Source organism: Abyssibius alkaniclasticus, assembly GCF_020447305.1.
GTDB classification, from domain to species: Bacteria; Pseudomonadota; Alphaproteobacteria; order Rhodobacterales; family Rhodobacteraceae; genus Abyssibius; species Abyssibius alkaniclasticus.
In genome coordinates this window covers 1,868,365-1,923,893 of sequence record NZ_CP095732.1, presented here as the reverse complement: position 1 = coordinate 1,923,893, position 55,529 = coordinate 1,868,365, and the positions used below count along the sequence as shown (strand labels likewise).

Here is a 55,529-nt window from a genome sequence, read left to right as displayed (position 1 = left end):
TTGAACCGCCACATGACATAGGCAGCAAACAGGCGCGCCGCAAGCCAAGCGCCTAGATTTGCACCAGCTTGCGCAATGAATGCGCCTTGTAAGTGCCGAGAATCGAAAGTGAATTGGTGAAATAGCGCAGCTCTTCCAGCGCGCGGGCAACCGGCGCATCATCGGGGTGGCCCTCGATATCGGCATAGAACTGCGTGGCGGTGAAACTGCCGTTCAGCATGTAGCTTTCAAGCTTCACCATATTCACACCATTGGTGGCAAACCCGCCCATCGCCTTATACAGGGCGGCCGGAATGTTGCGCACCTGAAAGACGATCGTTGTCATATTGTCATCGCCGGGCGAGGCTTTTTGCGGCTCGGGTGCCGTGACCAGAAAGCGCGTGGTGTTGTTGGACTGGTCCTCGATATGTTCGGCCAGCGGCACAAGCCCGTAAATCTCGCCGGCCAGCGGCGAGGCAAGTGCGGCAAGTGCCGGGTCATTCGCATCGGCCACATGCTTGGCCGAACCGGCGGTATCGGCGCCGATAAGCGGGCGGATGGCGTGTTCGGCCAGAAAGCTGCGCACCTGACCAAGCAGCACCACATGGCTTTGGGCCTGGCGCACATCGGCCAGTTTTGCCCCCGGCACGCCAAGCAGGTTGATATGCACGCGCACGAAATGCTCGCCAATAATGTGCAAGCCGCTTTCGGGCAGCAAATGGTGGATATCGGCGACGCGCCCATAGGTCGAATTTTCAACCGGCAGCATGGCCAGATCGGCGCGGCCTTCCTTGACGGCGGCAATGGCGCCCTCGAATGAATTGCAGGCAATCACCTCGGCATTCGGGTAGGATTCAACGCAAGCCTGGTGCGAATATGCCCCCAATTCGCCTTGAAAAGAGATTTTCATTGCTTGCCCCCGGTGCTTTATGGCTGCTATGCGGTCGATAAGTCGCATTTAGAGTGTCTTGCGCACATCTATGTGAAGCGGCTAGAAGAAGCCAGAGTTTTGAGTGGGTGGTGCCCCGGACAGCGCACATACAGACAAGGAATTGCCAGCATGGACACAATGAGAGTTACCAAGATCGTCGGTGGGGTCTGCGGATCGCTGCTGGTTCTGCTGTTGGTCAAATGGGGCGGCGATATTATTTTTGTGGGTGCCGAGGGCGAAGACCATGCAGAGCAGGCCTATTCCATTGCCGTGCCCGACAGCAGCGCGCCGGTTGCCGCGGTCGTGGAAGTGCCCTTTGCCGAAATTTATGCCAGCGCCGATGCGGCCCTGGGTGAGCGTGTCTTTGCGAAATGCGCCACCTGCCACAAGGTCGACCCGGGGAACAATGCCGTTGGCCCCACTTTGTTTGGCATCGTTGGGCGCGCGCCGGGCTCTGAACCGGGCTTTAGCAACTATTCCGATGCGATGCTGGCCGTAACCGAACCCTGGACGCCGGAACATCTGAACACATTCCTGACCCGCCCGTCCGATGCGGTTCCCGGCACGGCGATGCGCTTTAGCGGGCTGCCCAAGCCGGAAGACCGGGCCAACCTGATCGCCTATCTTGCAACCTTGCAGTAAAAGGTGCGCATGATCTGCTGAAAAGCCGCCCCCGGGGGCGGTTTTTTTGTGCCTCACTTTTTTGTGCGCCAGAATTTGCGCGTATCACGCGGGCTTCACATATTCGCGTATTGCCCGCCCCTGCCCGCCTCGTTAGCATTGGGGCAAAAGGGCCGTAAGCGCCCGCAGCCTGGAGGTATGCCGATGTCTGGTCCGAATGCGCAAAACCCTGTCAAAGCCAAAGCCATTGCCCGACCGGCACCAATGCACCGGCTTGCACTGCCGCTGATGGCGCTGCTGCTGGCAATGTTGGCGCTGTTCGGCACGGCCCGCGCGCAAGACACCACCATCGCCCATGCAATTTCCAAATTTGGCGACATCCGCTATCCGGCCGATTTTGAGAATTTCGACTATGTAAACCCCGATGCCCCCAAGGGCGGCACGTTTTCAACCTGGGCCTATGGATCTTTTGACACGCTCAACCCCTATTCGGTGAACGGTGTTGCCGCCTCGGGCGCGAATATCATGATTGAACGGCTGATGACCGGCACACAGGATGAACCGGACACGGTATATGGCCTGCTGGCGGAAACGGTTGAATACCCGGCCGACCATTCTTGGGCGATTTTCACGCTGCGCGAGGGGATCCGGTTTTCCGATGGCACGCCGGTGACCGCCGCCGATGTGGTCTTCTCGCATAACCTGTTTGTCACGCAGGGCATTCCGGATTTCGCCGCTGCGGTAAAGGCCGGCATTCCGAATGTCGAGGCGCTGGATGACCGGCGCGTGAAATTCTATTTTGCCGAGCCGAGTGAAACGACCGACTGGATTCAGCAAGCCGCTGCGACGCCCGTGCTGAAAGCCTCGCAGTTTGAAGACCGCGAGCTGACCGACACCACGCTGGAGCCCTATATCGGCACCGGCGCCTATATGTTTGACGATATGGATACGGGCCGCTGGATCCAGTATCGCCGTAACCCGAATTATTGGGGGGCGGATCTGCCCATCAATGCCGGGCAGAACAATTTTGATGTGATCCGCTACCAGTATTATTCCGACCCGACAGCGGCCTTCGAGGGCTTCAAGGCGGGGGAATATCTGTTCCGTTCGGAAAACTCCTCGGCCGCCTGGGCCAATGACTATGATTTCCCGGCCCTTACAAATGGCTGGGTGATCAAAACCGAACTGCCCGATGGCGATATCGGCCAGGCGCAGGGCTTTGCCTTCAACCTTTACCGGCCGCAATTCGCCGACCCGCGCGTGCGTCAGGCGATTGGCATGGCCTTCAACTTTGAATGGTCGAACCGCACGCTGTTTTACGGGCTTTACAAAAGGGTCGATTCCTTCTGGGAAAACTCGGTTCTGGAAGCCCAGGGCGACATTCCCGATGACGAACGCGCGATTCTGGAACCGCTGGCCGCCGATCTGCCGCCCGAAGTCTTTAGCGAACCGGCCTATTCGCCGCCTGTTTCCAGCGACAACCAGGCCGACCGCGCGGTGCTGCGCGCCGCCGGCCGCCTGCTGGACGAGGCGGGCTGGACCGTGGGCAGCGATGGCAAGCGGCGCAATGCCGATGGTGTGGTGCTGGAGGCTGAATTCCTCAACTATTCGCCGCTGTTTGACCGGATCATCAACCCCTATATCGAGAATCTCGAACGCCTGGGTGTGGTGGCCACAATGCGCCGTGTCGATACGGCGCAATTCGTGGAGCGCAGCCGCAACCGCGACTTTGACATCGTGATCGACACGTTTGCCAACAGCCTGACACCGGGTCTGGGCACGGCGCAGACCTACCATTCCGACAATGCCACCGGCGAAACCCGCAACACGACAGGCCTGGCCAACCCGGCCATTGATGCGCTGGTTGAAATGCTGCCCAATGCGAAAACCCGCGACGAGTTGAACCTGATCACCCGCGCGCTGGACCGGGCCTTGCGCGCCATGCATATCTGGGTGCCGCAATGGTATAAGGATGTGCATACCGTCGCCTTCTGGGATACGTTCGGTATGCCCGACCAGGCGCTTTCGCCTTACGCGCTCAACCCGGCCGGCACATGGTGGTGGGATGCTGAAAAGGCCGCCGCATTGCAGGCAGCCGGCGCGCTTTAAGCAATGGGCGCCTATATTGTCCGCAGGCTGCTGCTGATCATCCCCACGCTTCTGGGCATCATGATCATCAATTTCAGCCTGATCCAGTTTGTGCCCGGCGGCCCGATCGAGCAGATGATCGCGCGGCTTGAAGGCCAGGGCGATGTCTTTGCGCAAATCGCCGGCACAGGGGCCGATGCGGGCATGAACGAGGCCGCAGCCAGTGGCGATGAAAGCTACCTTGGCGCGCGCGGCCTGCCCCCGGAATTTCTGGCCAAGCTGCGGGCGGAATACGGCTTTGACAAACCGTTCTTCACCCGCTTTGGCGAAATGATGTGGAAATACATCCAGTTCGATTTTGGCGAAAGCTACTTCAAATCGGTGCGCGTTGTGGACCTGATCATCGATAAAATGCCGGTATCCATATCGCTGGGCCTGTGGTCCACCCTGCTGGCCACGATCATTTCCATCCCGCTTGGCATTGCCAAAGCGGTGCGCGACGGGTCGCGCTTTGATACGGTTTCCTCGACAATCATCATTGTAGCCTATGCAATTCCGACCTTTCTGTTTGCGGTCATGCTGATGATCTTGTTCGCGGGGGGGTCGTATTGGCGGATATTTCCGCTTTCGGGCCTCACCTCGGACAATTGGGACGAGCTTACGCTGCTTGGCAAGATCGGCGACTATTTCTGGCATATCACCCTGCCGGTGGTTGCCAGCACAATCGGCGGCTTTGCCTCGCTTACGCTGCTGACAAAAAACAGCTTCCTTGATGAAATTCGCAAGCAATATGTGGTGACTGCGCGCGCCAAGGGCCTGACCGAGCGGCGCGTGCTGTATGGCCATGTGTTTCGCAACGCCATGCTGATTGTCATTGCCAGCTTTCCGGGCATGTTGATTGGCGTGCTGTTTGGCGGCTCTGTCATCATCGAGACGATTTTCAACCTCGATGGGCTGGGGCGGCTGGGCTTTGAGGCGGCCTTGCAGCGCGATTACCCGATCATGTTCGGCACATTGTTCTTTTTCACGCTGCTGGGTCTGCTGATCGGGCTGATTTCCGACCTGATATACGTCTGGGTCGACCCGCGCATCGATTTCGAGGCGCGCCGCACATGAAGCTTTCGCCCATCGCACGCCGCCGCTGGCGCAATTTTTCGGCCAACCGGCGGGCTTTTTACAGCCTCTGGATCATGTCGGCGCTGCTGTTTGTGTCGCTCTTTGCCGAGTTTGTGGCCAATGACAAACCATTGCTCGTTTCCTATCGCGGCGAATGGCGTGTTCCGGTGCTGAATTTCTATTCCGAACAGCAATATGGCGGCGAATTCGGCTCGGAGGCCGATTATACCTCGGCCGAGGTGAAATGCCTGATCCGCAGCGGCGGGCTCGATGCCTGTCTGGATGATCCGCAAGGCATTTTTAAAGATGCCGCCGATGGCGTGGTGGCGGGTGAGGCGGTTGAGAAAGGCTGGATGCTCTGGCCGCTCATCCCCTACCATTTCACCACCGTCAATTACGATGTGCTGACCGCGCCGAGCGCGCCCGATGTCAACCATTGGCTTGGCACCGATGATGAAACCCGCGACATTGGCGCGCGCATCATCTACGGCTTTCGCATTTCCATGCTGTTCGCGCTGACGGTGACGATCGTCACCTCTGTTCTGGGCATTGCAGCGGGGGCCGTTCAGGGGTTTTTCGGCGGCTGGGTCGATCTGTTCTTCCAGCGGTTTATCGAAATCTGGACCTCGATGCCCACGCTTTATGTGCTGATCATCCTGGGGTCGATCTTCCGGATGAACTTCTATCTGCTGACGCTGATCATCATTGCCTTTGGCTGGACGGCGCTTGTGGGCGTGGTGCGCGCCGAATTTCTGCGCGCCCGCAATTTTGAATATGTGCGCGCGGCACAGGCGCTGGGGGTCAGCGACCGGACCGTGATGTTCCGCCATATCCTGCCCAACGCGCTGGTGGCCACGGTCACGCTGCTGCCCTTCATCATTGTCGGCGCGATTGCCACGCTCACGGGGCTCGACTTTCTGGGCTTCGGCCTGCCGGCCAGCTACCCGTCGCTGGGCGAGCTGGCACAGCAGGCCAAGCGGTATATCATGTCGCCGCATCTGGGCATTGCCGCCTTTGTGACGATGACCGTGATGCTGTCGCTGCTGGTGTTCATTTTCGAGGGCGTGCGCGACGCGTTCGACCCACGGAAGATTTACGTATGAACGCGCCCTTGCTGGAAATTTCGGGACTGAACGTGCGCTTTGGCGGCAACCATGTCGTGAAGGATGTGGCGCTTACGCTCGATGCGGGCCAGACACTGGCCATTGTGGGCGAAAGCGGGTCGGGCAAATCGGTTTCGGCGCTGGCCTCGGTCGGGCTGCTGCCCGACAGCGCGGCGGTGACAGGCTCGATCAAGTTTCGCGGGCAGCAGATGGTGGGGGCATCCGCCGCCACGTTGCGCAAGATCCGCGGCAAGGATATCAGCCTGATCTTTCAGGAGCCGATGACCAGCCTGAACCCGCTGCACACGATTGAAAAGCAGCTTCTGGAAACCCTGAACCTGCACCAAAGCCTGCGCGGCGCCGCGGCGCGCGCGCGGGTGGTGGAACTTTTGGAACGCGTCGGCATTGACAAGCCCGAAACACGGCTTGCCGCCTATCCGCACCAGCTTTCCGGCGGGCAGCGCCAGCGCGTGATGATCGCGATGGCCCTGGCCAACCGCCCGGCGCTGCTGATCGCGGATGAGCCGACAACCGCGCTGGATGTTACGATTCAGGCGCAGATTTTGCAGCTTCTGGCCGATTTGCAGCGCGAATCCGGCATGGCGATGCTGTTCATCAGCCATGATCTTGGCGTTGTCGAGCAGGTGGCCGATTATGTGGTTGTCATGCAGGCGGGCGAGGTTGTCGAGCATGGGCCAAAGGCCGAAATCATGCGCAACCCGCAGCACCCCTATACAAGGGCGCTGCTGGCCGCCGGGGCCGTGGGCCAGCCCCCCGTCGTGGCCAAGGCCGCCACGGAGTTGTTGCAAACCGATGCACTGCGCATCTGGTTCCCCGTCAAGCGCGGGCTTTTGATGCGCACGGTCGACCATATCAAAGCGGTGAACCATGTGGATTTGTCGCTGCGCGCCGGTGAAACGCTGGCGATTGTCGGCGAAAGCGGTTCGGGCAAGTCGACCGTGGCGCTGGCGCTTCTGCGGCTGGTCCGCTCGACCGGCGCCATCAATTTCAACGGGCACGCCCTGCAGGGGATGAATGCCAAAACCATGCGCCCGCTGCGCCGCGATTTTCAGATCGTGTTCCAAGACCCGTTCGGCTCGCTCTCGCCGCGCATGACTGTGGGCGCGATCATTGCCGAAGGGCTGGGGGTGCATAAAATCACCGTCGAGCCCGAAGCTGCCGTCGCTGAAATCATGCGCGAAGTCGGGCTCGACCCGGACATGTCCGACCGTTACCCGCATGAATTTTCCGGCGGCCAGCGCCAGCGCATCGCCATTGCCCGTGCGATGATTCTGCGCCCGAAACTGCTGATACTGGACGAGCCGACAAGCGCGCTTGACCGCACGGTGCAAGTGCAGATTGTGAACCTGCTGCGCGATTTGCAGGCGCGCCACGGGCTGGCCTATATTTTCATCAGCCATGATCTGCGCGTGGTGCGCGCAATGGCGCATCGCGTGATCGTCATGCAAAAGGGCGATGTGGTGGAGCAAGGCACGGCGGATGCGATTTTTGATGCCCCCAAAACCGAGTATACGCGCGCGCTGATGAAGGCGGCACTTGCCGTTTCGCCTGAAACGGCGGGCTGAAGGGAAGCCGCGCGGACACCTAAACCCGCACTGCCATGCGCCTGCGCGGAATCAAGGGCGGCACGCCCGCCGCGCATCGCCGGGCCGCCCCCCCCGGACCGGCGATTTGGTGAGGCTAGGCGCATTGTTCGCGCGTTATTCGGGGTTGAACCATAAACTGCGTTGCCCCACCCTCAGATCGCCGCTCCGCGGCCCTGCAATGCGCGGCTATCGCAGCGTTGTCCGCCTACACCCCGCAGCCACCACCACCCGGCGTTTCCAGCCACCATGTATCGCCTGCCTGCAACTCGGTTTTATCGGCTGAACGCAACTCATCGACCGTGCCATCGGCGCGGATTATCTGCGAGCGGCCAAGCCCGCCGGGCGCGCCGCCATCCAGCCCCGGCGGTGGCACGATGCGGTGGCCCGACAGGATGGCCAGCGTCATCGGTTCCAAAAACCGGATGCGCCGCGTGGTGCCATCGCCGCCCCTAAAGCGCCCCGCCCCGCCCGAGCCTTCGCGGATTGAAAACTCGTCCAGCACAACAGGATAGCGCCATTCCAGCACCTCCGGGTCGGTCAGGCGGGAATTGGTCATATGGGTATGCACGCCGGATGTGCCGTCATGCCCCGTGCCATCCACCGCCCAGCCGGCGCCAGAGCCGCCACAAACGGTTTCATAATACTGGTATTTCGCATCGCCCCATGTGGTGTTGTTCATGGTCGATTGCGCCGCCGCCTGCACGCCCAGCGCCAGCAACAGCGCCGAGGTCACGGCCTGCGAGGTTTCCACATTCCCGGCAATCACCGCCGCCGGGTAGCGCGGCGACAGCATCGTGCCGGGCGGCAAAATCACTTCAAGCGGCTTCATCACCCCTTCATTCATGGGGATATTGTCGGCCACAAGCAGGCGGAAGACATAAAGCACGGCGGCGCGGGTTACAGGTTCTGGCGCGTTGTAGTTGGTCGCCAACTGGCCGGTGGTGCCGGTAAAGTCGATCACCGCCGAACGCGCGGCCTGATCCACCCGCACTTTAACCGAAATCTGGCGCGGATTGCCGTCAAAATCCGGGTCCATCTTATAGGTTATTTCGGCGTCTTTCAGGCTTTCAATGGCGCGGCGCACGCATTCTTCGGCATTGTCCTGCACATGGCGCATATAGGCCTGCACCACGTCCAACCCGAACTGGCCTACCATTTTGCGCAATTCCTGCGCGCCCTTCTCGCATGATGCCACCTGCGCGCGCAGATCGGCCATGTTGATATCGACCGCGCGCACCGGGTGCTTGGCGCCCAGCAGCAGATTGCGGGTTTCATCCTCGCGCAAGCGGCCCTGATCGACCAGCTTCCAGTTGTCGATATAGGCACCCTCGTCATGAATATCGCGGCTGTCGGGCGGCATGGAACCGGGGGTGAGACCGCCAACATCGGTATGGTGGCCCCGGGCCGAGGTGTAAAACAGCACGCTTGCGCCCGCATCATCCCAAACCGGGGTGACAACGGTGATATCGGGCAGATGCGTGCCGCCATTATAGGGCGCGTTCAGCACGAAGACATCGCCGGGTTTCATGCCGGGGTTCTGCGCGATGACAGTTTTGACAGAGGCGCCCATGCTGCCAAGATGCACCGGCATATGCGGGGCATTGGCGATGAGGTCGCCTGCCGCATCAAACACCGCACAGGAAAAATCGAGCCGTTCCTTGATGGTCACAGAGGCGGCGGTATTTTCCAGCACAGCGCCCATCTGTTCGGCGATCGACATATAAAGGTTGTTGAACACCTCCAGCATGACCGGATCGGCCTTGGTGCCAAGCGCATGGTCGCGCGAAATGGCCGCGATGCGGCGCAGCATGACATGGTCATGCGGTGTAACCTCGGCCTGCCAGCCGGGTTCGATCACAATGGCGGTATGGCGCTCGACCAGCACGGCGGGGCCGGTCAGCCTGTCGCCGCAGCGAAGGCTTTCGCGTTTCACAAAGCGCGACTCCTGCCATGCGCCCGCCATATAGACCGGGGCGATCAGCGCGGTTTCATAGGCGGATTCATCGCGCGATTGCCGTGGCTGTTCCGGCTCGGACAGGTCGGTTGCATGGCCGATGCTCTCCACGCTCACCGCCTCGATGATCAGCGGCTTGTCGCCCGGCTCAAAGCCGAAACGCGCCTTGTGGGCGGCAGCAAAATCGGCGCGCATCGCCGCCTCGTCGGCAAAGGCGACGGGCAGCGCGGTATCGGTGCCTTTCACCTTCAGATGCAGTTGCATATGCTCGCAGATATCCGCCTCGGCCACGCCCTGATCGGCCACCTCCTGCCAGGAAGCCATTGATAACGTGTCGAGAATTGCAGCCGCCTCCAGGCGGGTGGTGTCGGATAGCTCGGCCTCCATCGCCTGAACACGGGCGGCGCGAATATCGGCAAGGCCCATGCCATAGGCCGAAAGCAGGCTGGCCATTGGATGGATGAGCGCGCGTTTCATGCCCAGCGTGTCGGCAATGGCGCAGGCAAACTGCGCCCCGGCCCCGCCAAACACCGCCAGCGCGTAGTTCGAAACATCATAGCCGCGCTGCACCGAAATTTTCTTGATGGCATTGGCCATATTCTCGCTGGCAATACGCAAGTAACCCTCGGCCAGTTCTTCGGCAGGTTTGCCGATTTCGGCGGCAAGCGTGGCGAATTTGGCGCGGGTGGCCGCCACATCCAGCGGCGAATCGCCATTGGGGCCAAAGATGGCGGGGAAAAACTCGGGGCGCAACCGGCCTGTCAGCACATTGGCATCGGACACGGCCAGCGGCCCGCCGCGCCCATAAGCCGCCGGGCCGGGATTGGCGCCGGCACTTTCAGGGCCAACGCGCATCCGGCTGCCATCATAGGCCAGCAACGAGCCGCCACCAGCGGCCACCGTGTGGATATTCATCATCGGCGCGGTAATCCGCACGCCTGCAACATTGGTGTTGAGAACGCGCTCGAAAGCACCCGCGTAATGGCAGACATCGGTGCTTGTGCCGCCCATGTCAAAGCCGATGATCCTGCCCTCGCCCGCAATTTCAGCCGTGCGCACCGCGCCGACAACGCCACCGGCGGGGCCGGAGAGAATGGCGTCTTTCCCCTGAAACTTATGCGCGTCGGTCAGCCCGCCCGAGGATTGCATGAACATCAGCTTGCCGGTCATATCGCCTTCAAAGGCGGCGGCGACACGGTCGATATAGCGGCGCAGAATGGGGGTAAGATAGGCGTCGACCACGGTGGTATCGCCCCGGCTGACCATTTTCATCAGCGGGCTGACCCGGTGGCTGACCGAGACTTGCGTGAACCCGGCCTCGCGGGCCAGTTCGGCGGCACGCGCCTCATGGTCGTGATAGCGATAGCCATGCACAAAGACGATTGCACAGGCGGCAAGGCCGGCGCTGCGCGCGGCTTTGAGCTGCGCCTTCAGATCATCCTCATCCAATGGGCGCTCGACCGTGCCATCGGCGCGGAGGCGTTCATCGGCCTCGATCACGCGGGAATAGAGCATTTCGGGCAAAATGATATGCCGGTCAAACAGGTTGGGGCGGTTCTGATAGGCCAGGCGCAACTGCTGGCCCAGCCCGCGCGTGGCGATCAGCACCAGCGGCTCGCCCTTGCGCTCCAACAGGGCATTGGTGGCCACCGTCGTGCCCATTTTCACGGAATTCACGCGCGCCGCCGGAATGGGCGCATCGGGGTTCAGCCCGAGAAACCGGCGAATGCCGTGCAAGGCGGCATCAACATAAAGTTCGGGGTTTTCCGAAAGCAGCTTGGCGGTGTGCAGCGCGCCTTCACGATCGCGCGCGACGATATCGGTAAATGTGCCGCCTCGGTCTATCCAGAAATCCCACATTGCCTTGCCCTTTCCAATCGCTTGGGCATTGGTAGCCGCGCGAAGGGGCGGGTGCAATCGCTGTAACGCCGCTGTTGCGATAACGGGCAAATCGCGAAAAGTTTTTGCAAAGCCGCTGGCGCTTGCGGGCCAAGGTGATAGGCTGGGGATATGTCGATCTGGGCCCGCATAACCGAAGCATTGCGCGCACTGGCCAGCGGTGAATCGCTTGCCAGCCTGTTCGATTTTGGCCGCACACCGCCTGAAAAATCGGTCGCATTCACCATTGCGGTAATTGCGCTTGGGGCGAAAATGGCCAAGGCCGACGGGCATGTGACGCGCGATGAGGTGGTTGCCTTTCGTGAGGTTTTTCAGATTTCTGCCGCTGATGAGGCGCAAGCGGCGCGCGTGTTCAACCTGGCGCGGCAGGATGTTGCCGGGTTCGATGTTTACGCCCGCAAGATTGCCCGCATGTTCGGCCCCGGTGCCGAATTGCTGACCACGCTGGTGGAAGGGCTGTTCCATATGGCAATGGCCGATGGCGAATATGACCCGGCCGAAGATGAATTCATTGCCGAAGTCGCGCGGATTTTCGGGCTGGGCGAAAAGCTGTTTGCCTGCCTGCGCGCACGCTATGTGCCGGGGGCCGAGCCCGACCCGCTTTCGGTGCTTGGCGCGCCCGATGGGGCCGATCTGGCGGAAATTCGCAAGATCTATCGGCGGTTGGTGCGCGAAAACCACCCCGATGCGATGATCGCCAAGGGCCTGCCCGAAGAGGCGGTTGCGCTGGCCAATACGCGGCTGGCCACGATCAACCGCGCCTGGGAAGAGGTGCAGCAGCGCATGGGCGCGCTGGCATGAGCCTGCGGGTGGCAACCTGGAATATCGAGTGGTTCGGCAATCTGTTTGACGGGCGCTCGGCGCTCAGGCTCGATGATGACTGGTCGGCGCGCTACAAGGTCACGCGCGCTGAACAGGGTGCGGCGATTGCCAGGGTGCTGCGCCGGCTAGATGCCGATCTGCTGCTTGTTGTGGAGGCTCCGAACACCGGAAAACGGCAATCGACCGTGCGGGCGCTGAAGAATTTCGCTGCCGCCTTTGGCTTGCGGCAGTCGGCGGCGGCGATTGGTTTTGCCAATGACACGCATCAGGAACTGGCGGTCATGTATGACCCCGACACGCTTTCGCTGCGCCACGATCCGCGCGGGGTGCCGGGGGATGCTGCGCGCGCCGTTCATGCGCCGCGTTTTGATACGCAGTTTCGGCTGGATGTGGATGTCGACGGTCAGCCGGATGTGCATATATTTTCCAAGCCGCCGGTTGAAATGGAAATCAGGCTGGCGGCGGGTGGCAAGGCGCTGCGGCTGATCGGGGTGCATACCAAATCAAAAGCCCCGCACGGGGCGAAAAACGAGGCCGAGGAACTGGCGATTTCGATTGCCAATCGCCGCAAGCAGCTTGCGCAATGCGTGTGGCTGCGCCAGCGGGTTGAGGACCATTTGCGCGACGGGGATGACCTGATCGTGCTGGGTGATTTCAACGACGGGCCGGGGCTGGATGGCTATGAAAGACTGTTCGGGCGGTCTGGTGTTGAGGTTGTCCTGGGGATGGATGCGCCTGAGGATCGGCAATTGCGTGAGCCCCATGCCCGGATCTGGCTGGACCCGCGGCAGGGCTGGTCGCTGTCGACCGCGCGTTTTTATTCAAAGCCCTACAGGCGTTATCTGAATGCCTTGCTGGATTATGTGATGCTTTCGCCCGGTCTGGCAGAACGCGGCGCTGCGGCATGGCGTATCTGGCACCCGTTTGATGACCCGGACTGCTTTGATGATGATGCGATGCGTCTGGCCTTGCTGGCCGCTTCGGACCACTTTCCGGTTTCGGTTGATCTTGAATTGCCCTGACGGGCGGTCGCCGGGGGTTTCACACCCCCGGACCCGATGCTGTTAGCCGGGGGTTTCACACCCCCGGACCCGATGCTGTTAGCCGGGGGTTTCACACCCCCGGACCCCCGTGGGATATTTATGAGCAAAAGATGGGTTGGAATTCAGGGTTGGGATGGCCATATTTCCCCAGACACAGAAAGGGACTTTATGCGGAAATTTGATGCGGCGGAGGCAGGTTCTGCCCCGGACAACCTTGGCCCCCTGCCCGAATGGGATTTGAGCGATCTTTACCCCGGTGCTGAAAGCGACGAGATCAAGGCCGATATGGCATTCATTGCGCGCGAAACGGCGGCTTTTGCGGTGGATTATGAAGGCAGGCTCGGCGGGTTGAGCGCCGATGAATTTGCCCGCTGTATTGCGCGCAACGAGGTGCTGAGCGGCAAAATCGGGCGGGTATTTTCCTTTGCGGGCCTGTCTTACTACCAGAACACCACCGATGCGGGGCGTGCCAAGTTCCTGTCGGATGTGCAGGCGCAGATTACCGATGCGACTGCGGCGGTTGTGTTTTTTGACCTTGAGTTGAACCGGCTTGAGGATGCGGTGTTTGACGCCTGGTATGCGGCCAGTGCCGAGGTTGCGCGCTACAAGCCGGTGTTTGACCGGATGCGCGCCATGCGCCCGCATCAGCTGAGCGATGAGCTGGAGAAGTTCCTGCACGATGCCTCGGTCACCGGGGCGGCGGCCTGGAACCGGCTGTTTGACGAGACGATGGCCGGGCTGGAATTTGAGGTTGATGGCGAGACCATGTCGCTTGAGGCGACATTGAACCTGCTGACAGACAATGACCGTGCGCGCCGCGAGTCGGGTGCGCGGGCGCTGGCGAAGGTATTTGGCGAGAAGATCAGCCTGTTTGCGCGCATCACCAACACGCTGGCCAAGGAAAAGGCCGTGCATGACAAATGGCGCAAAATGCCAACCCCGCAGACCGGGCGGCATTTGGCCAATGATGTTGAGCCCGCGGTTGTGGAGGCGCTGCGCAATGCGGTTGTGGCAGCCTATCCGCGGCTGAGCCATCGTTACTATGCGCTGAAGGCCAAATGGCTGGGGCTGGATGCGCTGGAGGTTTGGGACCGCAATGCACCGCTGCCCCAGGAGGATGACCGCCTGATCGGCTGGAACGAGGCGCGCGACACGGTGCTGGAGGCCTATGGTGCGTTTGATCCGCGCCTGGCAGCACTTGGCGGCAAATTCTTTGGCAATGGCTGGATCGACGCCGCTGTGAAGCCGGGAAAATCGCCCGGGGCCTTTGCCCACCCGACAGTGACTGATGTGCATCCGTATCTGCTGCTCAACTATCTTGGCAAGCCGCGCGATGTGATGACGCTGGCGCATGAGCTTGGCCACGGTGTGCATCAGCTGCTGGCGGCACCGCAGGGCGAGATGCTGTCATCAACCCCGCTGACCCTGGCTGAAACCGCCAGTGTGTTCGGCGAGATGCTGACCTTTCAAAAGCTGCTGGCGGGTGCCAGGGACAAGGCCATGCGCAAACGGCTGTTGGCGGGCAAGGTTGAGGATATGATCAACACCGTCGTGCGCCAGATTGCGTTTTACGATTTTGAATGCAAGCTTCATGCGGCCCGCGCCGATGGCGAGCTGACGCCTGATGACATCAACGCGCTGTGGATGTCGGTGCAGGGCGAAAGCCTGGGGCCGGTGTTCAACTTCATGGAGGGTTACGAGACTTTCTGGGCCTATATTCCGCATTTCATCCATTCGCCGTTCTATGTTTACGCCTATGCATTTGGCGACGGGTTGGTGAACGCGCTTTACGCGGTTTATGCCGAGGATATGAAGGCGGGCAAAACCGGGTTTCAGGACAAGTATTTCGAGATGCTCAAGGCGGGTGGCAGCAAGCACCATAGCGCATTGCTGGCGCCGTTCGGGCTGGATGCGAGCGACCCGGCATTCTGGGACAAGGGCCTGTCGATGATCGAGGGGATGATCGACGAATTGGAGGCGATGGAGGACTGAGCGCGGCCTGGCGGCGGCGGCCTGGCGGGGGATTACACCCCCGGACCCGATGCTGTTAGCCGGGGGTTTCACACCCCCGGACCCCCGTGGGATATTTATGAGCAAAAGATGGGGTCAGGGGCGAAAATCCGGGGTGAGGCGGATCAGGGTTGGCGTGGTTGCGCCGAGTGCTGTTTCGATTGCCTTTGAAAGGTCGGCGGGCGTTTCGGGCTGGCTGGCATTGGCGCCATAGGCGCGGGCAAGTGCGATAAAGTCTGGGTTTTTCGCCACAACCGCGTTCGGTGCGATCTGGTTTTGCACCATATAGTCTTCGATTTCCTTGAGGCGGGCATTGTCCCACAGGATGATCGGCAGGTTGAGGCCGAGTTCGACCGCGGTTGCGAGTTCCTGCAAAGTGTATTGAAACCCGTAATCGCCTGCCAGGGCGATGACAGGCGCTGCGCGGCCAAGCGCGACCTTGCCGCCGATGGCGGCGGGGAGTGCATAGCCAAGGCAGCCAAAGCCGGAAGGGTGGAACCAGCGGTTCGGGGCGGTCATCGGCCATGTGACCTTTGCCTGATAGGCGATTTGGGTCATGTCCGAGAATATTGTGGCGGTCTCTGGCAAGGCTTTGCGCAACGCATCGATGACGGGCTGTAAACCGGGATAGGTTTCGGCGGCGACGCGCCCGGCCTTGCGGCGGCGTGCAATGGCGCTGGTCGACCAATCGGTGCTGCCCGTATTTGGCAAGGCGGCGTTGAGCTGGGTTGCGAAGCTGTTGGCATCGGCGCGGATGGGGTGGCTGGCGCGGTGGCGGTCGGCCAGGGCGCGCGCATCGAGATCGACCCGCACCAATGGGGCGCGGTGGCCAAGTGTGGCGCGCCCGAAATCGGTTTCGCCAAGCTCGGTGCCGATGGCGATGACCAGATCGGCAGACCCGATGAGCGCCGCGCTCGGCGCGCCGTAAACCATTGCCCCAAAGCTGTTGGGGTGATCATCGGGGATGATGCCGCGCCCGGCATAGCTGGGCAGCACGGCCAGATTTTGCCGCGTGACCAGTTCACGCAGCGGGGCGGCAGCATTGCGCGCGCCGCCGCCAAGGATAAGCAGCGGTTTGCGCGCGTTTTCAACGAGTTGCGCGACGGTCGCAATATCGGCATCCGAGGCTTTTGGCCTGGCGGGCGGGGCGACGGGCGGCGGGGCTTCGGCGGCCAAAGCACCCAGAACATTGATTGGCACCTGCACCAGGGCGGGGCGCGGGCGGTTGGTGGCGAAACCGGCAAGCGCGCGGTCGACAAGCTCGAAGGTCGATGGCCCGTCAAGGCCCGTGCCGGCCAGTTCCACAACCGATTGCGCCGCACCCAGCTGGCTGATCATATCATGCAGGCGGCCACGGCCCTGGTCGAGATCGGCGGTATCAAGGCAGGACGCAACCGCCAGCACCGGAACCGAATCGGAATAGGCCTGGCCAAGCGGGGTGAGCGCATTGGTCACGCCGGGGCCGGTGATGATATAGATGACGCCGGGCTTGCCGGACGCACGGGCATAGCCATCGGCCATGAAGCCGGCGCCCCCCTCGTGGCGGGCAAGGATATGGGTGATGCCCGCTTCGATTATGCCGCGATACAGTTCAACATTATGCACGCCGGGAATGCCGAAAATGACCTCGACGCCACGCGCGGCCAGCGCGCGGGAAATTTCAACACCCAAGGGCTGCATCAGCGTCTCCAGAAAACAAAGGTGAACAGAACATAGACCGACATCAGTTCGAGCCGGCCGATCAGCATGGCGGCGCTGAGCAGCCATTTTGCGCCATCCGGCAGACCGGCAAAATTGCCCGAAGGGCCAATTTCCGGCCCCAGACCTGGGCCGATATTGGCAAGAGCCGTGGCCGCGCCCGAAATCGCGGTGATGGGCGACAGGCCCATCGCGCCAAGCATGGCGGCCAGCACCCCGAGCGAGAGCATGAACATTGTGAAAAAGGCCATCACGGAGGACAGCGCATCATGGTCGATCGGGCGGCCGTCAAACCTTGGGTGGAAAATGCCGGACGGGTGGTTGATGCGGCGGATTTGCGTGCCAATGGCGGAAAACAATATCTGAAAGCGGAAAATCTTGATGGCGCAACAGGTCGAGCCCGCACAGCCGCCAATCAGACCCATCATGAAGAACAGGACCGAGGGGAAAGCGCCCCAGGCCTGATAGTCGGTGCTGGCATAGCCGGTGCCCGACATGATCGAGGTGACATTGAACACACCTTCACGAAATGCGGGTTCAAGCAGGTCTCCATCGACCACCATGCGATAGCCGCCGGTAAGCACGACCAGCAAAAACACCAGCGCCAGAAAGGCATGGACCTGTGTGTCGCGCAGCAAGGGGCGGGCCGTGCCGGCGATAATCTGCACATAGCGCACAAAGGGCAGGCTGGAGAGGATCATGAAGACCGAGGCAACATATTCCGGCGCACCCTGAAAGGCTGCAAAGCTGATATCGCGGTTGGAAAACCCCCCGGTTGATACGGTGGTGAGCGTGTGGATCAGCGCATCGAAAGCCCCCATGCCCACCGCCAGATACGCAATGAAACAGGCCGCCGTAAGGGCCAGGTAGATCACGCCGATCCGCCCGGCAATTTCGGCGGCACGGGGCAGGATTTTGCCCATCGTATCAAAGGCTTCGCTGCGGAAAACCTGCATACCGCCAACACGCAGCGTGGGCAGGAAGGCCATTGCGACAACGATAATGCCGACCCCGCCGAACCATTGCAGCATGGAGCGCCAGAGCAATGTGCCAACCGGCATGTCATCAAGCCCCGTGAACACGGTCGAGCCTGTTGTCGTCATGCCTGACATCGCCTCGAAAAACGCATCGGTAAAGGTGGCGTTCGGGGCGCCAAACCAAAAGGGCAAGGCGCCGAAAATCGGCAAGACCAGCCAGCTTAGCACCGTCAGCAGAAAGGTTTGTTGCACCGAAAGCCCGCCAGTGCGGGCATTGGCGCAAGCCAGCGAGGTGACAGCGCCGATCAGCACCGTGACCAGCGCAACCGAGGCAAAGGTGCTTTCGCGCCCGTTCCCGTCAAGCCAGTCTGCTGCCATCGGCACGAGCATGGTCAGGCCCAGCGCCGTTACCAAAAGGCCAATGACATATCCGACTGGGCGCATTGCAAACATGGGCGCAAGCCTTGAATGGCGCCAAGCGGTGTGTCAAGCCATCGGGCTAGCCGACATGATAAAGCGTTGCAAAAAGATTGGGGTCAAAGCTGGCCTGCGCAAAGGTTTCACCCCGGGTCAGCACCGAAATCGCATCATGCGAATGCAGGCTTTCCTGATGGCTGGCAACAATGCGAAAATCGCCGATGCGCGGATCATCCTGCAAGGCTTCGCAGAACAGGCGCGCAGCATCTTCCACAAAAATCGGGTTTGCGGCATTGAGTTCGGCAAAGGCCTGCTCATCTTCGCGCTTGACCATGACCTGCGTTTCGGTCGGCACGGCGCTGTTGCACATATCGATCAGGTCTTCAAACCACAGGCATTCACCGGGCAGAATTTCAACCGAAATGCGGGCAACCGAACGTTGCGAATGCGGGGTGGCCAATTGCCCGCGGCTTTGGCGCGCATGTTCCGATAGCTCCAGCGAGCAGGGGCAGGTGGAGGAATAGACATAGTCCACATGCGCAATCTTGCGCTTTACCCCTGCCTGACATAGCATTTCCAGCGCAATCTTGTAATATTGGTAGCCTTCCAACCCCGAGCGGAGCGAATTGCGTTTCATCGGGAAAGAGAGGCGCATTTGAATGCGGGCATCAAAGCTTTCAAGATCGGCCTTGTAGTCATCGAGCGCCGCCGCCATCACCTCGTAGCTGAAGGTTTTTTCGGCATGTTTGTAGAATGAGCGCATGATGCGGCTCATATTGATGCCCTTCTTCTCGGCTTCAAGCGACACGGTGCCGGTGACAGCGGTTTCCAGTGTCAGCGGGCCGTTATCACGCATGTTATAGCGAATGGGCAGGCGGAAATTCGAAATCCCGACATGCTGGATGGACGAGCGCGCGCCCTTGATCAGGCTTGATGGGCCGTTCTGCAAATCGGGCAGGGTTTTGATATAGCCTGCATCGACCGCAAATTTTGAGGGGTATTCGCGCGACAGGTTCGGATAGGCCTTGTCGCGACCCTCGGCGAGAATCATCGCCGCGGTTTCCGGGTTGCGCTCGGCAAAGGCCATCATGTCTGAAGGCGCAGCCCAGCGGCGCAAAAGCTGCAAGGCTTCAGCCGCGGCCGCATCGCTTGGCCGGTCATCGGTGGTGTCACTGGCCAAATCGGCAACAATATCTTGATGAAACGTATTCATAGAGCCCCCACTCTCGCCCAGCAGGCAATAATTAAGGTGCTTTGGCACAGCTTCAAGCCCTGCCGATAGTCTGCTCGGACAGGTATGATAGCCCAGATTTGCCAAAACCCAAATCTCAGAAAGGGGGTTTCGGGGTTAATATTCCGTTAAAATCGCGCGATTTAGCGGAGTTTCAGGGATTCGAGCGCCGATAAAATGTCGGAAAGCAGGTCATCGGCATCTTCCAGCCCGACGGAAAACCGCACCAGACCATCGGTAATGCCCAGACTGGCCCGTGCCTCGGGCGAAAGCCGCTGGTGGGTTGTGGTGGCCGGATGGGTCACAAGCGATTTGGAATCACCAAGATTGTTGGAAATCAGCGCCACGTTGAGCGCGTTGAGAAACGCAAATGCCCCCGCCTTGCCGCCCTGCACATCCAGCGCCAGCACCGTGCCGCCCGCAACCATCTGGCGCATGGCCAGATCATGCTGGGGATGGCTGGCATGGCCGGGGAACAACATGCGCGCCAGCCCCGGATGGCCGGCAAGCTTTTCGGCCAGATAGGTTGCGCTTGCCGCCTGTGCCCGCACCCGAAGGTCGAGCGTTTCCAGGCCTTTGAGCATGACCCAGGCATTGAAGGGCGACAGCGCGCCGCCGGTATGTTTGAGATAGGTTTCAAGCGCACCGCGCACAAAGTCGCGCGCACCAAGCACCACCCCGCCCAGGCAGCGGCCCTGCCCGTCTATGTGCTTTGTGGCCGAATAGACCACGACATCGGCACCCAGTTCGAGGCTGCGTTGCAGCACAGGTGTGGCAAATACGTTATCAACCACCAATGTTGCCCCGGCGGCGCGGGAAATTTTGGAAACACCTGCAATATCAATGATTTCCAGCGTCGGGTTCGACATGGCCTCCAGGAACAGCACCTTGGTGTTCGGGCGGATGGCCCCCTGCCATGCCTCCAGATCCGTGCCATCGACAAAGGTCACTTCCACACCGAATGCAGGCAAAAGCGTTTCGGCAATGTAAAGGCACGAGCCGAACAGCGCACGGGCCGAAACCATATGGTCGCCCGCCTTGAGCAGTGAAAACAGCGCGCCGTTGACCGCCGCCATGCCCGAAGCCGTTGCAAAGGCCGCCTCGGCACCTTCAAGCGCGGCGATACGGTCCTCGAACATTGCCACGGTCGGGTTGCCATAGCGGGCATAGATGAACTCATCCGCGCCGCTTTTGACAAAGCGCGCCTCGGCGGCCTCGGCATTGGGGTAGACAAAGCCCTGCGTCAGGTAGATGGCTTCGCTTGTTTCGGCATATTGGCTGCGGCGCGTGCCCGCGTGAACGGCCTGCGTGCGCGGTTTCCAGGTGTTACTCATATATCTTTCCGGAGGGGTCCCCGGCCTCTGATCTGGGCCAAATATGGCACGATCGGGGCCTGTCGGGGCCTCGACCTCTTTAGCGGTATATTTCACGTGGCCCGCAATCCAGTCCGACAAATCGCCACAGGGCGTGTTTATGTGATGGCATACGCCACGTCAAGATTGGGCGCGCAGTTCGGGTTCAGGCGCGCCAGTCGTCGTGCTAGGTTGCGCCCGAATCAGACATCAGGTTTTGACATGACACACACGCTAACCCTGACCCGCCCGGATGACTGGCATTTACACCTGCGTGATGGCGCGATGATGGACGGCGTGCTGCCGCATTCCGCCGCGCATTTTGGCCGCGCCATCATCATGCCCAACCTTGTGCCGCCCGTGCGCACCGCCGCCGATGCCGCCGCCTACCGCGCGCGCATTCTGGCCGCCCTGCCCAAGGGGGCCGGTTTCACCCCGCTGATGACGCTGTATCTGACCGAAACCACCGAGGCCGAGGATGTGGCCGCCGCCGCGGCTGCGGGGCTTGTCACGGCGGTCAAGCTTTACCCTGCCGGGGCGACGACCAATTCGCAATCGGGCGTTTCGAATTTCGACACGGTCATGCCGGTGCTGGAACGCATGGCCGAAATCGGCCTGCCGCTATGCGTGCATGGCGAGGTGACCGACCCGGCGGTTGATATTTTCGACCGTGAGGCGGTGTTTATCGCGCGCATTCTGGCGCCCTTGCGCGCACGCCTGCCCGAATTGCGCGTGGTGCTGGAGCATGTGACCACGTCCGATGGGGTGGATTATGTAAAATCGGCCCAAGCCGGGCTGGCCGCCACGATCACCACGCATCACCTGATGATCAACCGCAACCATATGCTGGTGGGCGGCATCCGCCCGCATTACTATTGCCTGCCGATCGTGAAGCGCGCCAGCCATATGGAGGCGCTGCGCAAGGCGGCAACCTCGGGCGATGCGCGCTTCTTTCTGGGCACCGATAGCGCGCCGCATGTCGATGCCACCAAGGAATGCGGCTGCGGCTGTGCGGGTGTGTTTTCAGCCCCCAACACACTGGCCTGCCTTGCGCATGTGTTCGAGGAGATGGGCGCGCTTGAAAGGCTGGAAGGTTTTACCAGCCTCAACGGCCCGGCCTTTTACCGGCTGGCACCCAATTCCGCCAAGATCACCCTGCAAAAGCAGGATGAACCCGTGCCCTACCCCGCGCGCATTGAAACCGGCGCCGGGCCGGTGACAGTGTTTGACCCCGGCCATCCGCTTTTTTGGCAGGTGGTGGGCGGCTAAACCGTTGCCCCGCGCGCCGCTTTTGCTATGAAGGCGGCAATTCCCACACAGGAGTGCGCCGATGTTTGCCAATACCTTCCCCGACCGCGCCGAAATGGCCCGCCTGACCGCGCGGATGCTGCTGGAAATCAAGGCGGTGAACTTTCGCCCCGAAAACCCCTATACGCTGGCATCGGGCATGGTTTCACCCAGCTATATTGATTGCCGCGAGCTTATCTCCTTTCCGCGCATCCGCTCGGCCTTGGTCGATTTCATGGTTGCGACCGTCTATCGCGATGCGGGGTTCGAGGCGTTTGACTCCGTTGCGGGTGGCGAGACCGGCGGCATTCCTTACGGCGCATGGATGGCCGACCGTATGGGCCTGCCCATGCAATATGTGCGCAAGAAACCCAAAGGTTACGGCAAGAACAGCCAGGTTGAAGGCGTGCTGCACCCAGGCCAGCGCGTGCTTTTGGCAGAAGATATGACCACCGATGGCGGCTCGAAGGTGAAATTCGTGCAGGCCATCCGCGATGCGGGCGGGCTGTGCAACCACACGGCTCTGGTTTTCTTTTACGACATATTTCCCGGCACGCAGGAACGGCTGGCCGCCGAGGGCATTCGCCTGCACTACCTTGCCACATGGCATGATGTGCTGGCCGAGGCGGGCGATTATTTTGATGCCGCAACCATTGCCGAAGTGCGCAAATTCTTCGCCGACCCGTTTGGCTGGTCGGTTGCGCATGGCGGCAAAGGCGCGGATTAGCCTGTTCGTCTAGTTTGAACTGCTCATCTGCAATTGCATTTCAACGGTGCGCAGCTCGGCCAGTGTCAGGTTTTGCCGCACCTGGCGCGCCATAGCCGGGTCGATGTCCTCGAGCAAATCCAGCGCAGCGGAATAGCGGCGCAACGATTCGTTCAGCAGGTTCACATCGCCAAGCCGGGCGGCCTCACCCTCGAGTGTAAGCGCGAAATTGCTTTGAATCATCGCCCAGTGCAGGCTTGCGCCCTGGGCCGAATAGGTGCCAAGTGCTGCGCGAAAGGCCGCGGCCGCCTGCTCATATCCGTAGCCGGCGACATTGCGGCCAGCCAGACCCGCATTCACAGTGCCCAAATTCGCCTGCAGGCCCGCCCAAACCAGCGGTTGCGCTGTCTGGTCAACCCGTGACAGGGCTGCGTCATAGGCCTGGGCTGCGCGCACCAAAAGCCCGCTATCGGCGGCAATTTCACCGTGCTGGGCCAGAACATTGCCAAATTTCGTATAAAGCGAAGCCGCCTGATTTACCGTGAGTATCGGCGGCGATGCATAGACAACCGCCTGTAAAAGCTGGTCGATCTCATCAAATGGCGGGGTTTGGGCCGGGTTTTGCGCCTGCAAAAGCAGCACCGATACCAACTGACGCTGATAGAGCGACATCATCGGCGTTGTGCCGATTTGCACAGCGTCACGCAGCGCGGTCTCGGCGGCGGCAAGCAGCGTTTCGCTGGGCTCGATCACGGCAAGATCATACAGAACCGAGGCCAAATTCGCCTTGGTGCTGGCGCTGCCGCCCCCATCGGGCGCGATACGCAGACTTTCGGCAAAGGCCATTGCGGCCTCTTCCAGCATTGCGGTGTTGCGGGTTTGCACGGCAAGCCCCTGCAAGGCGATCCCCAGATTGTTGGTGACAAGCGCCAGTTCTTCGGGGTCTTCAACGCCCGGAATGATGGTGTCCTGATAAAGCGCAACCGCCTCGCGCATGGGCTCGACATCGCCGGTGACACGGCCCTGTTCGGCAAGAATATCGGCCAGCGACAAGCGCAATTGCAGCGCATTGTCCGGCCCCTGTTCAAGCGCGCGGCGCAGCAACTGGGCGGCAAGCGTGTAATCCATACGCAGACGGGCCACGCTGGCCGCAATATCAACATCATACGCAGAGGCGATGCGCACCGATTTCTGCGCCGTATCCAGCCGCCCGTTCAGCAGCGCGAACAGCGCGGGTTCCTGTGCCGCCAGCGGGCCAAGCCGATCACGCAGCGCCATTGCCGCTTCGCGTTTTTGCACCAGCATGGCGGCGCGCCCGTCGGGCTGTAACGCCGGGCTGCGAAAGGTCACAACCTGTGCCAGCGCGGTTTCCAGCGCCTCGGACAGCGAAATATTCGACACCGGCGCATCGCGAGAGGATGAGAACAGCACGAATGTCAGCAAAACAAGCCCGACCACCCCAGCGCCCACCGCAGCAACGGCAAGCCCGAATCTCGACGAAGTTTCCTTCGCCACGCGCGGGTCGTTTGTCCAGCGATCCATCGACTTTGGCTCCACCATCGGTCGGGTTAGAGAGCAGGCACTGGCGTAATTGTTAAGCTATTCCCGATTATTAGCGCATTTTGTGCAGGTTTCACAACTGGAATACGCATCAAATGCGCATTATGCCCGCAAACGCGCGCGGCGCGCAGCCGGAATCTGGCCGATTTCCAGCCCGGTAAACACGTGCATGGTGTTCAAATCACGGTCAACGACCGCATGGTCCGACACCCAGCCGCCCATGACAAGATAGGTGCGCAGCAAGGGTGGCATGGCGCGCAAGGCCGCGCCCATATCCGGTTTGATCCGCTTCAGGCGGCGCGCAAAGCGAAAGACGCTTGGCGCCTTCACCCGCGGCAGCCAGCGGCGCGGGGCGATATGGCGCGCGGCCAGCAGGGCAAACGCATCTTTATGCGATTCCGCCTCGGCCCCTTTGAAGGACGAACAGCCAAACAGCATTTCAATACCGTTCTGCTCGACATAATCGGCCATCATCCGCCAGGCGCTGCGCAGAATATCGGGGTCGCGCATGTCGGGGGCAACGCAGAACCGCCCCATTTCCACAAGGGAACCGGGATAGGCGGCAAGCGCCGAAAGCTCGTAATATTGCGCCGAATAGGATTTGGCGACATCCTGACCAGATGCAAAATGCTGGATGCGGAAGGTGCAGACCAGCCGGTCATTGTTACGGCTGTCTTCAACCAGCACATGCGCGCAGCGAAGGTCATAACCATCGGCATCGGTTGCGCTGGCATCGCCGCGGAAACACAGGCTGCGCAAGGCCTGCGCGGCAGCAATATCCGCACCACTTGCCGCAAAGCGGGCATGATAGCGTTGGCGAAAGAACCCAGGCATGTGATGCGCTCCTGCTGGATCGGGGGCGGTGCCGCCCTTTCATGCAAGATGTAACAAGCGCCCGGGTCTGCGCAAGGGGCGAATGGGCTTATCCGCCGCTGCCGCCCACAAATGATTCGGCCGAGAAGTTGCCCAGATTGCCCAGAAGTTGCTCGAAGAAAGACAGGCGGCGGCCATCGGTTATGGTGATATTGTTGTTCAGATCGATCAGCCGGCCATCGGCAAGGCTGAGCCGCTCGACCTGCGTAACGCGGTTTGCGCTGTCAAATCCAATGCCGACAATCTGCCGTTCGGCAATGCGGGGCGGCAACGGGCCACGGCGTTCGACCCGGGTCGAGATGTAATACCAGCTGTTGGTGCCGCCAAACCCTTCGGTTGCAGGCGCGCCAAGCAGGCTGCGCACATCATCGGCCGCCATGCCGGGGCCTACTTGCGCCAGTTCAGGCTCCAGCGGCACAAACCCGTGCGAGTCGACCTGCACACAGCCCGAAAGCCCGAGCAAAAGCACCGTTGCGCCAACCAGTGCCGCCTTGTGTAGTTTACCGCCCGCCTGTTGGTGTGCCATCATCGCCCCATGAAACGCGTTGTTCGTTACAACCCTTGTTCATGTTGACCTACCCCCTACATTGTTTAATTTCAAGCGTCGCGCAGCCAAACAGAAAGCCCAATGCCCAATGCCCGCCGATAACAAGCCCGATTCACGGCCCGAATTCAGCCGCCCGCGTGTGGTTGAGGCCCTAAGCCACAAGCATCCGACAGGGTTTGACGAGGCGCCAACGCCCGACGAGGCCGAAGCCCTGCGCGCCCTGCTTGGCCTGCTGGGGCTGCGCAAATTTCGCTTTACCGGCGAAATATCGCCCCTGCGCCGTGATGAATGGGCGCTGCGCGGCACACTTGGCGCAAGCGTAACCCAGGAATGCGTGGTGACATTGGAGCCGGTGCGCAGCCGCATTGAAACCGAAGTGCTTATTCACTTTGTTCCGCCCGCAAAGATGGATGACACGATGGAAGAGCGCGATTTTGATGAAACACAGGAACCGCTTGGCGAGGTGATCGACCTTGGCCTGATTGCCACCGAGGCCCTGGCCCTGGCGCTGCCGCCCTATCCGCGCAAGGAAGATGCCGTGCTTGATATGCCTGATTCTTCTGATGATGGGGCGGATGAGAAGCCCAACCCGTTTGCGGCTTTGGCGACATTGAAGGATAAACTGGGCAAGCCGCAGTAAATTCGGCTTGCGCATGGCACTAAATTCGCTATTTTCCGGGTTTCGTTTGGTTCGGGTTTGCATCTGTCCGCGCGCTCTGCTAGGTCGCCGCCAACAATTCCGGATACCGGGGCTTTCCCCGATTATTGATATGAGGTCGAGACATGGCTGTTCCTAAGAGTAAAATCACCCGTTCGCGTCGTGGGATGCGGCGTTCGCATGATGCATTGGTTGCGGCAAACCCCAATGAATGCCCCAATTGTGGCGAATTGCGCCGCCCCCACCATGTATGTGGTGCCTGCGGCCACTATGATTCGCGTGAAGTCGTTGCGATGGTTGACGATGTCGACCTGGACGAAGACGCCGCGTAAACAATTCAGCGGGGTTGGTCCGATATGACCGACGATAACACAAGTTTGACCACCCCCGCGACCACCGCCCCTGTTGTCATTTCGATTGATGCAATGGGGGGCGATCTTGGCCCGCGCGCCGTTATCGGCGGCATGGCCAAATCTGCCAAGGTAAACCCGCGCATCCGTTTTGTGGTGCATGGCGACAGGCCCGAGCTTGAAAAGCTGCTCAAACGCCGCCCCGAACTAGCTGAACGCTGCGAGATCATTCATACCGAAAAAACCATCTCGATGGATGCGAAACCGTCATTGGCATTGCGCAATGGCAAGGGCACCTCGATGATGGCGACGCTGCAATCGGTGGCCGAGGGCAAGGCCTCGGTGGCGGTCTCTTGCGGAAATACCGGCGCGCTGATGGCGCTGTCGATGTTGACCTTGCGCAAGGCCCCCGGCGTGAACCGCCCGGCCATTGGCGTGCTTTGGCCCAGCCTCAAGCCGCCCTACCAGTCGGTCATGCTCGATGTTGGCGCCGATATCCGCGCCGATGCCGATGATCTGCTGCAATATGCCATTATGGGTGCCTCATACGCGCGCAACGCGCTTGGGCTTGCGCGCCCGAAGGTTGGCTTGCTGAATGTCGGCACCGAACAGCACAAGGGCCGCGCCGAGCTGCACGAGGCTGCCGAATTGCTGACCGCCGCCGCCCCGACATCGGATTTCGAGTTTGTCGGCTATGTCGAGGGCAATGACCTGCCCACCGGCCGCGCCAATGTGATTGTGACCGACGGGTTCACCGGCAATATCGCGCTCAAGGCTGGCGAAGGCACCGCGGCAATGGTGCGCACATTGCTGAAAGAAGCCTTCAGCCATTCCATTCTGTCGCGGCTTGGGGCGCTGTTCGCGCTGACCTCGCTGCGCCGCCTGCAGGCAAGGATCGACCCGCGCCGCGTGAATGGCGGTGTGTTTCTGGGGCTGAACGGCACGGTCATCAAAAGCCACGGCCGGGCCGATGCGACAGGGTTTTCAGCCGCCATCAAGCTGGCCTTCACGCTGACCGAGAATGGTTTTACCGAAAGATTGGCAGCGCGGGTTGCATCTGGCGCACGACAAGGCAAAGATACGGCGCAAAACGCCGAAGAGGCCAATTCATGACATTAAATCGCGCTGTGGCCGTTGGCTGCGGGCATTACCTACCCGAGCGTGTGGTTGAAAATGCCGAGTTTGAAAAATCGCTCGAAACCTCGGATGAGTGGATTCGCACCCGCACGGGCATTGAACGGCGCCATTTTGCTGCAGACGGCGAAAAAACCTCGGACCTTGCCACCAAGGCCGCGCTGGCCGCACTGGAAGATGCCGGGCTGACGGGCCATGATATTGACGCGATCGTGCTGGCCACGGCCACGCCCGACCAAACCTTCCCCTCGACCGCCACGCGTGTGCAGCACGCCATCGGCATGGAAAAGGGCTTTGCCTTTGATGTGGCTGCGGTCTGTGCCGGGTTCATCTATGCGCTTGGCATGGCCAATTCGCTGATTGCATCGGGCCAGGCGCACCGCGTGCTGGTCATTGGCGCTGAAACCTTCAGCCGCATCATGGACTGGAGCGACCGTTCCACTTGCGTGCTGTTTGGCGACGGGGCCGGTGCGCTGGTGCTGGAATCGCGCCCCGGCAATGGCGACAAGAACGACCGTGGCATCCTGTCGACCGACCTGAATTCAGATGGCCGCTATAACGATCTGCTTTATGTCGATGGCGGCGTCTCTTCAACACAATCGGCCGGTGTGCTGCGGATGCAGGGCCAGGAAGTGTTCAAACACGCGGTGGTCAAGCTGGCGGAATCGGGCGAAACGGCAATGGCCAAGGCCGGCATAACCGCCGATGAAATCGACTGGATCGTGCCGCATCAGGCCAATCTGCGCATCATCACCCGCACGGCCCATAAAATGGGTGTGCCGATGACCCGCGTTGTGGTGACCGTGCAGGACCACGGCAACACCTCGGCCGCCTCGATCCCGCTGGCGCTTTCGGTGGCGCGGGCGCGCGGGCAGATCAAGGATGGCGACATGTTGTTGATGGAGGCCATCGGCGGCGGGCTGGCCTGGGGTGCTGCGACAATGCGCTGGTAGGCGCCACCGCAACCCGCTTGCAAATTGCAAATTTCAACCATGTGGCGTATGGGCAGGTCTTGTGCGCGCAAGAAATTTTCCCTTTTGGGCAGAATATTTCTTAATCTGGCATTCAAACTGCGGCGCGCAAGTGTCTGATATTGACTCCTTTTCAGGAATGCACCTAACTTAGCCTTATTATTTTTGGAGATGTCATATGAGTAGTTCAACCCTGACGCGAATGGATTTGGGTGAAGCAGTGTTTCGTGAAGTCGGCCTTTCGCGCAACGATTCCGCAAGTTTGGTTGAATCGGTGTTGGACCATATGTCAGACGCGCTCGCATCAGGCGAGACGGTGAAAATTTCTTCTTTCGGCACATTTTCGGTGCGCTCGAAAAACGCGCGCGTTGGCCGCAACCCGAAAACCGGCGAGGAAGTGCCCATTGCACCGCGCCGTGTGCTGACATTTCGCCCCTCTCACCTGATGAAAGAGCGGGTTGATTCCGGCAAGAAGTCTTAAGGCCGGGCAATGGAAAAATCGCCCGATGCTTTCCGCACAATCAGCGAGGTCGCGGAGGATTTAGGCGTTCCAGCGCATGTTTTGCGCTTTTGGGAAACCAAGTTTCACCAGATCAGTCCGGTCAAGCGCGGCGGCGGGCGGCGCTATTATCGCCCCGATGATGTGCGCCTGCTGCGCGGCTTGCAGCGCCTGCTGCATGGCGACGGGCTGACCATTCGGGGCGCGCAAAAACTGTTGCGCGAACGCGGCATTCGCCATGTCGTCGAGCTTGGCGCAGCCGAGGCCGAAGCCGCGGCGAAACCTGCGCCTGCCGCCGCCGCTTCTGCCCCTGCGCCTGTTTCGGCCCCCGAACCGGCCCCCGATCCGGCTCCGGCCAAAACCCCAAAGGCCCCGCCGGTGCCGGCCGAAAAGGCCACCGCGCCCGCTCTCTCATTGCGCGAAATCCATCGGCAATTGTCAAACCTGCGCGACCGCGTGGCCGCTGCCGCCGATCGGGATATTGATTCGCTTTAAGCGCCGGTTTGCGCGCTTTTGCCCCTTGCCCCGCCCAAGAAGATGACTATAACAGCCGCGTCGGGCTATAGCGCAGTCTGGTAGCGCGTCCGTCTGGGGGACGGAAGGTCGTAGGTTCGAATCCTGCTAGCCCGACCAGCTAAAAAACGCTGACCATTGGTCGGCGTTTTTTGCTATCAGGGGGTATGATGAACACAATTACCGAGATGTGCCCGAACAAGGGTGTGCTGCCCAGCCAGGTGCTGCGCAAGATGATCGCGGGTGGCATGATTTCCGCCAGTGCCCCCATCCCCGACGCCCAGATCCAGCCCGCCTCGATAGACCTGCGGCTTGGGGCGCGGGCCTGGCGGGTGCGCGCCTCGTTCCTGCCGGGTGCGGGCAACAGCGTGGCCGACAGGCTGGCCGATTTTTCGATGCACGCGCTGGACCTGAGCCAAGGCGCGGTGCTGGAAAAGGGCTGTGTCTATGTTGTGGAATTGCAAGAGCGCCTGGCGCTGCCAACCGATGTGACCGCCGTGGCCAATGCCAAATCAAGCACCGGGCGGCTTGACCTGTTCACCCGCCTGATTGCCGATAATGGCACCGAATTTGACCGTGTCGATGCTGGCTATACCGGCCCGCTTTACGCCGAAATCTCGCCGCGCTCGTTTTCGGTGCTTGCCCGCCCCGGTGTGCGGTTGAACCAGATCCGCTTTCGCCACGGGCAGGTGCTGCTGAATGACGATGCGCTGCGCGACCTGAATGCGCGCGACCTGCTGGTCGATGGCGAAGCGCATATCGACCAGGGGCTTGGCTTTTCGGTCGATCTTGCGCCCGCCAAAACCCGCCATGTCGGCTGGCGCGCGCGCCCCCATACCGGGCTGATCGACCTTGAAAAACTCAACCATTACCCCGTGGCCGCGTTTTGGGACGAGGTGCATAGCGAACAGGGCCGCATCATCCTCGACCCCGGCGCGTTCTACATTCTCGTCAGCCGCGAGGCGGTGCATATCCCGCCGCGATATGCCGCCGAAATGGCCCCCTATGTGGCGATGGTGGGCGAGTTCCGGGTGCATTATGCGGGGTTTTTCGACCCCGGATTCGGCCATGCCGCCGCCGGTGGCAAAGGCGCGCGCGGCGTGCTGGAAGTGCGCTGCCACGAGGCACCCTTCGCGCTGGAGCACGGGCAGATTGTCGGGCGGCTGGTTTATGAGAATATGGCCGAAACGCCCGATATCCTTTATGGTGCCGATCTGAAATCCAACTATCAGGGCCAGGGGCTGAAGCTGGCCAAGCATTTCAAAAGCACCTAGGGGCTAGTCGAAAAAATCATCGGTATCGGCATCGGCCTCGCCCTCATCCTCGCCCTTGCCGGGGGGTGGGCGGTTGTCGAGCATTCCGCTTTCGCGCAGCTCTTTCACGCCCGGCAAATCGCGCGGGGTCTCCAGGCCGAAATGGTCAAGGAAAGTTTGGGTGACGGTGAAGGTGACAGGGCGGCCCGGCGTCATCTTGCGGCGGCCGATCTTCACCCAATCAAGCTCGATCAGCAGATCAATCGTGCCGCGTGATACCGAAACCCCGCGAATTTCTTCAATTTCCGCACGGGTGACGGGCTGATGATAGGCGATGATCGCCAGGGTCTCGATGGCGGCGCGCGACAATTTGCGATGTTCGATCTGTTCCTTGGTCATCAGAAAACCAAGGTCGGGGGCGGTGCGAAACGCATAGGCATCGTTCACGCGCACAAGCTGCACACCCCGCCCGACATAGCGTTTTTTCAGATGCGCAATCGCCTCGGCGGCATCACAGCCATGCGGCAGGCGGGTGTTGAGCGTCGCAAGGCTTAGCGGCGCGGCGCTGGCAAAGAGAATCGCCTCGACCATGCGCTCTTGTTCCGGCAGCGGCGGGGCCTCGAATAGGCTTTGCACATCTTCGCCCATCAGACTTCCCTGCGGCGCAAATGGATGGGTTCAAACATGCCCGCCTGACGCAGTTCGACCTTGCCGTCCTTGGCAAGCTCAAGTGCCGCGGCAAAGGTGGCGGCGGTGGCACTGCGGCGTTTCTTGGGGTCCAGCCGCCAGGCTTCGGGCAGGAACTGGCGCAGATCGCCCCAATCCAGCGCATGGCCGATCAGCCCGCGCATCCGCTCCAACGCCTGTTCCATCGTGTAAACCGCGCTGCGTTTCAGGTGCAGCGGCTCAAAATCATCGCGGGTTTTAACGCGCGCATAGGCCTGCATCAGGTCCAGCACGGTGGCGGTATATTTAACGACCTTCTTGCGCTCGACCATTTGCGTATCGCCACGCGCAAAGAAATCGCGGCCCAACTGGTCGCGCGCCATAAGCCGGGCAGCGGCGCGGCGCATCGCCTCCAGCCGTTCGAGCTGGAAGGCCAGATGCGCGGCCAGTTCCTCGCCGCTTGGCCCCTCCTCGCCCGGCTCGGGCGGCAACAGCAGGCGCGATTTCAGGAACGCAAGCCAGGCCGCCATGACCAGATAATCGGCGGCAAGTTCAATTCGCAACCGCTTGGCTTCCTCGACAAAGGCCAGATATTGCTCGGCCAGTTTCAGGATAGACACCTGCCGCAGATCGACCTTTTGCGTGCGCGAAAGCGTCAGCAGGAGATCGAGCGGGCCTTCAAACCCGTTGACATCGACAACAAGCGCCTCGGCGGCGATACGTTCATCAAGGCTGTCGGGGGCGAAATCATCGGGCATGGGGCACCTCATGTTCAAAGCGATGCGCCTCGGCAAGCATGGCTGGCAGGTCGCAAGGTTCGGGTGTGCGCCGCATCGCCAATGCGCGCGCGGCGCGCTGTGCTGCGGCGCCTTCTAGCGCGGGGGCTATGGCGGCAATGATGGCCATTTCGTCAAGCCGGCCATTGCAGTGCAGCACGATATCGCAACCCGCGGCAAGCGCGCGGGCCGCCCGGCTGCCGATGTCGCCTTGAAGCGCCTCCATCGACAGATCGTCCGAGATGAGCAGCCCGCCAAAGCCGAGCGTCTGGCGCAGATAGCGCAGGATGACGGGCGAGAATGTGGCGCAGTTTTCGGCATCGAGTGCTGGAAACAGAATATGCCCGGTCATGGCCAGCGGCATATCCGCCAGCGCGGCGAAAGGCGCGAAATCTTCTGCCTGCAGAACGGCAAGCGGGGCATCGCTGCGCGCAAGGTCTTTGTGGCTGTCTTGCGTGGCGCGGCCGTGGCCCGGCGCGTGTTTGACAATCGGCAACACACCGCCCGCCAGCAGCGCATCAGCCGCCGCGCGCCCGTTTCGCACCACCTGCACGGCGCTCTCCCCCAGGCAACGGTTGCGCAAAAACGGATGGGTCTGCGCAGTGGCGATATCCAGCACGGGTGCGCAATTCGCATCGATCCCGACGCGGCGCAGCTCGCTTGCAATCACCCGGTAGCGCGAAGTGATGGCGCGCGCCTGCGCAGCCGGGTCGGGCAAACCGGCCACAAGGTCGAGCGGGGCCAGCCATTCCTGCCAATGCGGGCTGCGCATCCGCGCCACGCGCCCGCCTTCCTGATCGATCAGCACCGGGGCATCGCGGCCCACGGATTTGCGCAAATCGCCGGTCAGGCGGCGCAACTGGTCGGGGTTATCGACATTGCGGGCAAACAGGATGAACCCCCAGGGTTCTGCCTGCGCAAAAAACCGCGCCTCATCTGCGCTTAGCCGGGTGCCAGCGGGGGCAAAAATGGCGGCGCGTGCGCTCATTCGCGGGCCGTCACGGTAATGCATTGCACATCGCGCGCCAACAAAGCGGCACACATGGCGCGGGCCTGTTCCAGGTCGTCAAAGCCTAGCGCGCGCAGCCGGTAAAACACCCGCCCGCCGGCCTGACGCCGCTCGATATACCGCTCCATCGTCGCAAAAAGCTGCGGATGTGCTGCGGCAAGCCCGTCCCATTGCGCAGCGGCGCCAGCCTCGCTGTCAAACGCGCCAAGCTGGATCATCCGCGTGCCGATGGGCACTTCGCGCAGATCGCCGGGGGCAGATGCAGGCGCGGTGGGTTCAACCGATGTGGGGGGCGGCGTGGCCGCGGCCCCGTTGGCCTGGGCCAATGCCTCGGCAATGGCGGCGGATAAAACGCTATCTTCCGCGCTTGTGCTGGCACGGGGCGCACGGCGCAGCGGGCGCGGAATGTCAAGCGTGACACTGACGCCCTCGTCGATCTCCTCGGTGCTTTCGGGCGGTTCAGGCGCGGCTTCGGCGGCTGTGCCCGGCGCTGCGGGAAGCGGCGGGGCAAAGCTGCCGGGCGGCTCGGGCACAACCTCGCCGCTTTCGGCCTCGGGCGAGATACTGTCTTGCAATTCCAGATCTGGCAGAACCGGCTGATCATCGGCGGCAAGGCCGCTGGCCTCGGGTGCAAGGGCCGCCATTTGCGTTGGGTCAGCCGATTCGGTGCCGCCCAGAACTTCGTTCACGGCCAGACCCTGATTGGGCACCTGTGTGCCACCGGCTTCGGCGGGGCGTTCGCGCGGCAACCCGGCCAGCGCACGTATGACCGGCACTTCGCTCGCATCGCGCTGGCCAAGTGAATAGGCCCAATAGACCACGCCCGCCACCAGAACGATGGACAAAACGGCGCCAAACCAAAGCACAGCCCTGGCTGCAAACCCTGTGGGTTCACCATCATCCGCGGGCGCATTGCGCCGCGAACGCGATTCGGAATCAACGTCCTGCATATCTATTCGCCTTCTTGCGACACTTTATATTGTGTGCCGCCCTGCTCCAACCCCAAAATGTCGGATGCTTAGCGCATCTCTTCCACGGGGGTCACACCGAGAATACCAAGGCCCGCCTGCAATGCAAACTGCGTTGCGCGCACAAGGGCAAGGCGCGCAAGGGTCAGGGGCGCATCGCCTTCAACGTTGAAACGCTGGGTGGCGTCGAGCTTGCCCTGATGTTGCAGGCTGTGAAAGGCCGAAGCCAGTTCATAAAGATAGAACGCAACGCGGTGCGCCTCATGCGCCTGGGCGGCCTGTTCCAGCACACGCGGCCATTCGGCCAGTTTCTTGATCAGCGCCATTTCACCCGGCTGGGTGAGCAGGGCCATATCGGCCCCGCCAAGCGCACCATCGGCGGGGTTGCCACCGCGCGCCAGCACCGAGTGAATGCGGGCATGGGCGTATTGCACGTAGAATACGGGGTTGTCCTTGGATTGTTCCAGCGCCTTGGAGAAATCAAACTCAAGCGGTGCATCGTTCTTGCGGGTCAGCATCACAAAACGGGTGACATCAGGGCCAACCAGATCGACCACATCGCGCAGCAACACAAAGTTACCGGCGCGTTTGGACATTTTGAACGGCGCACCGTCCTTCATCAGCTTCACAAGCTGGCAGAGCTTGATGTCGAGCGGCACCTTGCCGCCCGAAAGTGCCGACACCGCCGCCTTCATGCGCTTCACATAGCCGCCATGATCGGCGCCGAACACATCGATCAGCTCGTCAAAGCCGCGCTGGATTTTATCGTAGTGATAGGCAATATCGGGGGCGAAATAGGTCCAGGCGCCATCGGATTTTTTCACCGGGCGGTCGACATCATCGCCATGTTCGGTCGATTTGAACAGCGTTTGGATGCGCGGCTCCCAATCCTCGGGCATTTTGCCCTTGGGGGGTTCAAGCGTGCCCTCATAGATCAGGCCCTTGGCATCAAGCGTGGCAATCGCCTGCTCGATCCGCCCGGTGCCGTAAAGCGATTTCTCGCTGAAAAACACATCCATTTCCACGTTCAGCGATTTCAGGTCGCTGCGGATCAGGTTCATCATCGCGTCGGTCGCAAAGTCGCGCAAATCTTCAAGCCAAACGGATTCCGGCTGGTTGAGCAGGCTTTCGCCGTATTTTTCCTTCAGCGCCTCGCCCACCGGCACCAGATAGTCGCCGGGGTAAAGCCCTTCGGCAATTTCCGGCGACAGGCCACAGGCTTCGCGGTAGCGTTCATAGGCCGAGCGGGCCAGCACATCGACCTGCGCGCCACCATCGTTGATGTAATATTCACGGGTTACATTGTAACCGGCAAAATCCAGCAAACGCGCCAATGCATCGCCGGTAACAGCGCCGCGCGTATGGCCTACATGCAGCGGGCCGGTCGGGTTGGCCGAGACATATTCAACGTTCACCTTGCGCCCTGCCCCAACCCCGGAACGGCCAAAACCGTTGCCCGTGGCCAGTGCTGCGGGCACGACGGCGCGCCAGAAATCGGCGCTCAGCCGCATGTTCAAAAAGCCGGGGCCAGCCACTTCGGCGGTCTCGACAACGGCATCAGCTACAAGCTGTTCGGCCAAAGCTTCGGCAATGGCGCGCGGGTTCATGCCCGAAGGTTTGGCCAGCACCATTGCGGCATTGGTGGCCATATCGCCGTGGCCCGCATCGCGCGGGGGTTCAACAGACACATTGCCAAAATCAAGCCCGGCAGGCAGCGTGCCCTCGGCAACCAAATTCTCCAAACTGGTCAGCACCAGCAATTTCATGTCTGCGAACAGATTCATCATCATAGCTTTCTAGAGGTTCGAGGCGACATAACACGGCAAAAAGCCATGAACCAGCCCCTTAGGCGCGGGTCATCGGGTCGGTCAGTTTTTCATATTCCTGCAGGGCGAAACGGTCGGTCATGCCGGCAATGTAATCGGCCACGACCCAGGCGCGCTGGGTGGCATCGCCCTTTTGGGCCCAATCCTGCCAGCCATCGGGCAACATGCCGGGGTCTTCCATGAATATCCCGAACATCTCCTGCACGATCATGCCCGCCTTGCGCCGCATCCGCCGCACCTTCCAGTGGCGATACATATGTTTGAAGAAAAACGCGCGGATGAGTTTCAGATCAGCCGCCAACCCATCGGAAAACCCGATCAACTGGCGGCCCGCCATGCGCACATCATCCACCGATTGCGGGTTTGCTTCGGCCAGCAGGCGGCGGCTTTCCGCCAGCACATCTTCCACCATCACGCCAAACACGCGGCGCAACGCCTCGTGGCGGCGGCGGATATGGTCAAGGTCGGGATAGAGCGCCTCGACCCTGTCATAACAGGCGCCGATGATCGGCAATTCGCGGATTTGGGTTTCAGAAAACAGGCCGGCGCGCAGCCCGTCATCGAGGTCGTGGTTGTTATAGGCAATGTCATCGGAAATGGCGGCGACCTGCGCTTCGGCGCTGGCATAGGTGCCAAGCTCCAGATCATGTTTCGCGCTGTATTCGGCCAGCATGGCGGGCACGTCGCCCAGCACGGGGCCGTTATGCTTGGCGATGCCTTCCAGCGCTTCCCATGTCAGGTTCAGGCCGTTGAAATCGGCATAATGTCGCTCCAGCATGGTTACGATTTTGATGGCCTGTGCGTTATGGTCGAACCCGCCATAGGGGGCCATGCATTCGGCCAAGGCATCCTCGCCGGTATGGCCAAAGGGCGTGTGGCCAAGGTCATGCGCCAGCGCCACGGCTTCGGTCAGATCCTCGTTCAGCCCCAAGGTGCGGGCGATTGTGCGCGCCACCTGCGCCACCTCGATCGAATGGGTCAGCCGGGTGCGGAAGTAATCGCCCTCATGCTCTACAAACACCTGGGTTTTATGCTTGAGCCGCCGAAAGGCCGAGGAGTGGATGATCCGGTCACGGTCGCGCTGAAAAGCGCTGCGATGCGCGCTTTCATCCTCCACAAACAACCGCCCGCGGCTGTTTTCAGCCCGCGTTGCAAATTTCGCCAACATCTCGCCACGCTCCGCACTTGTCGCGGGTCTGCTGCCCGCCTACATTAGGACTGTTATAGCAACACTCACCAAAGGTGCCAGATGTCACTGATACTGCCGCCCAAAGTCTCGGACCGTGCATTTGCGCGGCTTGGCGCGATTGTCGCCAAGGATGCCAGCCTGCCCTGCTTGCGCGTGGCGGTGGATGGTGGCGGCTGTTCGGGCTTTCAATATGACATCCACCTTGAAGAAGCCCCGGCCGATGATGATACGGTCATCGCAAAAGACGGGCTTTCGGTGCTGATCGACCCGGTATCGATGCCGTTTCTGGCGGGTGCGGAGATTGATTTTTCGGCCGAGCTGATTGGCGCACGCTTCGTGGTGAACAACCCGAATGCCACATCGTCTTGCGGCTGCGGCACATCGTTTTCCATGTAGCTTCAGGCCCTATGCGGCTTGTTTGCCTGCCTGTGGGTTAAATAATCTTGCAGGGTCCGGGCATCGGCGTCCGCCAGAACATCCGGAAAATTTGCCGGGTTTTCAAGTGCATAGCCCGCTGCTTCTGCCACCTCCGGATCGAGATGCGCATTGATCGCCGCCACCTGCGCCGATGTCAGCCACTTGCGCCAGGGCTCGGCCGCATGGCGCGCCTGAACCTTTTCAAGCGGCTCTTCGGTCTTGGTGCTTTGCGCAAGCGCCACAAGCCCCTCGGCGCTTTGGCCAAGTTCAGACAGGGCCGCGCCCAGCCTGGCCACCGGGTCGGCCAGAAACGGCTCGAAGGCCAGAAATGTCACCGGAATTTCAGCCTGTTTTGCAAAACGCTGCGCCGCGGCAAGTTTTTCAACCCACAAGGCCACGGGCGAGGCGACGGCCAGCGCCATCCGCTCGCGCGGGATGGTCAGCCACGGGGTGGAAATAAAGGTATCCAGGTCTTTGATACGCGCCCCGACATGGTGGTATGGCCTTGAAAACATGGCCAGAACCCATGAATACGGGTTGCGCTGCGAAATGATCACACCCGCCAACGCGAAAAAGCTGTCATCCCATTGCATATACGCATGTTTCCAGCAGGCCGCGCGGGGCCGGGCCAAAGATTTTGCATCGCGAAATGCCGATTGCACCTCGCTGCCGCCCTGTGATCTGGCCTCGACATCGGCGGCGGCTTTCATCAGGTTCAGCACATGGCGCGCGCCGCGCGCGGCGGGGGTTGTGTAGCTGGCGCTTAAATGCGGCAAAGCCTCGATCATGCCGATCATGGCGCGTGTGCCGGTATGCCGCTCGCCCAGAACGCGGATGATGGGCGCATCGGCATTATCCGTTGCCCATGCCCCGCTTTGCCCGCTAAGACTGGTGTAACCTTTCGGAGCTTGCCCCATGAAAATCGCCTCGTTCAACATCAACGGCATCAAGGCCCGCCTGCCCGCCCTGCTCGACTGGCTTGCCGAGGCCGCGCCCGACGTTGTGTGCCTACAGGAAATCAAATCGATAGACGAGAATTTTCCGCGCGAGCCGATCGAGGATCTGGGCTATAATATCGAAACCCACGGCCAGAAAAGCTTCAACGGTGTGGCGATCCTGTCGAAATTCCCGATCGAGGATGTGGTGCGCGGCCTGCCGGGCGACCCGGAAGACGAGCAGGCCCGCTGGATCGAAGCCACCATCAACACCGTGCGCATCTGCGGGCTGTATCTGCCCAATGGCAACCCGGTCGATAGCCCGAAATTCCCCTATAAACTGCGCTGGATGGCGCGGATGAAGGCCCGTGCCGCCGAGCTGCTGGCCAGCGAGGAGATTGCGTTGATGTGCGGTGATTTCAACATCATCCCCCAGCCCGAAGACGCCCAGCGCCCCGATGACTGGTGGGGCGATGCGCTGTATCGGCCCGAAAGCCTTGCCCTGTGGCGCGAGGTGCTGAACCTTGGCTTTACCGATGCGTTTCGCGCGCGTGACGCCGCCCCGATGAATTATACCTTCTGGGATTTTCAGGCAGGTGCCTGGAACAAGAATGACGGTATCCGCATCGACCATTTCCTGCTGAGCCCGCAAGCCGCCGACCGGCTGCGCGATTGCAAGATCGACAGGCATATGCGCGGGCGCGACAAACCCAGCGATCATGTGCCGATCTGGGTCGAGCTAGAGGCGTAGCACCCGCTGGAGGCGGGCAAGACTGCGCAGATACCAGGGCTGTTTGCCCTGGCCTGCGACCATGCGTTCCACCAGCACTTCGGGTGGGCAAGCCGCGCCGGTCAGCGGGTCGCGGTAAAGCGGATAGTCAATCAGCACCGCCTGCGCCAACTGGTCAAGATCGGGCCGCGCGCGGCGGCGTGCGGGGGGTGTGGCGCGATCATCTGTCAGCCCCCAGCCAGCATAGAAAGGCAGGCCAAAACAGGTGACGGGCAGGCCGTGCATCAAGGCTTCGAATCCCATCAACGAGGTCAATGTCGCCACGCGGTCCACCTGCGCAAAAAGTGCGGCGGGTGCGGCCCGGTGGATGACCATATCGGCCAGGACACCGGCATCGGCAACCGCGCCAATGCGCAGCCCCGCCACAACATCGGGGTGGGGCTTGTAAATGATGAACGCGGTTGGATAGGCCTGCCGCACGGCTTTGAGCAGGGCCTCGTTGCTGCGCAGATCAACGGCACCCATGCGGATCGAGGCATCGTCTTCCACCTGCCCCGGCACCAGAATGCGCAGCCGCCCATCGCGCGGCGGCAGATCGACGGGGCCGGAAAGATTGTATTTCGACAGGCCTGCCGCCACGACCTGTGCGCGCAGCACGGCACCGCGGGCGCAATCGCGCGTTGCCGCCTGTGCGATCAGCGTCTCCAGCCTTGAGGGGTGCGCCGGGTTGAAGTAAATGCCGACATCATCCATCACCAGTGATTGTGCGGGCACAAGTTCCGCCCCCAAACCGATAGAGCGCAGAAACCCGTCTTCAACCTGCACCAGCCGCACGCCGGCCTTTCGGGCGGCATCTGGCAGGGTTTCGGGCGTTCGACTGGCCCAGACCGCCAATGGTTTGCCCAGTTTTTGCGCCCGCGCAAGCCCGGCTTCGGGCGGCTCGCTATAGCGCGGATGGTTCAAAAAGCGCCGAAGGCTATGGCGCTTCCAACGGCGCATTCCGCTTGCCGGGCTGCCCTGTGGCAGCACCCAATGCGCCCGCGCCCGCGCCTCGAGAATGCACAGCGCGCGCTCCAGGCTGCAAAGCGCATTGGCAAACGGGTCGTGCCAGACAGGGTTCAGAATCATCACACCGGCGAAAAGCTGGTCGCGGTTCAGGCTGCGGCTGCGCCGGCCGGTGCTTTGCGCATCATCGCTTAGCCCCCAACCGGCATAGAATGGCAGGCCAAAGACGCGCGGGCGGTGGCCTGCCAAGATCGCCTCGAACCCGATCTGCGAGGTGACGCAGTAAACCGCAGCGGCACCTTCCAACATATCCCAGGGGTTGGTCGGATGGGGCCATATCTGGCAGGTTTCATCGCAATCCTTCGCGCTGAAATAGCCGGGTCTTGCCCCGGCGCCACTGGCCGGATGGCTGCGGATCACGATGCGCTTGCCCGGATGCTCGCGCCGCGCGGCGGCCAGCATGGTCTGAAAGGTCGCGGCATCGGCATTGCCGTGGCGCACGCTGGCATCCTCAAAGCTTTGGTCAATCACCAGCACATAGCCTGCTTCGGGCACGGGTTGCGCGCCGCGCGGCTGGGCGTTGTATTTTGACAGGCCCGCACGCGCAAGAAATTCAATTGCCGCTGCCGCGCGCGCCTGCAATGCCGGATCATCCAGCCGCGTATCGGTTTGCAGAATATGCTCCAGGGTCGAGCGGTTCTGCCCGTCAAAATGCACACCGACCGGGTCGATCGTCAGGCCAAGCGGTGGCGATTTTCGCCCCGGCAAGACCGAACGCAGCGGCGCGTCCTCCACGGTGACAAGCTGCTGCCCGCTTTGCGCGGCCTTTGCCAGGGCGCGCCGCCCGCTGGGTTTGCGGCCCCAAACCGCCAGCGCATCGAGCCGACGGGCCAGCGGTGCATAGCGCAACTGCCAGCCTGCCAGCCGCAATATCCGCCGCGTGCTGGCCAGCGAAAGCATCCCAAGGGAATAGACCCCCAGCCGCTTTGTCCGATCGTTTGCACCGCGATCTTCCATTGGCTATGCGCCGGTCAGCTAAAAAATTTCGATGATGGTCGCAATATCGGAAATCGCACCAACGCCATTGGATAGGGTATCCAGGAACCGGCCCCAGGCAACGTAATTCGCCTCGCTCGCAAAAAGCGAATCGCGGTCGCGCAGCCGGAATTCCTGTGCAATGAACAGCCCCTCCGGCACGGTCAGATCAATCACATAGGCAATGCGCTGCGGTGTTGTCAGATCATTGCGTTGCAGAACGCGGTTGGCAATTTCGGCCGTTTCGGTGCGCAGAATGAAAATTCCACGCGGGTTGGCGGTGTTGTTGTTCAGCCCGCCAATGGCGGCCAACCCGTCAATCACCGTCTGCTCGCGCGCGCCAAGCACAAGCTGCGCCTGCTTGTTGGCTGCGCCAAGTGCCGTGAAATAGCGCACGTTTTCTTCAACAATTACCCGATCGCCCGCGCGCAGCGGAATGTCATTGTCGGAATTGGCATAAAGATCTTCCAGCCAGATGCGCCCGGTTTGCCCGCCACGCTGCACGGTTATCTGCGTCACACCGGGGTTGGATTGCGCACCACCGGCCACCGCCAACATGCCCGTAAGCCGGCGGTTGGAGTTTTCGAGCGGATAAACGCCCTGCCGCCCGACTGGGCCAACCACGCTGACGGTTGCCCCATCGCCGGCCTCGCGCCGCACTTCGACTTGCGGGTCGGGGGTTTGGCGGGCAAGTTCACGGGTAATTTCTTCGCGCAGCTCATCCGGTGTGCGCCCCGAGGCAGAGATCGTGCCGGCATAGGGCACAAAAATATTGCCAAGCTCGTCAACCTGCACGGCGGGCAGCACAATGGAGTTGGTGCCAGCCGCCACAAGCAGCCCGTTTTCAATATTTTCCCAAATGGTGATATTCAGCAAATCGCCGGGGTTGATGCGGCTGACCGAGGCAACGCCGGCATTCAGAAAAGCACGGGTAAAGCCAAGCGTATCATCAACATAAGACGCATCGGCAACGCGGTCATTCACCAGCACCACATGCATGGTGCCGCCGTTTTCAACCGAACCCGACAGGATTTCCGCCGCATTCGGGCCGGATCGCGGCATTTGACAGGCCGAAACAAGCAATCCAAGCCCAAGAATCAGCCCCAGCCGCACAGCCCGAAAACCCATCTGCAAATCCATCCGCCCCATTTTTTTGTGAGTATAGCGATTTAGCGCCCTACCGCTACATCTTTTGCCCGTTTGGGGGCGCTGACACAACCCTCAGTGTGGGTGTGTGCTGCGCAGATGGCAAAATCTGCGCATAGGCATCGGCTGGCGCCAGGATCTTGTCAACGACGCCACGCAAAAGCTGCGCACGGCCTGCTGCTGTATAAAACCCGCCGCTGAATTGCGAGGTTTCAAGCAGGAACTGGCGAAAATCGGCATAGGCATCACGGTCAGGCTTTTGCGGGTTGGCGAAAAACGCGGTCAGGCTCTGGTCGGCCACCAGCCCCGGTTTGGCATAAACCGCGCGCCCAAGCGCCAGCACGGGCAGGCCACGCCACAGCGCCTGCTGGGCGGCGGTGGAGTTGACCGTAACCGCGCTGCGCGCCTTATCGAGCATGGCACCGATTCTGCCGCCCATAATGTAATGCACCCGCCCGGCCACACCCATGTTGCGGGCCTGCTGGCGCACGAAACGGCGCAAGGCTTCGCGCCCGTCCTCCAGCGGATGCGCCTTGAACACAAGCTGGTGGTGGGCGGGCGCCGCTTTGGCAAAGCCTTCCATGACATCGCGCACAAAGTCGCGCATACACTGATAGTCGGAATGGGCGCGCAGGCTGGCATCATGCCCAAGTTGCAGCAGACCCAGATGAAAGGGCGCGCCCGAGCGCAGCACCGCGCGGGTCTGAATGCGGCGGCGCAGCGCGGCCAGCGGCAGCCAGAGAAGCCGGCGGATATGCAGGCGCAGTTCCGACAGCACCGAATGGCTGCGATGGGTCTTGCGCGCACCATGCGCCCCGGGCGGGCGCAAAAAGTTCAGATGGTAGCGAAACCCATACCAGGTGTGGTGCCACAGCGCGCCCCATTGGCTGGGTGCGGCGGGCGCATGTGCCCCGGCCACGCGCAAGGCGGCGCGCATTTCGGGCAGGCCGATCTGCATAAGGGCCGAGTTTCCGTTCACGCCCCCCCGCTCGTAAGTCGCCCAATAGGGGCGCAAATAGCCTTCCTCAAAGCAATGCACCGTCAGGCCAAGGCTGCCTGCCACGGCGCGTGCTGCTGCATGGTGCGGGCGGCTGTCGCCATAAAGAACCAGGTCGCTGACCGCGTGGCTGGCGATATAGCCGCGCAGAAAGGCCGAAAAATCGCCCATTTGCGGCCCATAGGCGGTATAGGGCAAGCCACGCGGCCAGAAATGCTGGTCGCCCCGGTTGAAGCCGATCCGCGCCACCCCGGCCCCCGTTGCGCGCAATCGCTGCGCCACTTGGCCAAAAAACGGGCCGTGCGGGCCTTGCAGAAACAAAAACTTGCGGTCTTGGTCGGCCATAGCGGCACTGAAATCCTGAATTCGTTAAACGTCTGGGCACTGCGCCGGTGGGGCAGTGCCAATCTTGTGCCTGGCCCTTGTCGCCCGCCCTTGCATTGTTTACCAAGAAGCGTCTGGCGGTTAAGGCAGATTTGCAGCAAGGGGCGCGGCCATGTTCACCGGTATAATCAGCGATATTGGCACTATTGTGGCACTGGAGCAATCGGGCGATTTGCGCGCGCGTATTGCCACGGCCCATGCGGGTGCAAGCCTGGATATCGGCGCATCTGTCGCCTGTGACGGGGTCTGTCTTACCGTCGTGGCCCGGGGCGATGCCGATGGGCGCGGCTGGTTCGATGTTGATATCTCGGCCGAAACGCTTTCCAAAACCAATATCGGCGCGCTCTGGCATATCGGGCGCGGTGTGAACCTTGAACGCGCCCTGCGCCTGGGCGACGAGCTTGGCGGCCATATCGTCAGCGGCCATGTCGACGGGCAGGCCAGGGTGCTTTCGGTTACTGACGAGGGCGACAGCACGCGCATCCGCTTTGAAGCGCCGCGTGATCTGGCAAAGTTCATCGCCCCCAAAGGCTCGGTTGCGCTGAACGGCACCTCGCTTACGGTGAACGAGGTTGACGGCGCGGTGTTCGGTGTCAACCTCATCCCGCATACCAAGGCTGTTACCACCTGGGGTGGGGTGGCGGCAGGCGATTCGGTGAACCTCGAAATCGACACGATGGCGCGCTATGTGGCGCGCTTGCAGGATTGGGCGGCGCAATGCGCATGATCGGCCATAATAACGGCCCGACAATGGAGCCGGGCACAAGCTGGCGCACGCATTGCTGGCAACAGGCCCGCCGCAGCCTGCTGAAAACCGTGCCGATCGAGATTGTGCGCAGCCAGATGGTGCGGGCGCGCGAGCTTGGCTTGAACTACAAAACCTATGCCTCGATCCGCGCGGAATCGGGGCAGGATGTGGTGGCCTTCCTGTTTTCAACCAATGCGCTGCGGCTGTTACGCAGCCAGGATGTGCTGGCCCCCGAAGCGGCAGAACAACTTGAAGCCTTGCAAGATTGCGGGCGGCTGCTGGCGGTCAACCCGCCCCTGCCCCTGCCGCAAAACCCGCTGTTCAGCACAATCACCCGCGCCCCCGCCCCTTTTGCGCCCTGGGCTGAAATGCGCCAAAGCCTGCGCGAAGCACTGGGCAAATTCCCTTCGGGCGGCGTGGTGCTGGTTGGCGCCCCCGAGGTAGAGCGTGAATGGGTGACGGCGGGTAAGCTGGCCGCCTATCTGCCCGCCAGCCGGTATTTTTCTCAGGAGACACAGAATGGCTGAAGCCGAATTTTCCAACGCCATTGCCAGTGTCGAGGAGATTATCGCCGATGCCCGCGCCGGGCGGATGTTCATTCTGGTCGACCATGAAGACCGCGAGAATGAGGGCGACCTTGTCATTCCGGCGCAAATGGCCACGCCAGAGGCGATCAACTTCATGGCGACCCACGGGCGTGGGCTGATCTGCCTCACGCTGACCGGCGCGCGGCTCGACCAGCTTGGCCTTCCGCTCATGGCCGCCAAGAACTCGTCGCGCCATGAAACCGCCTTTACGGTGTCCATCGAGGCGCGCGAAGGGGTAACGACCGGCATTTCCGCCCATGACCGCGCGCGCACTGTTGCCGTGGCAATCGACCCCGAAAGCCACCCGCAAGACATTGCCACGCCGGGCCATGTATTCCCCTTGCGCAGCCGCGAAGGCGGGGTGCTGGTGCGCGCGGGCCATACCGAGGCGGCAACCGACATCGCCCGCCTGGCCGGGCTCACGCCCGCCGGCGTTATTTGCGAGATCATGAAGGATGACGGGACAATGGCCCGCCTGCCCGACCTGATTGCCTTTGCCCAAAAGCACAAGCTGAACATCGGCACCATTTCCGACCTCATCGCCTATCGTCGCAAGCACGATAATCTGGTGCGCGAGGTGGAAAGCCGCCCCGTCTCTTCGCTTTATGGCGGCGATTGGGTCTTGCGCCGCTTTCGCGACACCACCACGAATGACGAGCATATCGCGCTGTGTCTGGGCGAAATTCCGGGCGACACACCGGTGCTGGCGCGCGTTCATGCCATCCAGCCCGAAGATGACCTGCTTGGCCTGAACCCCGCCCGCGCCGGCATCTTGCACGGCGCAATGGCGGCGATTGTGGCCGAGGGGCGCGGCGTTGTGGTGCTGCTATCGGACATGAACCACGCCAAGCCAAGCGAGGGCGACAGCCAGCTCATTTTGCGCCAATACGGGGTTGGTGCGCAAATTCTGGGCGGGCTTGGCGTGCAGGACATGATTTTGCTCACCAACTCGCCCGCTCCAAAGCTGATTGGCGTCGAGGGTTACGGGCTGAACATAACCGCCACGCGCGCGTTTGAACCAAGGACATAGAAAATGGCCGCCAGCATTTCCCACCACCAGCTTGAAGACCCGAAATTCGAGGACCCGACCAGGCTGCTGATAGTCGTCGCCCCCTATTACAAGGATATCGCCGCCGAGCTTGTGGCCGGTGCGCAGCGGCGGATCGAGGCGGCCGGTGCGACCCACGCGCTTGTGGAAGTGCCGGGTGCGCTGGAAATTCCAACCGCCATCCGCCTGGCCAGTGCGGCCGGTTTTGACGGGTTCGTCGCGCTTGGCTGCATCATTCGCGGCGAAACCACGCATTATGACACGGTCTGCAATGACAGTTCGCGCGCCCTGAGCCTGCTGGGGCTTGAAGGGCTGTGCATTGGCAATGGCATTCTGACCGTCGAGAATTTCGAGCAGGCCGCGGTGCGCGCCGAGGTTGCGGGCCAGGACAAGGGCGGCGGGGCCGCGGCGGCCGCCATGCACCTGATCGCGCTTGATCGTCGCTTTACAAAGCCCAGGCTGGGGCGTATTGCGCCGAGTTCACAGCATATTCAAATTGCCGCAACGGACCAGATTCATGAGTAAACCCACCCCCAGTTCTGCGCAAAGCGCCAAGCGCCAGATGCGTTCGGCAGCACGGCTTTATGCGGTGCAGGCGCTGTTCCAGATGGAAGCGGCCAGCCAGCCCGCCGAGGCCGTGCGCGAAGAGTTCGAAAACCACCGGTTTGGTGCGGTTTACGAAGGTGACACGATGGCCGAGGGCGATGTTGACCTGTTTCGCGCGCTTACGCTGGAAGCCGTCAACCATCAGGCGCGCATTGACCAGCTTACCGACAAGGCGCTGGTCGACCGTTGGCCGCTTGGCCGGATCGACCCGACCCTGCGCGCGCTGTTCCGCGCCGCCGGCGCCGAAATCATTACCCAAGACACGCCCATCAAGGTGGCCATCAACGAATTTGTCGATGTGGCCAAGGCCTTCTTCCCCGAAGGCAAGGAAGCCAAATTCGTGAATGCCGTGCTTGACCATATGGCCCGCGCCGCCCGGCCCGAGGCATTTGGCGCCTGAACCTTGCCCAACCGGCGCGGCTGTGGCACTGATTGTGCAACTTTGCCCGGGGCTTCGCTGTGAAACTTCTTCTGCATATTGGCACACAAAAAACCGGCTCGACCGCCATTCAGGTGATGCTGTTCAAAAACCGCGCCCTGCTGGCACGCAATGGCATTCATGTCATGACCAGCAACGGCACCGGCAATTACCGCAAACTGGCCACGGCCTGCCTTGATTTTGACCGCGAAGATGCGTTTTTGCTGCGCCACGATATCGCCCCCGGCCAAAGCCGCGCGGCATTTCGCGACGAGGTTCTTGCCGGGTTTGCCGCAGAACTGGCCGGGCTGAAGCCGCATATCCACACGGTTGTCATGTCGGGCGAGCATTTTTCGTCGAACACCACGCGCCTGTCGGAACTGGAACTGCTGCAAAGCCTGTTTGCGCCGCATTTTTCTGAAATTGCGGTGCTATGCTATCTGCGCGACCAGGTTTCGCTGCGCGCGGCCAGCTATTCGACAACGCTCAAATCGGGCAGCACGGCGGCTTTTGGCGATGCCATTGCCATTTGCAACCCCGATTTACCATTTTTCAACTATGCGCTGATGCTGGAAACATGGGCAAGGGTATTTGGCAAAGACGCGCTTGATGTGCGGCTTTACAACCGCGACACATGGCGCGATGGCGATTTGCTGAGCGATATGGTCGCAACGCTCGATACGGCGCTGGTCGAAAAGATCAAGCGCGAGGATGCGCCGCGCAACCCGTCGCTGAACCACCACGGCCAGTTGCTTTTGCGCGCAATCAACGAGGTGGTGCCCGCCACGCATGGCCAGCCGAACCATGTGCGCTATCACCTCGTGCATATGTGCGAAACGCAGTTTGCAGGCCCGGGCCAATACCCGCCACCTGCCGATCAGACCAAGATTTATGAAGCCTTCCGCCCTTCGAACGCGGCGGTGGCGCGCGACTATTTTGGCCGCGATGATGATCTGTTCCCGCCGCCAGACTACCCCGAAGGGCTTATGCCGTTGGAGCCGGATTTCATTTCCGCCATTGCCAGGGTTATTGCCATGCTTGTGCAGCCCGATGTGATGATCTTGCCCGGCCATTATGCCGACCTGTTTCGTGATGCCGCGACAAAACTGAAGGAGAGCGACGCCGAAACCGCCTATCAGCTTATGCATCTGGCGGCTGTCATGCGGCCTTCGGGCCACATCATCCAGCGCAACCTGAAGGAAATTGAAGCGGCCCTGCAAGACATGGCCGCGGGCACTGGCCTATAATCCGTAAGGGCGGGCGCTGTAAATCCAGTCGAACCGTCGCTGCAAAAGCGCGGGGGTCAGCCCGGACAGGCCGCGCAGCCCCATATGCGCAATGCCCCGCACAAACGGTTGTTTTATATGGTATATTTTACCGCTTTGCGCGGCGGCGGCGACAATGCTGTCGGCCCGGGCCTTGCGCGCGGCCTGATAGGCGGTCAGCCCCGACTCGACCGTGCTTGCCTGCGCCAAACACGCCGCCAGCGCCCAGGCATCTTCCAGCGCCTGCGTCGCCCCCTGGGCCAGGAAGGGCAAAGTCGGGTGGCAGGCATCGCCCAGCAAAGCCAGCCGCCCCTTGGCCCATTGCGCCACCGGCGCATGGCCGAACAGCCCCCAGCGATAGCAGGTTTCTACACGCTCCAGCAGTGCAGGCACATGGCCGCCAAAGCGCGCAAAGGCGGCACGAAACCCGTCGCCATCGCCCTGCTGCGACCAGCTTTCGCCCACCCATTCGGCCCATTCCACAATGCCCACAAGGTTCATGACCCGCCCGGTGCGCAGCGGATAGCTGACCAGATGCCGCCCCGCCCCCATATGGATGCGCGCAACCGGCGCCACGGCGTCCGGTGGCAGGCCATTGGCGGGAATGGTTGCGCGCCAGGCGACATGGTGCAGGAATTGCGGGGCGATGCCGCCAAAATGCGTGGCACGATGCGCCGAATGCACCCCGTCGGCGGCGATCACCGCATCAAACTGTTGTGATGTGTCGGCGCTGCGCAACGCGCCATCAACACCCGCTTGCGCCACCTGCCCAAGGCGCACATGCACACCGGCGGCACTGGCGGCGTTTACCAGAACGTCCAGAAGGTCCGCGCGGTGAAATTGCCAATAGGGCTGGCCGTAGCGCGCCTGGGCGGCTGCGCCAAGCGCAATAGTGGCAACAGGCGCACCATCTGCATTGCGCAATTCGGCGGCCTTTGGGGCGCTGGCGTCCATGGCCGCCTTGTCCTTGAGGCCAAGCGCGGCCAGCACCGCCACGCCATTGGGGCTGATTTGCAGCCCGGCCCCAACCTCGCCAAGTGCTGGCGCCTGCTCGAAAAGCTGCACCTTGGCCCCGCGCTGCGCCAGCGCCAGCGCGGCGGCAACCCCGCCGATACCGCCGCCAATCACCGCAATGGATGTGGCGGCCAGGCTGGTCGCATAGGTCTGTTCTGCTTGGGCGGTCATGATATTATGCTGCCATACTGCGCGCCGCAGTGCAGCAACAAAGGGCCGCTTGGCCCCTTGTTCTTCCGGTATTGTCCGCGCTCAATCGTCGCGGTGAACGCGCTCTTTGCGCTCGTGGCGTTCCTGCGCCTCAAGGCTGAGCGTTGCTATCGGGCGCGCATCGAGACGTTTGAGCGAAATCGGCTCGCCGGTTTCTTCGCAATAGCCATAGCTGCCATCTTCGATTCGGCGCAAGGCCGCATCGATTTTCGAGACGAGCTTGCGCTGCCGGTCGCGGGTGCGCAATTCCAGCGCACGGTCGGTTTCTTCGCTTGCACGGTCGGCAACATCGGGAATATTGCGCGCATCTGCCTGCATATGCTCGATCGTTCCGCGGCTTTCGTCGATGATCGACTGCTTCCACGCCTGTAGTTTCGAACGGAAATATTCCAACTGACGGTCATTCATGAAGGGTTCATTTTCCGCCGGGCGATAGTCGGTCTCAAGAATTGATTCCGCTTTCATTGTTAGGCTCCCAACTTCTTGGCCGGTATGCGCCGCTGCGTTTTTTGTGGTAACGCTTCGCGACATTGGCACACCTTGCCGATGCTATGGCGCTCCCATATAGGGAAACGACAGGCTTGTCACGTGTGGGTTTGGCAAGTTTTTGCAAATGTGCATACCCGGCGGCAGAAAGGGCGATTTATGCGGTTTGATGGAACGGGCGACTATATTGCCACCGAAGATTTGATGGTGGCGGTGAATGCCGCAATCGCGCTGGAGCGCCCGCTTCTGGTGAAGGGCGAGCCCGGCACCGGCAAAACCGAACTGGCGCGCCAGATTGCGGCCGGGCTGGGCCTGCCGATGCTGGAATGGAACATCAAATCGACCACCAAGGCCCAGCAGGGCCTGTATGAATATGATGCCGTCAGCCGGTTGCGCGACAGCCAGCTTGGCGCGGCGCGCGTGCAGGATGTGGCCAATTACATCCGCAAGGGCAAGCTGTGGCAGGCTTTCACCGCCGAAGGGCGCGTGGTGCTGCTGATTGATGAAATCGACAAAGCCGATATCGAGTTTCCCAACGATCTGTTGCAGGAACTCGACAAGATGGAATTCCATGTTTACGAGACCGACGAGACCGTGCGCGCCGTGAACCGCCCGATTGTGATCATCACCTCGAACAATGAAAAAGACCTGCCGGATGCCTTTCTGCGCCGCTGCTTTTTTCACTATATCCGCTTTCCCGATGCCGAAACACTGGCGCGGATTGTCGAGGTGCATTACCCCGGCATCAAACCCGCATTGCTGGAAGCGGCGCTTGAGCAGTTTTTCGAGATCCGCGAAACGCCCGGTCTGCGCAAGAAACCCTCGACCAGCGAAGTTCTGGACTGGCTCAAATTGCTTCTGGCCGAAGACCTGAGCCCGAAAGATTTGCAGCGTGACGGCAAGAACGCCCTGCCCAAGCTGCATGGTGCCTTGCTGAAAAACGAGCAGGATGTGCATTTGTTCGAACGGCTCGCCTTTATGGCGCGGGGCCGGTCATGAGCATTGCCATCCGCCCGCTAAAGGAGGTCGACCACGCTTCATGGCGCGCGCTTTGGGCCGATTACCTTGCCTTTTACGAAACCCGCCTGCCGAAAGCCGTTTATGCGCAAACCTTCGCACGGATGATGGCGGATGATCCGCGCGAGTTTCGCGGGCTTGTGGCGGAGAAGGGTGGCGAATTGGTCGGGCTGGCGCATTATCTGTTGCACCGCAATGCCTGGAGCCTGGCCGATAGCTGCTATTTGCAAGACCTTTTCGTGCGCCCTGCCCAGCGCGGCAGTGGCATTGGCGGCAAGCTCATCGCCGCCGTCAAAACCGCCGCGCAAGCTGCCGGGGCCGATGCGCTTTACTGGATGACACATGAAAGTAACACGACAGCCCGCGCGCTTTATGACAGACTGGCCAAGCGCAGCGGGTTTATCGAATACACGGTTGATATGGGCGCGGGGAATGCGACATGAGCCTTGAAATACGCCCGCTGGTGGCCAGCGACCGCGCCGAATGGGGCGCGCTGTGGCAGGGCTATCTGGCCTATTACGAAACCATATTGCCAAAGGCGATGTATGACACCTGCTTTGCACGAATGCTTTCGGGCGAGGCTGGCGAGTTTCAGGGCCGCATGGCCCTGTGGGATGGCCGCCCCGTCGGGCTTGTGCATTTCCTGTTCCACCGCCACGGCTGGAAGGTTGAGAACACATGTTACCTGCAAGACCTGTTCACCCTGCCCGACATGCGTGGCAAAGGCGTTGCGCACGCAATGATCGAACGCGTTTATGCCGAAGCCGATGCGGCGGGCGCGCCCTCGGTCTATTGGCTTACGCAAGATTTCAACACCACGGCGCGCAGGCTTTATGACAAGCTCGCCACCAAAACCCCGTTTATCAAATATGCGCGCTAGTCTCGGGGCAATCGCGCTGGCCCTTGCGCTGACGGGATGTGCGGGAGCGGGGCTGGCAACGCGCCCGACACCCGCCGCAGAACGTGCCAATTCCAACCTCGCCCAGGATTTTCTGGACCTGACCTTCCGGCTGGAAACCGGGCAGGTGCTGGAGCGTTTGCTGAAATATGAAGGCCCGGTGCGCGTGGCGCTTGACCCGGCACTTTCCAGCTATGCCGATGATCTGGCCGGAGTGCTGGGGGCCATCCGGCGCGGGGCGGATATTGATATCGCCCCCGGTGGGGCGGAGTCTCAGATTTACGTCATCAACGTGCCGGCCGCGCAACTGCGCAGCGCCGTGCCCGGTGCCGCCTGTTTCGTGGCCCCCGGTGTGCAAAGCTGGGCCGAGTTCCGCGCCAATCCGCGGCTGCGCTGGTCGCGGCTCACCACGCTTGATCGTGCGGCGGTCTTCATCCCCGACGATGCAGCGCCCTATGCCGTGCGCGCCTGTCTGAACGAGGAAATCGGCCAGGCGCTTGGCCCGGTGAACGATCTGTATCGGCTGCCGGATTCGGTGTTCAACGATGACAACATTCACCTGCAACTGACCGGGTTCGATTTGCTGATGCTGCGCATTCTCTATTCGCCCGAACTGCGTGTGGGGATGAGCCGCGATGCTGCCAGCGCCGCCCTGCCCGGCCTTTTGGCGCGGCTCAATCGCGCCGGCCAGAACATTGCCTATAGCGTGCAAGGCGTGGCCCCCCAGGGCTGGCAGCGCGCGCTTGAAGCCGCGCTCGACCCGCGCCAGACCGAACGCGCGCGTGCGGCGGCTGCGCGCACGGCACTGGCGCTGGGCCGCCAGATCAGCCCGCCCGACCACAGGCTTGTGCTAAGCCTGCTCATCGCCGGGCGCTTCGAGCTTGCCTCGGCCCCCGAAGCCGCGCTGGCCATGTTTGGCGAAGCGCACAGGCTCAGCCTTGCGCAGCTTGGCCCGCGCAACCTGCGCAGCGCACAAACCGGCTATCATCTGGCGGCGGCGCTTTTGTCCAAAGACCCGGCAGCCTCGCTTGAGCTTGTGGCCGAATTCTTGCCGGTTGCGGTTAGCAGCGCGGATTCGCCGCTGGAGTCGGGCCTTTTAGCCGTGCGCGCCGTGGCCTATCTTCGCCTTGGCCGGCTGGCCGAAGCCGAAGACGCCCGTCAAGCCTCGCTGGCGCGCGCCATCTATTCATTTGGCGGCACCGCCGAAGACCAAGACCCGACGCCCGGTCTGAACCCTGTCGCGTCGCGCAATTAAAAGGAACTGGATATGCTGTCTGTTATCGCTCTGCCCGTAGGTTTTGCATTTGGCTGGTGGCGCGCCGCCAAGCGCGGCGGCAAGCGGCTGGACCGTTTGCAATATGCCGCCGCCCATGCGCTGTGCTTTGGCATTGTCGCCCTGCTTGGCGGGGCCATCTTGGCAAAATTCATTGTCTGATGTTTCTGAACCTGTTCACCAATCTGCGCGCCGCACATCTGCCGGTCAGCCTGCGCGAATACCTTACCCTTCTGGGGGCGCTACAGGCGCAAGTGGTCATTCATGATGTGAACGGATTCTACTATCTGGCGCGCGCGGCTTTGGTGAAGGACGAGCGGCATCTGGACCTGTTCGACCAGGTCTTTGCCACCACCTTTCAGGGCTTTGAAGATTACACGCTGCCCGAAATCATTGCCAAGCGCCCGCTGCCCGATGAATGGCTGCAAAAGCTGGCCGAAAAATTGCTCTCGCCCGAAGAAATGGCTAAGGTTCAGGCGCTTGGCGGCTTCGAGGCGCTGATGAAAACCCTGGCCGAGCGGCTTGCAGAACAGGAAGGCCGCCATCAGGGCGGCAACAAATGGGTGGGCACGGCGGGCACCAGCCCGTTTGGCGCCTATGGCTACAACCCCGAAGGCGTGCGCATCGGTCAGGACAAATCGCGCCACCAGCGCGCTGTAAAGGTGTGGGACAAGCGCGACTTTCGCGACCTTGATGACAAGGTCGCGCTTGGCATCCGCAGCATCAAGATCGCGCTCAAACGCCTGCGCCACTGGGCGCGCGACGGGGCACAGGAAGAGCTGGACCTGCCCGGCACCATCCGCGCCAGCGCCGATGCGGGCTATATCGACGTGAAAACCCGCCCCGAACGGCGCAATGCCATCAAGGTTTTGCTGTTCACCGATAATGGCGGCTCGATGGATGCGCATGTGAAGCTGGTCGAAGAGCTTTTTTCGGCTGCGCGTGCCGAATTCAAACATCTGGAGCATTACTATTTTCACAACTGCCTGTATGAAGGCGTGTGGAAGGACAATGCCCGCCGCTGGCAGGACCAGATCAAAACCCATGACCTGCTGCACCGCTATGGGTCTGATTACAAATGTATTTTTGTGGGAGATGCCGCAATGTCGCCCTATGAGATTCTATACCCCGGTGGCGCGAACGAGCATTACAACCCCGAGCCGGGCGAGGTCTGGCTCAACCGTGCGCGCGCGCAATGGCCCAAGGCCGTCTGGATCAACCCGACGCCCGAACCTGCATGGCAATATACGCAATCCACGCAGATGATCCGCTCGATTTTTGAGGACAGGATGTATCCGATGACGATTGACGGGCTGACCCGCGCCGTCAGGGAACTGGGGCGATGATGGCAACCTTCAAACAGCTCTGGCGCAGCCACAAGGCGCTGGTGCTGGCCTTTCTTGTGGCGCTGACGGTCACCTGCTTTTTCGCCACGCGCTTTGTGGCCTCAAGCATCTACTGGGCCGATCCTGCGCATCGTGACGTTCAAATCGAAGGCTGGATGACTCCGGGCTATGTGGCGCGCAGCTATCGCGTTTCGCCGCGCGTCGTCGAAACGGCGCTTGGGTTGGACGGCTTTGCAGGTCGCGGGCGCACAATGGCCGATATAGCCGAAAGTCAGGGCAAATCGCTCGAAGTGATCCGCGCAGATGTTGTTGCGGCCGCGATTGCCGCCCG

Annotated in this window: 52 protein-coding genes, 1 tRNA gene, 1 pseudogene and 1 riboswitch (1 of these 55 running past the window's edge); of the genes and pseudogenes, 33 read left to right on the top strand and 21 right to left on the bottom strand. The window is 61.4% G+C overall.

The window, feature by feature from the left end; translation table 11 throughout:
* Positions 1-52: 52 nt before the first annotated feature.
* Positions 53-889: a prephenate dehydratase gene (locus LGT41_RS09615; RefSeq protein ID WP_274126661.1), complete on the bottom strand. Its 837-nt coding sequence runs from the start codon at positions 887-889 to the stop codon at positions 53-55.
* A gap of 150 nt (positions 890-1,039) precedes the next feature.
* On the opposite strand from LGT41_RS09615, the gene LGT41_RS09610 reads away from it, so the two are divergent.
* The 5 genes from LGT41_RS09610 to LGT41_RS09590 all read left to right on the top strand — a co-directional run bounded on the left by LGT41_RS09610 (position 1,040) and on the right by LGT41_RS09590 (position 7,424).
* Complete coding sequence (locus LGT41_RS09610) at positions 1,040-1,552, top strand: c-type cytochrome (RefSeq protein ID WP_274126660.1); 513 nt, start codon at positions 1,040-1,042, stop codon at positions 1,550-1,552.
* A 183-nt stretch (positions 1,553-1,735) separates the two neighbouring features.
* Positions 1,736-3,640 (top strand): extracellular solute-binding protein, encoded by a 1,905-nt coding sequence (locus LGT41_RS09605; RefSeq protein WP_274126659.1) that lies wholly within the window; start codon positions 1,736-1,738, stop codon positions 3,638-3,640.
* A 3-nt stretch (positions 3,641-3,643) separates the two neighbouring features.
* Positions 3,644-4,735 carry a microcin C ABC transporter permease YejB gene (locus LGT41_RS09600; protein ID WP_274126658.1) on the top strand — a complete coding sequence of 364 codons (1,092 nt, stop codon included), beginning with the start codon at positions 3,644-3,646 and terminating at the stop codon, positions 4,733-4,735.
* Entirely contained in the window at positions 4,732-5,838 is a 1,107-nt protein-coding gene (locus tag LGT41_RS09595; protein ID WP_274126657.1) for an ABC transporter permease, read from the top strand. The genes LGT41_RS09600 and LGT41_RS09595 overlap by 4 nt, the downstream gene beginning before the upstream one ends.
* On the top strand, positions 5,835-7,424 hold the full coding sequence (locus LGT41_RS09590; protein ID WP_274126656.1) for an ABC transporter ATP-binding protein: 1,590 nt from the start codon (positions 5,835-5,837) through the stop codon (positions 7,422-7,424). The genes LGT41_RS09595 and LGT41_RS09590 overlap by 4 nt, the downstream gene beginning before the upstream one ends.
* A 226-nt stretch (positions 7,425-7,650) precedes the next feature.
* On the opposite strand, the gene LGT41_RS09585 is transcribed toward LGT41_RS09590, so the two are convergent.
* Positions 7,651-11,259 (bottom strand): hydantoinase B/oxoprolinase family protein, encoded by a 3,609-nt coding sequence (locus LGT41_RS09585; RefSeq protein ID WP_274126655.1) that lies wholly within the window; start codon positions 11,257-11,259, stop codon positions 7,651-7,653.
* Between the two features lie 150 nt (positions 11,260-11,409).
* Between LGT41_RS09585 and LGT41_RS09580 the strand changes: the two genes are divergently transcribed.
* From LGT41_RS09580 to LGT41_RS09570, 3 genes are all read left to right on the top strand, one after another.
* Positions 11,410-12,099, top strand: coding sequence for a molecular chaperone DjiA (locus tag LGT41_RS09580; RefSeq protein ID WP_274126654.1), 690 nt, complete (start codon positions 11,410-11,412; stop codon positions 12,097-12,099).
* Positions 12,096-13,142: an endonuclease/exonuclease/phosphatase family protein gene (locus LGT41_RS09575; RefSeq protein WP_337993007.1), complete on the top strand. Its 1,047-nt coding sequence runs from the start codon at positions 12,096-12,098 to the stop codon at positions 13,140-13,142. Before LGT41_RS09580 ends, LGT41_RS09575 begins: the two co-directional genes overlap by 4 nt.
* Before the next feature lie 189 nt (positions 13,143-13,331).
* Positions 13,332-15,155, top strand: a complete 1,824-nt coding sequence (locus LGT41_RS09570) for a M3 family oligoendopeptidase (protein WP_274126653.1) — start codon at positions 13,332-13,334, stop codon at positions 15,153-15,155.
* Between the two features lie 114 nt (positions 15,156-15,269).
* Here the strand turns inward: LGT41_RS09570 and LGT41_RS09565 are convergent, their stop codons facing one another.
* From LGT41_RS09565 to metZ, 4 genes and pseudogenes are all read right to left on the bottom strand, one after another.
* Positions 15,270-16,853, bottom strand: coding sequence for a 5-guanidino-2-oxopentanoate decarboxylase (locus LGT41_RS09565; RefSeq protein WP_274126652.1), 1,584 nt, complete (start codon positions 16,851-16,853; stop codon positions 15,270-15,272).
* A complete protein-coding gene (locus LGT41_RS09560) occupies positions 16,853-18,301 on the bottom strand; it encodes a TrkH family potassium uptake protein (protein ID WP_274126651.1) in 1,449 nt (482 codons plus the stop codon). The genes LGT41_RS09565 and LGT41_RS09560 overlap by 1 nt, the downstream gene beginning before the upstream one ends.
* Before the next feature lie 46 nt (positions 18,302-18,347).
* Positions 18,348-19,286, bottom strand: a pseudogene (folE2, locus tag LGT41_RS09555) (GTP cyclohydrolase FolE2); the annotation flags it as partial.
* A gap of 353 nt (positions 19,287-19,639) precedes the next feature.
* The gene (gene metZ, locus LGT41_RS09550) at positions 19,640-20,830 is read right to left on the bottom strand and encodes an O-succinylhomoserine sulfhydrylase (RefSeq protein WP_274126649.1); all 1,191 of its coding nucleotides are present in this window, start codon (positions 20,828-20,830) and stop codon (positions 19,640-19,642) included.
* Between the two features lie 58 nt (positions 20,831-20,888).
* Positions 20,889-20,968: riboswitch (SAM riboswitch) on the bottom strand.
* 102 nt (positions 20,969-21,070) lie between these two features.
* On the opposite strand from metZ, the gene pyrC reads away from it, so the two are divergent.
* Together pyrC and LGT41_RS09540 are read left to right on the top strand one after the other, a co-directional pair.
* Positions 21,071-22,117, top strand: coding sequence for a dihydroorotase (gene pyrC, locus LGT41_RS09545; RefSeq protein WP_274126648.1), 1,047 nt, complete (start codon positions 21,071-21,073; stop codon positions 22,115-22,117).
* Positions 22,118-22,178: 61 nt separating this feature from the next.
* The gene (locus LGT41_RS09540; protein ID WP_274126647.1) at positions 22,179-22,862 is read left to right on the top strand and encodes an orotate phosphoribosyltransferase; all 684 of its coding nucleotides are present in this window, start codon (positions 22,179-22,181) and stop codon (positions 22,860-22,862) included.
* Between the two features lie 9 nt (positions 22,863-22,871).
* On the opposite strand, the gene LGT41_RS09535 is transcribed toward LGT41_RS09540, so the two are convergent.
* The 3 genes from LGT41_RS09535 to LGT41_RS09525 form a co-directional block, all read right to left on the bottom strand.
* Positions 22,872-24,383 carry a tetratricopeptide repeat protein gene (locus LGT41_RS09535; RefSeq protein ID WP_274126646.1) on the bottom strand — a complete coding sequence of 504 codons (1,512 nt, stop codon included), beginning with the start codon at positions 24,381-24,383 and terminating at the stop codon, positions 22,872-22,874.
* A gap of 120 nt (positions 24,384-24,503) precedes the next feature.
* Entirely contained in the window at positions 24,504-25,235 is a 732-nt protein-coding gene (locus LGT41_RS09530; RefSeq protein ID WP_274126645.1) for a GNAT family N-acetyltransferase, read from the bottom strand.
* Positions 25,236-25,323: 88 nt separating this feature from the next.
* On the bottom strand, positions 25,324-25,803 hold the full coding sequence (locus LGT41_RS09525; protein WP_274126644.1) for an outer membrane protein assembly factor BamE: 480 nt from the start codon (positions 25,801-25,803) through the stop codon (positions 25,324-25,326).
* A 106-nt stretch (positions 25,804-25,909) separates the two neighbouring features.
* Here LGT41_RS09525 and LGT41_RS09520 point away from each other — a divergent pair, with 106 nt between their 5' ends.
* The 8 genes from LGT41_RS09520 to LGT41_RS09485 all read left to right on the top strand — a co-directional run bounded on the left by LGT41_RS09520 (position 25,910) and on the right by LGT41_RS09485 (position 31,220).
* Positions 25,910-26,461, top strand: a complete 552-nt coding sequence (locus tag LGT41_RS09520; RefSeq protein WP_274126643.1) for a YceD family protein — start codon at positions 25,910-25,912, stop codon at positions 26,459-26,461.
* Between the two features lie 143 nt (positions 26,462-26,604).
* Complete coding sequence (rpmF, locus tag LGT41_RS09515; RefSeq protein WP_274126642.1) at positions 26,605-26,811, top strand: 50S ribosomal protein L32; 207 nt, start codon at positions 26,605-26,607, stop codon at positions 26,809-26,811.
* Between the two features lie 24 nt (positions 26,812-26,835).
* Positions 26,836-27,942: a phosphate acyltransferase PlsX gene (plsX, locus tag LGT41_RS09510; RefSeq protein WP_274126641.1), complete on the top strand. Its 1,107-nt coding sequence runs from the start codon at positions 26,836-26,838 to the stop codon at positions 27,940-27,942.
* Complete coding sequence (locus tag LGT41_RS09505) at positions 27,939-28,916, top strand: beta-ketoacyl-ACP synthase III (RefSeq protein WP_274126640.1); 978 nt, start codon at positions 27,939-27,941, stop codon at positions 28,914-28,916. Before plsX ends, LGT41_RS09505 begins: the two co-directional genes overlap by 4 nt.
* A 196-nt stretch (positions 28,917-29,112) precedes the next feature.
* Positions 29,113-29,415, top strand: coding sequence for an integration host factor subunit alpha (gene ihfA, locus LGT41_RS09500; RefSeq protein ID WP_274126639.1), 303 nt, complete (start codon positions 29,113-29,115; stop codon positions 29,413-29,415).
* 9 nt (positions 29,416-29,424) lie between these two features.
* Positions 29,425-29,928, top strand: coding sequence for a MerR family transcriptional regulator (locus LGT41_RS09495; RefSeq protein ID WP_274126638.1), 504 nt, complete (start codon positions 29,425-29,427; stop codon positions 29,926-29,928).
* Between the two features lie 61 nt (positions 29,929-29,989).
* Positions 29,990-30,066, top strand: a tRNA-Pro gene (locus LGT41_RS09490).
* Positions 30,067-30,113: 47 nt separating this feature from the next.
* Positions 30,114-31,220, top strand: a complete 1,107-nt coding sequence (locus LGT41_RS09485; protein ID WP_274126637.1) for a 2'-deoxycytidine 5'-triphosphate deaminase — start codon at positions 30,114-30,116, stop codon at positions 31,218-31,220.
* 3 nt (positions 31,221-31,223) lie between these two features.
* On the opposite strand, the gene scpB is transcribed toward LGT41_RS09485, so the two are convergent.
* The 6 genes from scpB to LGT41_RS09455 form a co-directional block, all read right to left on the bottom strand.
* Positions 31,224-31,847: an SMC-Scp complex subunit ScpB gene (scpB, locus tag LGT41_RS09480; RefSeq protein WP_274126636.1), complete on the bottom strand. Its 624-nt coding sequence runs from the start codon at positions 31,845-31,847 to the stop codon at positions 31,224-31,226.
* Positions 31,847-32,623, bottom strand: coding sequence for a segregation and condensation protein A (locus tag LGT41_RS09475; protein ID WP_274126635.1), 777 nt, complete (start codon positions 32,621-32,623; stop codon positions 31,847-31,849). The genes scpB and LGT41_RS09475 overlap by 1 nt, the downstream gene beginning before the upstream one ends.
* Complete coding sequence (locus LGT41_RS09470; protein ID WP_274126634.1) at positions 32,613-33,629, bottom strand: glycoside hydrolase family 3 N-terminal domain-containing protein; 1,017 nt, start codon at positions 33,627-33,629, stop codon at positions 32,613-32,615. The genes LGT41_RS09475 and LGT41_RS09470 overlap by 11 nt, the downstream gene beginning before the upstream one ends.
* Positions 33,626-34,600: an SPOR domain-containing protein gene (locus LGT41_RS09465; RefSeq protein ID WP_274126633.1), complete on the bottom strand. Its 975-nt coding sequence runs from the start codon at positions 34,598-34,600 to the stop codon at positions 33,626-33,628. The genes LGT41_RS09470 and LGT41_RS09465 overlap by 4 nt, the downstream gene beginning before the upstream one ends.
* A gap of 68 nt (positions 34,601-34,668) precedes the next feature.
* Positions 34,669-36,402, bottom strand: coding sequence for an arginine--tRNA ligase (gene argS / locus LGT41_RS09460; protein ID WP_274129703.1), 1,734 nt, complete (start codon positions 36,400-36,402; stop codon positions 34,669-34,671).
* 61 nt (positions 36,403-36,463) lie between these two features.
* Positions 36,464-37,612 (bottom strand): deoxyguanosinetriphosphate triphosphohydrolase, encoded by a 1,149-nt coding sequence (locus LGT41_RS09455; RefSeq protein WP_274126632.1) that lies wholly within the window; start codon positions 37,610-37,612, stop codon positions 36,464-36,466.
* An 87-nt stretch (positions 37,613-37,699) separates the two neighbouring features.
* Here LGT41_RS09455 and erpA point away from each other — a divergent pair, with 87 nt between their 5' ends.
* A complete protein-coding gene (gene erpA, locus LGT41_RS09450) occupies positions 37,700-38,029 on the top strand; it encodes an iron-sulfur cluster insertion protein ErpA (RefSeq protein ID WP_274129702.1) in 330 nt (109 codons plus the stop codon).
* 2 nt (positions 38,030-38,031) lie between these two features.
* On the opposite strand, the gene LGT41_RS09445 is transcribed toward erpA, so the two are convergent.
* Positions 38,032-38,997 (bottom strand): hypothetical protein, encoded by a 966-nt coding sequence (locus LGT41_RS09445; RefSeq protein ID WP_274126631.1) that lies wholly within the window; start codon positions 38,995-38,997, stop codon positions 38,032-38,034.
* Between LGT41_RS09445 and xth the strand changes: the two genes are divergently transcribed.
* A complete protein-coding gene (gene xth, locus LGT41_RS09440; protein WP_274126630.1) occupies positions 38,966-39,736 on the top strand; it encodes an exodeoxyribonuclease III in 771 nt (256 codons plus the stop codon). The two genes, LGT41_RS09445 and xth, sit on opposite strands and share 32 nt — an antisense overlap.
* Here the strand turns inward: xth and LGT41_RS09435 are convergent.
* Genes LGT41_RS09435 through LGT41_RS09425 form a run of 3 tightly spaced genes read right to left on the bottom strand, consistent with a single transcriptional unit; the run spans position 39,725 to position 44,243 of the window.
* Positions 39,725-41,737: a capsular polysaccharide biosynthesis protein gene (locus LGT41_RS09435; RefSeq protein WP_274126629.1), complete on the bottom strand. Its 2,013-nt coding sequence runs from the start codon at positions 41,735-41,737 to the stop codon at positions 39,725-39,727. The genes xth and LGT41_RS09435 overlap by 12 nt on opposite strands.
* 18 nt (positions 41,738-41,755) lie before the next feature.
* Positions 41,756-42,883: a polysaccharide biosynthesis/export family protein gene (locus LGT41_RS09430; RefSeq protein WP_274126628.1), complete on the bottom strand. Its 1,128-nt coding sequence runs from the start codon at positions 42,881-42,883 to the stop codon at positions 41,756-41,758.
* Between the two features lie 55 nt (positions 42,884-42,938).
* A complete protein-coding gene (locus LGT41_RS09425) occupies positions 42,939-44,243 on the bottom strand; it encodes a capsule biosynthesis protein (RefSeq protein WP_274126627.1) in 1,305 nt (434 codons plus the stop codon).
* 151 nt (positions 44,244-44,394) lie between these two features.
* Between LGT41_RS09425 and LGT41_RS09420 the strand changes: the two genes are divergently transcribed.
* From LGT41_RS09420 to LGT41_RS09395, 6 genes are read left to right on the top strand one after another with little or no spacing between them, the layout of a single operon-like run.
* Positions 44,395-45,009 (top strand): riboflavin synthase, encoded by a 615-nt coding sequence (locus LGT41_RS09420; RefSeq protein ID WP_274126626.1) that lies wholly within the window; start codon positions 44,395-44,397, stop codon positions 45,007-45,009.
* Positions 45,006-45,557 carry a hypothetical protein gene (locus LGT41_RS09415; RefSeq protein WP_274126625.1) on the top strand — a complete coding sequence of 184 codons (552 nt, stop codon included), beginning with the start codon at positions 45,006-45,008 and terminating at the stop codon, positions 45,555-45,557. The genes LGT41_RS09420 and LGT41_RS09415 overlap by 4 nt, the downstream gene beginning before the upstream one ends.
* The gene (gene ribB, locus LGT41_RS09410) at positions 45,550-46,647 is read left to right on the top strand and encodes a 3,4-dihydroxy-2-butanone-4-phosphate synthase (protein WP_274126624.1); all 1,098 of its coding nucleotides are present in this window, start codon (positions 45,550-45,552) and stop codon (positions 46,645-46,647) included. Before LGT41_RS09415 ends, ribB begins: the two co-directional genes overlap by 8 nt.
* 3 nt (positions 46,648-46,650) lie before the next feature.
* The gene (locus LGT41_RS09405; protein WP_274126622.1) at positions 46,651-47,190 is read left to right on the top strand and encodes a 6,7-dimethyl-8-ribityllumazine synthase; all 540 of its coding nucleotides are present in this window, start codon (positions 46,651-46,653) and stop codon (positions 47,188-47,190) included.
* A complete protein-coding gene (nusB, locus tag LGT41_RS09400; RefSeq protein WP_274126621.1) occupies positions 47,183-47,671 on the top strand; it encodes a transcription antitermination factor NusB in 489 nt (162 codons plus the stop codon). Before LGT41_RS09405 ends, nusB begins: the two co-directional genes overlap by 8 nt.
* A 59-nt stretch (positions 47,672-47,730) precedes the next feature.
* On the top strand, positions 47,731-48,936 hold the full coding sequence (locus LGT41_RS09395; RefSeq protein ID WP_274126620.1) for a hypothetical protein: 1,206 nt from the start codon (positions 47,731-47,733) through the stop codon (positions 48,934-48,936).
* Here LGT41_RS09395 and LGT41_RS09390 read toward each other — a convergent pair.
* A complete protein-coding gene (locus tag LGT41_RS09390; protein ID WP_274126619.1) occupies positions 48,931-50,139 on the bottom strand; it encodes an FAD-dependent monooxygenase in 1,209 nt (402 codons plus the stop codon). The two genes, LGT41_RS09395 and LGT41_RS09390, sit on opposite strands and share 6 nt — an antisense overlap.
* A gap of 81 nt (positions 50,140-50,220) precedes the next feature.
* Positions 50,221-50,643 (bottom strand): RNA polymerase-binding protein DksA, encoded by a 423-nt coding sequence (gene dksA, locus LGT41_RS09385; RefSeq protein WP_274126618.1) that lies wholly within the window; start codon positions 50,641-50,643, stop codon positions 50,221-50,223.
* A 180-nt stretch (positions 50,644-50,823) separates the two neighbouring features.
* Here dksA and LGT41_RS09380 point away from each other — a divergent pair, with 180 nt between their 5' ends.
* The 7 genes in view from LGT41_RS09380 to LGT41_RS09350 are tightly spaced (at most 12 nt apart) and all read left to right on the top strand, a layout consistent with a single transcriptional unit that may run on beyond the window.
* Complete coding sequence (locus LGT41_RS09380) at positions 50,824-51,663, top strand: AAA family ATPase (protein ID WP_274126617.1); 840 nt, start codon at positions 50,824-50,826, stop codon at positions 51,661-51,663.
* Positions 51,660-52,124: a GNAT family N-acetyltransferase gene (locus tag LGT41_RS09375; protein ID WP_274126616.1), complete on the top strand. Its 465-nt coding sequence runs from the start codon at positions 51,660-51,662 to the stop codon at positions 52,122-52,124. The genes LGT41_RS09380 and LGT41_RS09375 overlap by 4 nt, the downstream gene beginning before the upstream one ends.
* Positions 52,121-52,561 (top strand): GNAT family N-acetyltransferase, encoded by a 441-nt coding sequence (locus tag LGT41_RS09370; RefSeq protein WP_274126615.1) that lies wholly within the window; start codon positions 52,121-52,123, stop codon positions 52,559-52,561. Before LGT41_RS09375 ends, LGT41_RS09370 begins: the two co-directional genes overlap by 4 nt.
* Positions 52,551-53,834, top strand: coding sequence for a DUF2927 domain-containing protein (locus tag LGT41_RS09365; protein ID WP_274126614.1), 1,284 nt, complete (start codon positions 52,551-52,553; stop codon positions 53,832-53,834). Before LGT41_RS09370 ends, LGT41_RS09365 begins: the two co-directional genes overlap by 11 nt.
* A 12-nt stretch (positions 53,835-53,846) precedes the next feature.
* A complete protein-coding gene (locus LGT41_RS09360) occupies positions 53,847-54,014 on the top strand; it encodes a hypothetical protein (RefSeq protein WP_274126613.1) in 168 nt (55 codons plus the stop codon).
* Positions 54,014-55,198 (top strand): vWA domain-containing protein, encoded by a 1,185-nt coding sequence (locus tag LGT41_RS09355; protein ID WP_274126612.1) that lies wholly within the window; start codon positions 54,014-54,016, stop codon positions 55,196-55,198. Before LGT41_RS09360 ends, LGT41_RS09355 begins: the two co-directional genes overlap by 1 nt.
* Positions 55,195-55,529: the 5' portion of a hypothetical protein gene (locus LGT41_RS09350; RefSeq protein ID WP_274126611.1), read on the top strand. Its footprint extends 25 nt past the window's final position; 335 of the gene's 360 nt are visible here — the first part of the coding sequence; the start codon lies at positions 55,195-55,197; its stop codon lies beyond the right edge, outside the window. Before LGT41_RS09355 ends, LGT41_RS09350 begins: the two co-directional genes overlap by 4 nt.

Excerpts from the sequence above, each read along its gene's own strand:
- LGT41_RS09615 (WP_274126661.1), bottom strand. The coding sequence starts at position 889 with ATGAAAATCTCTTTTCAAGGCGAATTGGGGGCATATTCGCACCAGGCT.
- LGT41_RS09610 (WP_274126660.1), top strand. The coding sequence starts at position 1,040 with ATGGACACAATGAGAGTTACCAAGATCGTCGGTGGGGTCTGCGGATCG.
- LGT41_RS09605 (WP_274126659.1), top strand. The coding sequence starts at position 1,736 with ATGTCTGGTCCGAATGCGCAAAACCCTGTCAAAGCCAAAGCCATTGCC.
- LGT41_RS09600 (WP_274126658.1), top strand. The coding sequence starts at position 3,644 with ATGGGCGCCTATATTGTCCGCAGGCTGCTGCTGATCATCCCCACGCTT.
- LGT41_RS09595 (WP_274126657.1), top strand. The coding sequence starts at position 4,732 with ATGAAGCTTTCGCCCATCGCACGCCGCCGCTGGCGCAATTTTTCGGCC.
- LGT41_RS09590 (WP_274126656.1), top strand. The coding sequence starts at position 5,835 with ATGAACGCGCCCTTGCTGGAAATTTCGGGACTGAACGTGCGCTTTGGC.
- LGT41_RS09585 (WP_274126655.1), bottom strand. The coding sequence starts at position 11,259 with ATGTGGGATTTCTGGATAGACCGAGGCGGCACATTTACCGATATCGTC.
- LGT41_RS09580 (WP_274126654.1), top strand. The coding sequence starts at position 11,410 with ATGTCGATCTGGGCCCGCATAACCGAAGCATTGCGCGCACTGGCCAGC.
- LGT41_RS09575 (WP_337993007.1), top strand. The coding sequence starts at position 12,096 with ATGAGCCTGCGGGTGGCAACCTGGAATATCGAGTGGTTCGGCAATCTG.
- LGT41_RS09570 (WP_274126653.1), top strand. The coding sequence starts at position 13,332 with ATGCGGAAATTTGATGCGGCGGAGGCAGGTTCTGCCCCGGACAACCTT.
- LGT41_RS09565 (WP_274126652.1), bottom strand. The coding sequence starts at position 16,853 with ATGCAGCCCTTGGGTGTTGAAATTTCCCGCGCGCTGGCCGCGCGTGGC.
- LGT41_RS09560 (WP_274126651.1), bottom strand. The coding sequence starts at position 18,301 with ATGTTTGCAATGCGCCCAGTCGGATATGTCATTGGCCTTTTGGTAACG.
- metZ (WP_274126649.1), bottom strand. The coding sequence starts at position 20,830 with ATGAGTAACACCTGGAAACCGCGCACGCAGGCCGTTCACGCGGGCACG.
- pyrC (WP_274126648.1), top strand. The coding sequence starts at position 21,071 with ATGACACACACGCTAACCCTGACCCGCCCGGATGACTGGCATTTACAC.
- LGT41_RS09540 (WP_274126647.1), top strand. The coding sequence starts at position 22,179 with ATGTTTGCCAATACCTTCCCCGACCGCGCCGAAATGGCCCGCCTGACC.
- LGT41_RS09535 (WP_274126646.1), bottom strand. The coding sequence starts at position 24,383 with ATGGATCGCTGGACAAACGACCCGCGCGTGGCGAAGGAAACTTCGTCG.
- LGT41_RS09530 (WP_274126645.1), bottom strand. The coding sequence starts at position 25,235 with ATGCCTGGGTTCTTTCGCCAACGCTATCATGCCCGCTTTGCGGCAAGT.
- LGT41_RS09525 (WP_274126644.1), bottom strand. The coding sequence starts at position 25,803 with ATGATGGCACACCAACAGGCGGGCGGTAAACTACACAAGGCGGCACTG.
- LGT41_RS09520 (WP_274126643.1), top strand. The coding sequence starts at position 25,910 with ATGCCCGCCGATAACAAGCCCGATTCACGGCCCGAATTCAGCCGCCCG.
- rpmF (WP_274126642.1), top strand. The coding sequence starts at position 26,605 with ATGGCTGTTCCTAAGAGTAAAATCACCCGTTCGCGTCGTGGGATGCGG.
- plsX (WP_274126641.1), top strand. The coding sequence starts at position 26,836 with ATGACCGACGATAACACAAGTTTGACCACCCCCGCGACCACCGCCCCT.
- LGT41_RS09505 (WP_274126640.1), top strand. The coding sequence starts at position 27,939 with ATGACATTAAATCGCGCTGTGGCCGTTGGCTGCGGGCATTACCTACCC.
- ihfA (WP_274126639.1), top strand. The coding sequence starts at position 29,113 with ATGAGTAGTTCAACCCTGACGCGAATGGATTTGGGTGAAGCAGTGTTT.
- LGT41_RS09495 (WP_274126638.1), top strand. The coding sequence starts at position 29,425 with ATGGAAAAATCGCCCGATGCTTTCCGCACAATCAGCGAGGTCGCGGAG.
- LGT41_RS09485 (WP_274126637.1), top strand. The coding sequence starts at position 30,114 with ATGATGAACACAATTACCGAGATGTGCCCGAACAAGGGTGTGCTGCCC.
- scpB (WP_274126636.1), bottom strand. The coding sequence starts at position 31,847 with ATGGGCGAAGATGTGCAAAGCCTATTCGAGGCCCCGCCGCTGCCGGAA.
- LGT41_RS09475 (WP_274126635.1), bottom strand. The coding sequence starts at position 32,623 with ATGCCCGATGATTTCGCCCCCGACAGCCTTGATGAACGTATCGCCGCC.
- LGT41_RS09470 (WP_274126634.1), bottom strand. The coding sequence starts at position 33,629 with ATGAGCGCACGCGCCGCCATTTTTGCCCCCGCTGGCACCCGGCTAAGC.
- LGT41_RS09465 (WP_274126633.1), bottom strand. The coding sequence starts at position 34,600 with ATGCAGGACGTTGATTCCGAATCGCGTTCGCGGCGCAATGCGCCCGCG.
- argS (WP_274129703.1), bottom strand. The coding sequence starts at position 36,402 with ATGAATCTGTTCGCAGACATGAAATTGCTGGTGCTGACCAGTTTGGAG.
- LGT41_RS09455 (WP_274126632.1), bottom strand. The coding sequence starts at position 37,612 with ATGTTGGCGAAATTTGCAACGCGGGCTGAAAACAGCCGCGGGCGGTTG.
- xth (WP_274126630.1), top strand. The coding sequence starts at position 38,966 with ATGAAAATCGCCTCGTTCAACATCAACGGCATCAAGGCCCGCCTGCCC.
- LGT41_RS09445 (WP_274126631.1), bottom strand. The coding sequence starts at position 38,997 with ATGCCGTTGATGTTGAACGAGGCGATTTTCATGGGGCAAGCTCCGAAA.
- LGT41_RS09435 (WP_274126629.1), bottom strand. The coding sequence starts at position 41,737 with ATGGAAGATCGCGGTGCAAACGATCGGACAAAGCGGCTGGGGGTCTAT.
- LGT41_RS09430 (WP_274126628.1), bottom strand. The coding sequence starts at position 42,883 with ATGGGTTTTCGGGCTGTGCGGCTGGGGCTGATTCTTGGGCTTGGATTG.
- LGT41_RS09425 (WP_274126627.1), bottom strand. The coding sequence starts at position 44,243 with ATGGCCGACCAAGACCGCAAGTTTTTGTTTCTGCAAGGCCCGCACGGC.
- LGT41_RS09420 (WP_274126626.1), top strand. The coding sequence starts at position 44,395 with ATGTTCACCGGTATAATCAGCGATATTGGCACTATTGTGGCACTGGAG.
- LGT41_RS09415 (WP_274126625.1), top strand. The coding sequence starts at position 45,006 with ATGATCGGCCATAATAACGGCCCGACAATGGAGCCGGGCACAAGCTGG.
- ribB (WP_274126624.1), top strand. The coding sequence starts at position 45,550 with ATGGCTGAAGCCGAATTTTCCAACGCCATTGCCAGTGTCGAGGAGATT.
- LGT41_RS09405 (WP_274126622.1), top strand. The coding sequence starts at position 46,651 with ATGGCCGCCAGCATTTCCCACCACCAGCTTGAAGACCCGAAATTCGAG.
- nusB (WP_274126621.1), top strand. The coding sequence starts at position 47,183 with ATGAGTAAACCCACCCCCAGTTCTGCGCAAAGCGCCAAGCGCCAGATG.
- LGT41_RS09390 (WP_274126619.1), bottom strand. The coding sequence starts at position 50,139 with ATGACCGCCCAAGCAGAACAGACCTATGCGACCAGCCTGGCCGCCACA.
- dksA (WP_274126618.1), bottom strand. The coding sequence starts at position 50,643 with ATGAAAGCGGAATCAATTCTTGAGACCGACTATCGCCCGGCGGAAAAT.
- LGT41_RS09380 (WP_274126617.1), top strand. The coding sequence starts at position 50,824 with ATGCGGTTTGATGGAACGGGCGACTATATTGCCACCGAAGATTTGATG.
- LGT41_RS09375 (WP_274126616.1), top strand. The coding sequence starts at position 51,660 with ATGAGCATTGCCATCCGCCCGCTAAAGGAGGTCGACCACGCTTCATGG.
- LGT41_RS09370 (WP_274126615.1), top strand. The coding sequence starts at position 52,121 with ATGAGCCTTGAAATACGCCCGCTGGTGGCCAGCGACCGCGCCGAATGG.
- LGT41_RS09365 (WP_274126614.1), top strand. The coding sequence starts at position 52,551 with ATGCGCGCTAGTCTCGGGGCAATCGCGCTGGCCCTTGCGCTGACGGGA.
- LGT41_RS09360 (WP_274126613.1), top strand. The coding sequence starts at position 53,847 with ATGCTGTCTGTTATCGCTCTGCCCGTAGGTTTTGCATTTGGCTGGTGG.
- LGT41_RS09355 (WP_274126612.1), top strand. The coding sequence starts at position 54,014 with ATGTTTCTGAACCTGTTCACCAATCTGCGCGCCGCACATCTGCCGGTC.